Below are 49,128 nucleotides of genomic sequence, written 5' to 3' on the forward strand. Positions count from 1 at the left end.
ATTGCTGTCGCCGGTTAGAACATCGCCAAATATGCCGCCGGTAATCGCTTCTATGTTCCGCAACGTGTCTGTAGACCCAAGGCCGTCGGTTGCCCGACCGGTCGCAAGATTCACATTCACACTGGTCTGAGCAGTTTCATAGACAGCAGTGTCCTGGCCACCGCCACCATCGATGACATCGCTGCCAGCATTGCCATAAAACTTGTTGTTTTCACTATTGCCGACGAAGTGGTCATTGTAGTCACTGCCAACAACATCTTCGATCGAGATCAGCGTATCAAAGAAGCCATAGCCATCACTGACCGCGCCACTGATGAGACTCACGGTGACGCCTGTGGTGCCTCCGACAAATTCGTAGGAGGCCGTGTCCGTACCGCTGCCGCCGTTTATGGTGTCGTTCCCGGCAAAACCGATAAACAGATCATCACCTGAGCCACCTATCAGGGTATCACCGAAGTGGCTGCCTGCGAGGGCCTCAATGGAGTTGAGGGTGTCTGTTCCACCGTACCCGTCGGTGCCAGTGCCCGTGCCAAGGTTTATGTTCACGCCCGCAGGGTCATAGAGGTAGGAGCCAATGTCTCGGCCACCGCCGCCATTGAACGTATCGTTACCCGCAGCACCAAAGAACACATCATTGCCATCACCGGCAGTCAGGATGTTGTTATTGGCGTTCCCGAAAATTACAAAGTTGGACGGCCCGGCGCCTGTGACGTTGAAGACACCGCCCGTCAGACCAAACTGGACGGTCCCCACATCCGTCGTCGTTCGGATCGTCAGGCCCTCGTCCCAAACCGAGCCATGCGAGTAATCACCACCACCCGACCTCGGCGTGTTAATGACGATGGTGTCGCCTGGCTGCGCAGCATTCAAAGCAGCTGGCAGATCATAATATGGCCCGGTAATCCCTACAATCAGTGTCGCCATGATGCAGATATACTCCAACGCATCGCATGGCCGGTTACACCCCGCGACATTGCCCCCTACTTAGCGATAATTTAACGTAAAAGTAGAGGGAAAGTAGAGTCTCCTACTCGCAACAATTGCAGATTTCTTGGGTTTTATTCGCACTCACAGGCTGTGCGCCAGGCCGACCTCATCTTCTGATTGTATTTTGGTAGGTACCGGGCGCACAAAAAGGCCTGCCTCACATTTCCTTGCGAGGCAGGCCTGAGAGTAGTCCGCGTGCGGCATGCTGGATCGAATGACCAACAATAAGGCTTCCGACCTGCAGCAGAAAAGTCCAACCGGTCTGGGTGGCCAGTTAGCCTAAATGGCTAGAGCACTTCAAAGGCCAGACCTAGGTCCGTGAGACCAAGGTCCGCCGCATCACGGTCCGAGTATCCCACAAAGAGATTGGCGTCACCGACATTCTCAATCACATGATTGCCGGTTGCATCAATCTCCATGAGGATGTCGTCGTCCCCATCGCCGTCAAAGTCACCGATGGCACGCGCCGTCCGGTCGGTTCGGCCAACAAAGACGTTCGCCTCACCGATTTTCTCAATGACATATGCACCGCCGGCGTCCAGTTGCATCAGAATGTCGTCGTCGCCATCACCATCAAAGTCACCCACACCAACGACTGTCCGATCAGCCCGACCAACAAACGTATTCGCTTCACCGACTTTCTCAATGACGTAGGCCCCGGTCCCGTCGAGTTCCATGAGGATATCGTCGTCGCCATCGCCATCGAAATCACCGACGGCACGCGCGGTGCGATCTGCTGCGCCCAGGAACACATTCGCCTCACCGATTTTCTCCACAACATGAGCGCCGCCCGCGGTGAGTTTCATGAGGATGTCGTCGTCACCATCCCCATCAAAATCACCCGTTGCCTGTACGGAACGGTCGTTTCGACCAATGAACTGATTGGCCTCGCCAAACTTGCCGATCACATGATGGCCACCAGCATCAAGGGTAAACAGGATGTCGTCATCGTCGTCACCATCGAAGTCACCCACCGCCCGAGCAGTTCTGTCAGCCTGACCGATGAACGCGTTGGGCGCGCCGATATTCTCGACCACATAGGCCCCACCGGCATTCAGCTCCATGAGAATGTCGCTGTCGCCATCACCATCGAAGTTACCTGCGAGTCGGGCCGTACGATCACTCCCGCCTATAAAGAGATTTGCTTCACCGACATTGCCAATGACCTTGTTGCCACCTCCCAGCAGGAACAAAATGTCGTCGTCCCCATCGCCGGTGAAGTCGGACCGGGGGCCACCATCGTCAACAAAATCATCGATGGCACCTGTTTCCGTCCCATTGCTGAAAGCAAGTTGCTCAATCGAACTCAGCGTGTCGATACCCTCGTCACCTGACAGCGCAGACACAGTGTAAGTGCCGGCACCCTCATTGAAGACGACCGAGTAGTTTGATGAAGCCAGCGCGTAGACTGCAGTGTCCGTACCGCCACCGCCATTCAGCGTGTCATTGCCGCCCTCGCCGGTGAGGAGGTCGGCACCGAGGCCGCCTGTAATATTGTCGTCCTGCGCACCACCAGCAACTGAAAGAGGCGTCGCGCTGGTAAGTCCACTTGCATTGAAGGTATCAGCACCGTTTCCAAGCGAGACAAACACGCCACCGCGCGCAAGCGCCGGGTTGATCCCTGCCGCCGCCAGATCCCCGGTCAAAGTCAAGGAATCCTGACCATCAGTGAGGTCGAAAGAAACGCCTTCGACATTCGTCGCGGTGATTTCCGGGGTCGCGTCCCCCGATGTCTCGATGGACAGTCCAGCACCGCTGCCCGACAGCGTTATGGAATCAAATGTCGGACCAGGTGAAAGGAACTGGATTTGGTCCCCGGTGGTTTCAGACGTGCTGCCGCCGTCAATTGACTCGGTGCCGCTTCGGCCATGGACGTACTCAAAGGTGTCATCGCCTCCGCCGCCATTAAGCTGGTCAGTGCCGGAGGTCGTACCCGATCCGAAAATCCGATCATCCCCATCCCCACCGGAAATGGTGTCGTTACCCGAATCGCCTTCGATATCGTTGTTGCTTGCATTGCCGTTGACGGTGACACCAACACTCTCCATGAGAGACGTGAAACTCTCAACGCCGGTATCGAGTGCGAAAGAGGGAAGCGTGAAAGCTCCGCTCTGCAGGGGCAGCAGGCTGACGGACTCAACATTGACCAGAACACCGGGAACAGTGCCGCCAAAAGTGTGGTCACCTGGTACGAGCATGAGCACGTCACCGACCGTGGCAACGGTCAGTGCCGCCTGGATGGTGCTGAACGCCGTCAGTCCGGTCGTCAGATCAATCTGTCCGTCGGCCGCGGCATTCCGGCTTGGGTCCACAAGAATGGCAAAATCCACGCCCTCTTCCGTATCCGCTGCCAGCACCGCTGACAGGAGCGCCGCCTCATCCGCAGCCGCTACCTGCGACATGCCACCGCCATTCGCACCGGAAAAATCTGTATTGGTCAGCACAGCATTGAGCTGGGCCTGCGCAGTAGCATCGAATAGATCATGAAAGGTGTAGGACACTTCGTATCCCGGCGTGCCCGGGTCAGTGTCAATTGCCACGGTCAGTTCCCAGTCCGTCGCACTGTCCGCATACCCGCCAAGGTCACTGAGCGCACCAGTGAACGACCCTTGCCAGGCTTGCCCCGAATTGCCGGCATGCCCGACATAGAAATCCGCAAACACGGGCGCGGTGCTGAAGGTCGGGCCGCCAAAGACAATCTGGTCGCTTTCGACGCCCGTCCCCTGATCCTCCTCAGGAGTGAAGTTCACGATCGTGTCGTGCCCTCCGGCAAACCCGAATGCCACAACCGTATCCATGTCCGAAGCGTTTAGCGGTCCGCCTGAAGGGTTGGTGGCGTTTCGCTCGGCAAACGATCCAAGATCAACCGCGTTGTTGCCGCCAGAGATGAAGAACGTGTCCTCTTCCTGACCACCGGTGAGTATGTCTGAACCTTGGCCATCAACAATCCTGTTCGCACCCGCATTGCCACTGATGTCGTTGCCGGCATCATTCGCAATCACATTGACTTCGCCAGCACCTTCCAGGGTCACATCTAGAACCCCAGGCCCCAATGTCAGCGTGAATGTTTGGTTCGGCGCAATTTCGAATGTCAGCCCGTCAACGGTGACCGTCGTATCCACACCATTGGCAGATTCAAGGACCTGTATGGTGTCACCAGGCGCGGCGGCTGCAATGGCGGCAGAGAGCGTCGGCTGGTCTGTCGGGACGATGATTGTAGCCATAGTGCGTGCTCCTTCGGACTGACAATGGCGGGAAGATCCCCAACCGTGCCCTCAGAATATCGCCGGAATTTCACACGAAAAATGTGATAAATCATTTCAATAAATTTTTTATGGGTTTATAATGTCCCCCCATCCTTCACCTGCTGACGTGCACAACGAAACAAGCCCACACCAAGAATGGCGTGGGCTTCCAGCAGGCTTTACGGCGTCGACTGACACCTGAGGGCGCAGCATCTGACCTGCGTCAGCTAGGCGATTTCAACACTTAGGCCCGCCCCACTTTTATCGTGAGGCAGGCCTGTGAGTAATGTGTATGCGGATTGCTTTTCCGGCTATTTAGCCCACACGGCTAGACCACTTCAAATGCCAGGCCGAGATCGGTCATGCCAAGATCAAAAACAGTCTGGTTAATCTCGCCATAGAACTGGTTCGCCTCACCGATCTTCTCAATGACATGAGCGCCGTCGACGGTGAGCTTCATCATGATGTCGTCGTCGCCATCCCCATCGAAATCACCGATGGCCTGTGCGGTGCGGTCCGAGCGCCCGACAAACACATTCGCTTCACCGATCTTCTCGATGACATGATGCCCACCAGCATCCAGCGTAAACAGGATGTCGTCGTCGCCGTCGCCGTCAAAGTCACCGACACCAACAACGGTCCTGTCTGAACGCCCAACGAACACATTGGCCTCGCCCAGCTTCTCAATCACGTAGGCACCAGTAGCGTTGATCTCCATGAGGATGTCGTCGTCACCATCGCCGTCGAAGTCACCCACAGCACGTGCCGTGCGATCTGCACCACCGATGAAGACGTTTGCTTCATTGATCTTCTCAACAACATGGGCCCCGCCCGCAGTGAGCTTCATCAGGATGTCGTCATCGCCATCCCCATCAAAGTCACCGGTGGCCTGCACCGAGCGATCAGACCGCCCAAGAAACACATTGGCAGCGCCAACATTGCCGATGACGTGATGCCCGCCGGCGTCGAGGGTAAACAGGATGTCATCGTCGCCATCCCCATCAAAGTCACCAACCGCTTTTGCCGTCCGGTCGGCCTGACCAATGAACGTATTGCCAGAGGTTGGATCCACAACGACATGAGCGCCCGATCCGTTCAGTTCGGCTACAAAATCCGCGTCACCGTCGCCGTCGAAATCACCAAGAAGTCTGGCTGTTCGGTCATTATTCATGAACCCAAAGCCAAATCCTTCACCGCTCTTCACCACCAGAAATCCACCAACATCAAAAACGATCTCATCGGCCGCCCCAAGACCAAAATCAGAACGTCCGCTGGACACGAACTGGGTAACAGCGCCCGTCTCGGCACCACCGTTGAAGGACAGATGTGTGATACCCGTCAGAGTATCAGTCCCCTCCGTGCCGTTGACCGCACGCACCTGAACCTGGGTTCCGAAATTGACTGTCGTGATGACATAGTTTTCAGACGACAGGGCATAGTGGGCCGTGTTGGTTCCTCCGCCAGTCACGAACAGCACGTCATCGCCGCCGCCACCGGTGAATGAGTTGATGCCGCCACCTTGGTCAAACAGCAGGTCACCACCGATGCTGCCGATGTAAGTGTCGTTTCCAGCTGCGCCCACAAAGGCGATGCCGGTCGTCGACGTCAGGCCACTTGCATCAAATGAGTTGTTGCCGCCAGTAGTAAAAATAGTCGCCGTCAAAGAGAAGGTGGAGACGTTCGCCTGCAGGATGCCAACATCAGAGAGGTTTCCGGTGAGGGTGAAAACATCGTTGCCACCACCCGTGCTGACACTCAACTTTTCAACGTTGGTGGCAGTGACCCTATTTGGCAAAAGCCCGACATCGGCAACCAGACCGTCTTGCGTACTCCCGTTGAGGAAAACCGATTGATTGAGCCCCGTTTCATCAAAAAGGGCAATTGTGTCGCCCTCGGTCTCACCACCTTCGCCGCCATCGAAGGTCAGCGTGCCATTGCTGGTCAGTAAATACCCGGCCGTGTCGTCACCGGCCATGCCGTTGAAGGTGTCAATCCCGTCGAAGTTGGTGAAAGCGTCATCGCCAGCGCCGCCCACGAAGAAGTCGTTTGTTTCAAACGACGAGACTGCAGTCGACGTATCGCTTCCCGTTATCTCCAGACCGCCGGCTTCAAGCCGAGATTGAAAATCCTGCACACCAGACGCCAGCGTAATGGCCGGGATTGAACCCGGACCGGCACCAAGTGGCTCAAATGTGATGTTGGACACACTGACGGTGACGCTGTTGATCGTACTTGCGAAGGTATGGTCGCCAGGCGCCAGCACAAGAACATCGCCCTCGCCGGCTGCGGCCAGCGCCGACGTAATGGTTCGATAGGCGATCAGCCCGGTCGCCACATCCAGCTGGCCGTCATTCAGAGCATCGCGGGTCGGATCGACCAGGAGCGCAAAGGCAATATTGTCATTGCCAAGCGGGTTAAGCGTACCGTTGATGAAACCGGCCTCATCGGCAGCCGCTATCTCCACTTCGTTACCGATATCGGCAGGCGTGAAATCAGTGTTGGTTAGCAGTGTTTTCATCTGTGTCTGCTGATCGGCATCGAACAGATCATGCAGCATGAAGATCGCGTCGTTCTGGCCGTTACCGTCATAGTCAAACGCGATGCTCAGGTTCCAATCGGACGTATCCGTATAGCCACCCAGTGATGTCAGGGCACCGGGAAACGGACCACCGGTAATTGTCTGCCCCACAAAGAACTTGGCATTGGCCGCAAAGTCTGCCCGCGTCGTGCCTCCAAAGATCAACCGGTCATCGGTCTCACCCGCATTCTGATCTTCCTGAAGGCTGAAATTGAAGATGCTGATCTCGGATGTGCCGCGGGTTTCCGCAACAACGAAGTCAGTATCTGACAGGTTGAGGGAACCGCCATCACTATTGGTCTGCCCAACGTCCGTAAAAGCCCCCAGGTCAATTGCCTTGGTGCCTTCACCAACACGAATGACATCGGCGCCGCGGCCGGCAATCAAGGTGTCGGTGCCATCGCCCAGCGTAATGTCCTGGAAGAACGATCCAGTCGAACTGTCGGTGATGGTGTTCCCGTCATCATTGCCGATGATCTCAACCGACCCCGCGCCGGTGGTCGTGACCTGCGTCACACCGGGCGTCGCGAGCGTGACGGTAAAGTCTTCACCTCCAGCCGCGTTGAGGGTCAGGTTGTTGACCGTGACCGTGAAATCCGTCTGGTTGAGACCGGCTTCAAACTCAATCGTGTCGCCAGGATTGGCCGCAGCAAGCGCACTGGCAATGTCAGCCTGATCTGATGGAATACGGATAATCGCCATAGTCTCTTTCCCCCAGCGCATATCCGATCAAGGTCTCAACACGCGAATACGCTGGAGTTGACCGTCATGCGCAAAATTTCATCCGACCAGAGCGGTCGACACATGCACCTGAATGAGGTCACTAAAACGCAATGCGCCTCATTAAAGTTTCATGTCGTACAAGGCGCCCAAACCATCCAAAAAGCAATCATACTTTCGGGTGATTGACAGGCGGACGAAAGCGGCCGTAGGCAGATCAACCGCGATGAAAAACCTATGTTTTTCGGCCTTTTCGAGCCGAAAGCGCCACTCCAAACTTCGCAGTTACCCGACCTAACCTGGAAGCAGGTCCAAGTAGCAATTCTCATTTAACCTTAACCGCCGCATGCAACCCAACTATCGGTTCAAGGCTCATTCGCCTACAAAGAAACGCTCAGCTACGGTTGGACTAATATGGATGACTATTTGCATGGTGGGACGTAGTTGCATGCGAACACACAAAAGGACGGAAAATTGCCCCAGACCGGTACACCACAGGCCCATTTAGCTGACGCATTACGCAATGCGCGCAAGGGCTTTGTGCTGGCGGGCGTTTTCAGTGCGTTCCTGAACCTGCTTATGCTCACCACTCCCATCTATATGCTGCAGGTGTTTGACCGGGTCCTGACCACGGGCCACAGCGATACACTGATAGCCCTGAGCGTCATCGTCTTTGTCGCACTCATTGTTCTGGGACTTCTCGAAGGCGTGCGCTTGCTGCTGCTGTCACGCACAGCCGCCTGGATCAACGGGTCCCTCGGCCCAAAGGTCCTGTCTGCCAGTCTTGCAAAATCACTTGGCAACCGCGCTGGCGGCAATCAGCCCCTGCGCGACCTGGGGTCACTGCAGGGCTTCTTGGGATCGACAAATCTCAATCCGTTTTTCGATGCGCCGTGGACGCCAATCTTTGTCCTTTTCATTTTCCTGTTGCACCCATGGCTGGGGGTTCTGGCGCTTGTGGCCGCGATCACGCTTCTCATCGTTGCGATACTGAACGACCGGACGTCACGCCCGGCGATGTCCGCTGCCAGCTCTCAGCAAATGATCGCCACCACTCAGGCCGATGAGGCCGTACGCAATGCAGAGGTCGTGCAGGCCATGGGCATGCAGGAGCGCGTTGCCCAACGGTGGTTCAGCCAGACCCACGAAGCTTCATTGAAGCAGGATGGCGGCACCCGCTGGATGGCCCTGTTCCTTGGCCTGTCTCGCTTCCTCCGCTTTGGCGCACAGGTTGGCGTGCTTGGCGTGGGTGCAGCCCTTGTGATAAGCGGCGACATGACACCCGGCGGCATGATCGCAGGGTCCATTTTGCTCGGACGTGCCCTGGCACCTGTAGATCAGGCCATTGGCGCATGGAGGGCATTCGTCGGCGCCCGCGAGGCTCATACACGCCTCTCAAATCTGTTCGAAGAAACACCCCTGGCGCATGAAGGCATGGCGCTGCCAAGTCCTGCCGGACGACTGACAGTAGAAGACGTATCGTTCCTGCATCCCAACACCGAACACCCGACCATCAATCAGGTCAGCTTTCAGGCGATGCCGGGGACAATCACCGCGATCATCGGGCCATCGGCCTCCGGCAAGAGCACCCTGTGCCGCATGCTGGTTGGTGCATGGCGGCCAACCACCGGCCATGTGCGCCTCGACGGTGCCGAAATAGCCGACTGGCCGCGCTCTGATATCGGCAATCACGTGGGGTATCTGCCGCAGGATATCGAGCTGTTCTCAGGCTCAATCCGTAGCAACATTTCACGCATGACGGATGCTGATGCTGAAGACATCATTGCCGCCGCCCAGGCAGCTGGCGTCCATGAAATGGTCCTGCGCCTGCCTGACGCCTACGAAACACCCATCGGGCCGCAGGGCGCGCAATTGTCAGGCGGCCAACGCCAACGCATTGGCCTGGCGCGCGCATTGTTCGGAACGCCAAAATTCATCGTTCTCGATGAGCCGAATGCAAATCTTGATACAGCCGGCGAAGCCGCTCTGGCTAAAGCGCTGACCGAAGCACGGGACCAGGGCGCAACAATCCTGATCTCGACCCACAAGCGGCAGCTCCTGTCGCTTGCAGACAATGTGGTGATGCTGGATGCCGGACAACTCCGCGCCTCCGGCCCGCGCGATGAGGTCTTTGCAGCACTTGAACAACGCGGTGTGATCCGTGCCAGCGCCAAGAGCACGCAAAGCGCAACGAACGTGACCCCATTGCCGCGCGGAGAAGGCTCATGAAGGAAATGATTGAGCAGCTCATTGAGCGCCTGCGTGCACTCGTGGCTCCCGTGGAGGCTGAAACCGGCGAACTTGATGGCAATCTGCGCGGCCCATCGATCATCGGTGCTGCGTTCGTCTTTGCATTCTTTGGTGTTTTTGGCGGTTGGGCAGCATTCGTGCCTCTGGCCGGCGGTGCCATTGCGCCGGGCATTGTCAGTCCGGACGGCAGCCTCAAGACCGTTCAGCACCTCGAAGGTGGCATCATCCGTGAACTGCTGGTGAAGGACGGCGACCGTGTAGCCGAGGGAGACCCGGTTGTTGTTCTGGAGGAAACCCAGGCCAAGGCAAATTTTGAAGTGCTCAATGGTCAGCGCCGGTCATTCGCCGCCGCGCAGGCCCGCCTTGAGGCCGAACAGGTTGATGCCGAAGACATCTCCTTCCCCGCATGGCTAACCGCCGAAGCACAAAGCGAGCCGGCAGCTCAAAAAGTGATCGACTCCGAGACCGCAATTTTCATGTCACGACGCGAAACCCAATCAGGCACAAGCCAGATTCTTGGCCAGCGCGTCGCGCAATTGCGCGAAGAGATCAATGGTTTTGAACAACAGATCCTATCGGACGAAGTTCAGGTCGACCTGATTGGTCAGGAAATCTCCTCCGTGAAGACACTTGTCCGCAAGGGCCTGGAGAGAAAACCAAGGCTCCTTGGATTGCAAAGGCGGCAAGCAGAAATCAGCAGTGCCATGTCCGGTCGCAAGGCTTCCATCGCACGCGCTCAACAGCAGATTGGTGAAACGGAAATTCGCATCACCACTGCCCGTAGCCAGTTCCTCGATGAAGTCGCCGGTCAGCTGTCAGAAGTAAGAACACGGCTTGCATCCGTCGAAGAAGAAATTGAGGCACGCCGCGATGTCCTCGACCGCACGGTTATTTCAGCACCCGTTTCAGGCGTGGTCGTTGGCCGTCGTTTCTCAACCGCCGGCGGCGTTGTCCGTCCCGGTGACACGATCCTCGACATTGTTCCCGATGGCGGAAATTTGCAGATAGACGCCCGCATATCACCAACAGATATCGACATCGTTCACACAGGCCTGACTGCGAAGGTCCACCTGCTTAGCTTTTCGCAGCGCGCCCTGCCTGCCATTGATGGCACCGTGCAAACCGTGTCAGCCGACAGTCTGGAAGATGACCGCACAGGTGAGCGCTATTACAAGGCGCAGGTTTTGATTGATGCAAAGCACCTGGCTGAAGCAGGAGACGACATCCAGCTCACTCCGGGCATGCCCGCTGACGTATTGATCGTCACCGGCGAGCGGACGCTTCTGTCCTATCTGTCCCAGCCCCTGCGCGACAGTTTCCGGCGAAGCTTCCGCGAGGAGTAGCGATTGCGTCCAATGCCCGTTACACATGGCGTGAACGTCTTCATACTCCTTTCAACCTGATTGGCGGTTGGCATGGGCATACTTGTTGGCCTGATTATTATCCTGGCTTTTGCGCCGCTGCCCTTTGGCAGCGCGCCCGTTTTCTGGCAGAGCGTGCTGGCTACGCTGAGCCTGACCTTGGCTGCCGCAACGGTCCTCACCCAACGCCGCGCGCTCACATGGCCACCGGCAGGACAACGCGCGATCGGGTGGGCAGCTGGACTATTCGGACTCACACTCGCATGGGCCGTGTTTCAGGCGCTTGTGCCAGGCTTTGGCGCCCACCCTGCGTGGATGCAGGTGGAAGATATCCTGGGAGGCCCCGTTGCAGGCACCATCTCCCTTGATCCATTTGCATCACTTGCAGACGCCGTCAGCCTTGCCGGGATCGGCGCCGTATTTCTGGTGAGCTTGTTTGCAGCCGAAAACCCCCGCCATGCTCGCATTTTGATAAATGCCATTGCCATAGTGGTCGCCGCATATGCCGTGTACGGAATTGTGGTCTATGTGTCAGGCAACAGCAGCGTCGCATGGGCCGAAAAGCGGCACTACCTTGATGCTTTGACCAGCACCTTTGTCAATCGAAACAGCTTCGGTGTCTTTGCCGGGCTGGGCGCTTTGTGTGCAGTCGCGATTTTCGCAAACAGCATCTCCGCCATAACCGGTTCCGGACTTTCATCGAGAGACCGGTTTCGCATTCTCATTGAGGCCATGGCTTCGCGGATGTGGGTCTGGATTGTAGCCGCGCTGGCATGCGTCATGGCCCTGCTTCTGACCGGCTCACGTGCCGCAACGGCCGCAACGGCCCTGTCACTTCTGTTTTTCATCGTCATCTACCTTTCCGCGCGCAGAGCAAGTGCGCGCACGACCGCAATCATCATCCTTGGTGGATTTGTAGGCGCTCTCATCCTGCTTAATCTGAGCGGCGAGTTCCTGCTTTTCAGACTGGACGACAAATTCAGCGATGGGCTGGGAAGCCGCGCGGACATTTATGCCAATGCCCTGACCACCCTATGGGATCATCTGTGGCTCGGCGCAGGATATGGAGCGTTTGGCGACGCTTATGCGATCTACGGATCAGGGGACGGCACGTTCAGCAAACGTGTCGAATTTGCGCACAACGTTTACATCGAAATGGCAATTGAACTGGGATTGCCGATGGCCATCGCGTTTTTCGCGTCGGTTGGCCTCGCTGTATATGTATGCATCCGCGGGATCATGACCCGCCGGCGGGATCGCATCTATGCCATTCTCGCCATTGCTGCAACCGTCCTTGTAGGTGTGCAGGGTGTTGTGGACTTTGGCATCCAGACCCCGGCTATCACGACGCTGTATGCGGCGCTTCTGGGCATTGGCGTGGCCCAGTCAGTTTCCTCTCGTCGCACGTCAGGTCGGTAACCGCCTACGGGTTTGGAGCGCTTAGTTGGCAGCACGTTCAGCAGCCAAACTCTCCGCCCATTTGGCAAATGCATCGCCCTCAACCAGGGATCGCCGCATGGACACCTGTGCATCCTCAGGAAGCGTTACATACAGGCGTGCCATAGGGCGACGCATGTACCAGGTGTCATACAGAGGCTGAGCGAATGTCAGCACTTGCTCGTATCGCTCTGCGGGGACAAAGCCCGGATGCCGAAGCACAACGCCCATAAGGGTCAAAGCGGAAAAAGGTGCCGCACTGTCAAACAGATATGCGCCTTCAAACACCCGCGCCAGTTCCGGAGACGGCCCCTTTGATACGTAGGTCGCTGCAAACACACCACGCCAAGCACCACGCGCATTTGGCTTCCGTCGCAAACCATCAATGAAATAGTCGCTGGCTAGCTGGGCCTGGGCCTGCGCTGCGTCCCGAGGTTCCCGCGGCATCAAGAACAGGGTAAGGCGGGCCTGGGCAATCCGATGGCTGCCATTCATCGGGAAACGAGACGACGCTGTTTCAAGGTGGCGGAGCGCTTCTTCCGCCGCGTCGGGTTCAAGCACGGCACCATCACTGAGCGCATTCAGTGCGCCACGCGCTTGCTCACGCGGCAACTCAGACCAAGCCAGATAGCCTGCGAATGCAGCCGTCGCGAGAATAGGAACGGCGAGGGCCACTCGCTTTAACATCGAGGCATCGCTGTGCGTGGACATGAGCAGGGCCTGATCAGTTGGCGACTAGTTGATGTAGTACTTGCTGTAACGTCCGTAATAGTACCCGCTATCGCCGTAGCTGTAACGCTTCTGCCGCTTGAGATCGAGACGCTCGAACACCACACCGGCCATATCAGCTCCGGCCTCTCTCAACTCGCGGACGGCGTTTGCGGCTGCGTCGCGCGGCGTGTCCCGCCACTTCACAACAAACACGACCTTGTCCACGAAGCGTGACAGCACCTTGCTGTCGACGACGGGAAGCACCGGCGCAGAGTCGATAACGATGAAATCAAATTCCTGGCGCAGACTATCAAGCAGCGTATTCATGTGTTGAGAGCCCAGAAGGTCCGGCGGGTTGGCGGCGCCAGAATTGACTGGGAGGAACAAGAGCCCACCATCTTTATCTGAAATGAGTGTCTCATCCAGAGTAGCCTGCCCTGCCAGAAACTCGACGATACCCGCCTTGGGTGTTGCCTTCAAAGACTTGTGGACAGAAGGCCTGCGCAGATCACAGTCCAGCAGGACGGTGCGCAACCCCGCAGCAGCGGCAGCACGCGCCAGGGAGATGGCGGTTGTCGTCTTGCCATCAGCCGGCAGCGCAGAGGTAATCATCACAATCTTCGGAGGTGTATCCACGTCCGACAACATGATGCCTGAACGCAGGGCCCGGAAGGCCTCGCTGTAGGCTGACAGGGGACGCTTGAGGATAACGTCAAATGGCGCATTGAGCTTGCCACTGCCGATTTCACTCGCGACATCCGGAACGGATGCAAGATGCGGCAGACCGAGCTTCTCCTCCAGCTGACGAACCGTGGAAAAGGCATCATCAAGATGCTCAAGCAGGAACGCGACGCCAATGCCCGCCATGCCCGAGAGGAGCAACGCAAGCAGCAGGAACAGTGGTTTGTTTGGATAGCTTGGCTCAGTCGGCACCGTGGCACCTGAAAGGACCCGAGCATCAGATTCCTGAAGGTTCGTCTGTTCACTCGTCTGCTTGAACCGCTCAAGAAAGCTTTCATATAGGTTGCGAATGGCTTCCCCATCACTTTCCAGCTCGCGCAGACGCACTTCCTTCAATCCGCCTTCACCACTGCGGCCTTCGAGGTCCCGGAGCGACTGCTCGAGGGATGCAACGCGTGTGCGCGTCACTTCCACTTCGTTCTCCACATTGGCGACGGTCCGCGTCACTTCACGGTTGATGGCAACAGCAAGGTCGCGCCGCTCAGCGCGCACCTTGATCATTTCGGGGTGACGGTCGCCATAGCGAGACGACAGCTCCGCACGTCGACGATCGACTTCAGCTTCCTGCTGACGGAGTTGGGCTATGACCGGGGATTGCAGCACATTTGCCAGCGTATCTGTTCCAGACCCGGACCGGCGCAGTTCCTGGAAGCGACGGAAGGTAGCTTCTTTCTCGGCAAGGTCCGCGCGAGCCAGAATGAGTTGGCCACTCAGCTCCGCGAGTTGTTGCTCATTGACGGTCAAGCCACTCGTGCTGACCAGGTCATTGTCACGGCGATAAATTTCGACTGCCTCTTCAGCAGCACGCACATCGTTCCGCAATTCAGACAGGCGGCCATTGAGCCATTCGTTGGCGCGCTTCGTTGCCTCATACTTGGCCTCGAGCTGCTCGAGGATGTAGAGCTCGGCTGTCTTGTTGGCGATCTGCGTCGCCTTGGCGGCATCCTCCGACGTAAACCGAATTGCGATGACATATGTCAGGCCACGCCGCCCCACACCAAGCCGGCTATGGAACTCGTCGATGACCTTGTTGAGTTGCCGTTGCCGGCTGGTCTCGGGATCAAGCTGCTCGTCCTGAGAAAACAGCGCCATGGGATTGAGCGACGCGAGCAGGCCAGGCTCCTGAAGAGCGCCATTGAACTCGTCGTCGTCCATCAGGCTGAGTTGATCCACAACCCTTGCCGCAAGTCGGCGGGACCGCAGCACTTCGACTTCGCTGTCCACCACCGCACTGTCCGGCGGCAGTCCGGACATCACAGCTTCGATATCCACAACCTGTTGCTCACGCGGATCAAGAAGGACCAGTGTCGTAGCTGTGTAAAGCGGTGTGAGCTGAAAGACGACCAGCAGCGTTGCTACAGTAATGCAGGCGACAATCCCCAAAATGACCGCCGCACGGCGACGCAAGACTTGCCAAATGGCACGCACATCAACGATGGGCTCCATCGCCTCGCCCTGCCCGTAGGGCTGCGATGTTCCTGGGCTGAGATCGGGTTCGGCATCCTGATGGGGTGCGGCCATGGAAATGAAGAACTCGTGCTGGAAATCCGGTTAACAAAGTCAAAGCTGGTCGCAGCTTGGACCAGACTTGGAGAGACAACTTATGCGACAAACCTTATGCGACCGATAACACGTCTGTCGGGTGTTTTTGTGGCCCGACCACAAAAAAACATGCCTGCGCGAAGCATCGCGCAGGCATGTCCAATTCGACTAGGCATCCAGGCAGCTGCTAGAGAGCAGCCCGCAGGGACAGCAGGACTGAATTCGTGTCGTAGTCAGATGCTGCAGCATTCGACTCGCGGCTTTCAAAATCATACCCAAGCGAAACGCTGAAGTTCCGGTTGACCAGATAGGTGCCATCCACACCAAACCCGATAACGTCGTCATCGCGATTGATGCCTTCATAGTCGCTGTTCGAGTAGTTCACATCCGCGCCGACAAGGATGTTGCGGCGCAGTTCATGATCAACGCCAAGCGCTACGGATGATGAAAGGTAACCAGCGGAATTGTTGATGGTGGTTTCTTCAACGCTGCGGGCACCGCTGAGGTTGACGGTCGTCAGTTCCGTCACAAACCACTCAACGCCACCTTCATAGATGAAGCCTTCAACACTTGGGATCAGAGCAGAGTCGTAATCCTGCTCGGTATAACCAACACCGATTTCACCGCGCGCCAGGGCACCAAGATCAAACGATGTACCGGCAAGAGCATCGAAACCATCGGAGTCACGACGCGCTACGCCGCCACCGCCAAGATTGTCGTCGAAGTTATCGTACTTGATTTCACGATACCGGCCTTCACCGAACACGCTGAATGCGGGCGACACTTCAAAGGATGCACGCAGGCTGCCCACTTTTTCGTCACGGTCACGGTCGTCATTGTTGACGACGCCACCTGCCGGCGGACGCAGCGGCACATCATCATAGTCTGTGTCGATGTACTCAAAGCCCGGACGAAGCGTCAGACGGTTGAAGCGGTGTGTCAAGAAGACGTTTGCGAAGAACTCTTCGAACTCACCGGGTTCAGCAGCAGCACTGGGCAGATCAGGCGAACCACGGTCTTCATGGGCGACCGCATATCCAACAGCTGCTTCTGCAAAAGTATCGCGGGTCACATCAACACGACCATCAACACCAAAGTTGTAATCGGTGACGTCATCGCTGTCGTTGTTGGAGTGGAAGTTCGACGTCATCGCCGCCTCAAAGTTGAGGGCATGGCGGCTCCACTGGGATTCAATCAGAACTTCCGGCGTCACTGCGAAGACCGTGTCATCTTCTTCGTTGGTAGGCGCATTGAACAGGTTATCTGTGAATTCGACAGACCCCGTAACAGCTGGATAGATGATGAAGCCGCCGGCGCGAATGCCGATCGGGTCATAGTCCGGGCGTTCACGGTCCATTACACCAACGCCGCGCTGCGCTTCCTGCGCAGCCGCAGCCGTCGCCATGACGCAGCCCAGTCCCAGCACCAGACCCGTTTTAAGAAGACGCGACATGCCTAAACCCCCAATTTCATCACGCTGGCATCATCAACACACTGCGACGCTCAGACAAGTATCAGCTTTGTTCTGTCACCTAAGTGACAGTTTGAAGATCAAATTACGCAATTGAGGCGATTTCCTCTAGGCAAAAAGCCGTTTTGCCAGTCAAACGCGAGCCTGTGGCGAGTCTAGTTGCATTGCAGCAACACGACATGCTGACAGCATGACAAACAGCCGAACGCCTAAAAGAAGCGTTCCGGCACCCGAATGATATCGCCGGGAAGCACCTTGATGGCGGATTCCATACGATGTTCAACTTCGGTATTGGTGCCAGCCTTGGTCACAAAGACCCGGCGGTCATCAGCGCGGTAGGTGTACCCGCCAGCCAGAGCCACGGCATTAAGCACGGTCATTTCCGGCACGAAGTCATATTCTCCGCCGTTTTCAACTTCACCGATAATGTAGAACGGCCGAAAATTGAGGACTTCGACGTTAACCCGGGGATCCTTGAGGTAACCGTCCCGCAGGGCATCTGCAACGGAGGTTTCAAACTCCCGCAGGGTCAGGCCACGCGCCGAGATGTTACCGATCAGTGGCAGCGCCAGGCTACCGGTACTGTCGACCTCAAACTCACCGGACAGATCTTCTTCGTTGAAGACAATGACCCGAACCCGGTCGCCCGTGCCCAGTTTGTAAACCAATTCACGGGCATCCGCGTCAGATTGCGATGCCGCTGTGGAGGCCATGCTCGCAGCAAACATCCCCGCAAGCAAAAGCGTGCCGAGAAAGCCCTGCAGTGCCTTTAGAACTGTGCGAAAAACCATGTCAGTACTCCGGATCCAATAACGCATGATCAGCACGAACGGGCTGAAAACCTTGGTCAAACTGGGTGCCATTAAGGGGCATATCACCTGAATGGAACATGAAGCTGACAGGCCATGTCCCGACGCCGCTGCACTTCCTACCATTTGCGAGCCGCAAATGAGAAAGGCCCCGCGAATACGGAGCCTTTCAAAGATCTATGGTAGGCATTGAAGCCTAGGGAAGCTGAGGGCTGCCCTCACCCGTGTCCTGGAGCGCGTTCTCAACAGCATTGTTGTTCGCGACCACGACCGGGTCATTGTTGTTATCATTGTTGTTATTGTTGTTCGGGATAGAGCCCGTAACGACTTCTTCTTCTTCGCCGCCATTGTTGGCTTGTTCCTGCTCGCCACCTGTTGTCGGTGTGGTTGGCACCTCAGCAATCTTTGTCTCAATTGCATCTTTGGCGGTCGGAACAACTGCCACAACTTCACGCTGCACATCAGCACGCGCCGCTGGCACTTTTTCCACAACGGCCTTAGCGAAATCAGCCGCCTTGCCTGGATTTACCTTGGCAGCTTCCTTGGCGATGCTGGCTGCAAAAGTCGGGTTGTTCTCAGCAAGAGTAGCAATGGCAGCTTCGTCACCGGATTGGGCAGCAGCCTGAACCTGAGCAAGCAGGAGTGGGTCAAGATCTGAGACACCTGCAAGACCACCAGGCGCTTCAATATTATCCGGGATAGCAATTACCGGGATGCCCCCAATCAAATCATCAAGGCCCGGGACGACCAAGGCAGGACCGCCACCATCAGGACCGCCACCACGAGGATCAACCTGCGCAGACGCACCGGAAACCGCAACTATTGACGCCGCAATGGACGCGATAACTACAAAAAACAGGCGACGCATGGGTTCAGCCTCTCACAACAAAAATATTAGAAAAACAGTAGCCTTCTTGCAGCGCACAACTCAAGGGGCTGGGCGCAAGAGAGTTAATTTCCATGGCCATTGTGCCGGGGCAGCCACATGATCCCCAGATGGCGCCTTCAGGCACCAATCTGGATGAACCGGCATTCAGATTCCTCAAGCACGGCGCAGGTCAGGATACCGGTGATGTAGGCCCCGGTATCAATGCCGATTCTGTTGGCGCGCTGGACCGGTTGTTCTTCTGGCGTGTGCCCATGCACCACAACCTTCCCGAAATCCATATCGCTGGTGAGGAAGTCGTCGCGGATCCACATCAGGTCCTGTCCGGTCTGCTCTTCAAGCGGCAGACCGGGACGCACTCCGGCATGGGCAAAGTAGAAATCACCCTCTTCGTGCCAGAGGCGAAGGCCACCCAGGAAGTCCAGATGACTGGAAGGGAAACCTCTGGCCAGTTCATCGCGCGCGGCCACGAAGGCGTCCGGCTCGTCTTTGAGGGGCAATGCCTTGACCCCATAACTCATGAGGGTCTCCAGACCGCCATAGTACTTCCAGTCGCGGCCGAACTCAGGTTCCAGAAAGAACTTTAGAAAAGCGTCCTCGTGATTGCCCTTCAAGAAGACCTTCTCGAACCCCGGCAACGGGTCTGCAAGCAGGCAGTCAATCACCCCTTTGCTGTCGAGCCCCCGGTCCACATAATCGCCCAGATAGACGACCACGTGACGCTGAACACCGGCATGTCTGGCGTCTTCCAGAATCTTGTCGTGGAGCTGGTCGAGCAGGTCAGCCCGCCCGTGAATGTCTCCGATGGCATAGACACGCGTGCCCTCAGGCACGCGTGCTGCAGGTCGGGCCGCAGGAAGGACGGCTGAAGTTAGTCTGGAGAAGGCCTGTTTGAACATGGCCAAGAGATACGACCGGCATGCTTTTGCTGCAACACAAACCGCAACGCGAGACGGTGCTTGCCATCCGCAGTCTTTTACTGAAGAACCGTCGGCCAGTTGCTGTCAGCCTTTTCAATGAACCCAGGAATGTCGGTTTCCCAGGTGGACTGCACATCATCGTTGTAGTTCAGGTAGAGCTTGCCATCGACAATGGTCCAGTTACTCGGATCAGCGGATGCCGTGTAGCCCTGAGACACAGCCCAAGCGCAATATCCGCCATACTGAGGTGCAAAGGCCTCAGGATCAGCAATGAAATCATCAAGATTGGTCTGGTTCGCAAACCGGTATGTGTATCCGTCATGCTCCGCTTCGAAAGCAGCAGAACCTTCAACCGGCTTGCCTTCGCGGAAGTAGGCCACCGGGTCATACCCGCTGACAGCGACATTGCTGAAGAGGCCAGTATAAACCGGATCCTTGGCGGCATGGGCTGGCGCCGCCAACACAGCTGCAGCAACGAGCATGAGAATGGACATAGCCAGGTTCACTGAAAACCGCGAGGCCAGTGTCCGGGTTTGAAAATACGTCATGTGCTGAATTCCTTCTAAACAGTGCCCGCACCAGGTGGAGCACGTCCTGAATGGTGTGCGCAGAGAATGGCGGTTCTCCAACCAATTGCCCAATCACAACAGACCTGCAGAAAATCACACCGTACTAACGGCAATGTGTTCAGCCATGTGATCTGTCGTGATCACGATTACCCACCCCATTAACCCACAGACAGCACCTCCCGGCGCATGATAGCGCTTCCGCCATACACACCTCCTTTGTGAAAGCGCCGCCGTGCCCCGCCTTTCCCCCATGACAGCTATTATTCTGGCCGTCGCCGCCTCTGGTGGTGCCTTGGCTTTTGCCGTCATGCCCTATGGAGGTCCCCCGGACCATCTTCAGGTCTATGCCCATTCAGGTGCTTTCTTCGTCATCAGCTTCCTGCTGGCTTTCGGATTACCACGCAGACCCTGGGGAGGCCTGGTGACGGCATTCATTCTGGGGCTGGTTATCGAGGGCGCTCAGATCTTCGTCCCGGGAAGGTCCGCCTCACTTGGGGACCTTGCAGCAAACCTTGCCGGCATTTTGGCCGGTGGCTTGTTTTACGGTGCCATCAAGCTCGCAGCGGCACGCCTGCGCTCCTCATCAGCCTGACAACAGGGCAACAGAACAGACCTCCACGCTAACCCGATTGACCCGAAGGCCATTTCCCATTTTGCTACCCAGCACACGCAATAGGGGAATTTGGGGTATCTCTTGGGAAGTTTCTTGCCGTTTGGGGCACAAAAGCGGCTTTGCGCTGTCTATGTCTATACGGCATGCAGCCTGACGGCTGCTCTGGCCACAATTCCGGCTCAAGCCGGCGCTTGGCCCCAGCCTCAGGGCCGCACGAGCATCATTGCCCGACTGACAACCACGACAGCGCCCCATGCTTTTGATGCTGGCGGGCAGATTGTGGGTGACGCAGATTTCGAAAAAACCGAACTGGATGCCTATGTGGAACACGGCTGGCGGGAAAGCGTGACCCTGCTGGTAAAGCCGACCCTCCAACACACCATTGTGGGCTCACAGCGCCGAACCGGCCTTGCCACAATCGAAGCAGGGGCCCGTGCCCGTGTCTGGGTGTTTGAAGAAGACCGGTCGGTCCTCGCCCTTCAGGCCAGTGTCATTCTGCCGATGCGCGAGCATGACAGGCAAAACCCGCTCATCACATCGGGGCACACAGACATCGACGTCCGGCTGCTCCACGGCGTGCCGGGAACACTCTTTGGTCTGAATGACTTTGCAGACACGCAGCTTGCCTACCGCCACCGCGGCGGCAAGGCACCGGACGAAATTCGCCTCGACATGACATACGGCATCAACCTGGGCCCGGACTGGACAATCATGACCCAGTCCCTGACCGTCGCCGCCATCGGCAACGCCCGTGCACCATTCCAGCAGTTCGTGTCTCAGAAGGTGCAGGCGTCACTGCGCTGGCAGTTTGCCGAGGACAGGCATGTTGAACTGGGTGGCCTAAGGACGATGTCCGGCATTCAGACGGTAAGAGAGTCCGGTGCCTTCATCTCCTTTTGGGCCAGCTTCTAGGCCAACATCCTACACCGCCTTAGCGCTTGGGCGGGCTCTTGGCATCGCGGCCTTCGCCGAAACGAGCATCGCCCAGGCTCCGGATCTCAGCCAACGCCTGTTCCCGCTCGCCATTGTCCAGACGCGTAAAGCTCCAGATCAAGGTATAAATCTGGTCGAACATGTCACTGGGCACGTTCTTGCTGGCCCACAAAAGAACAAGCAGCAAGTCGTACTCCAACTCGTCCCGCTGCCGGGACCGACGAATGAGCGGTATCTTTTCAGAGCCGTCAACTGGCCCCACATTTCTAGATTGCGCGGCATTGGACCGCACATCCATTTCACTGCCGATGTGACCCGATTCCATCTTCAAGTTTGCGTCTCTTTGCTGCATGGCACCCACCTACCGTTACTCACCCGGACCCCCACACATCTGTGGCCGGTATGACAGCAAGCACGACTCAAATCGGGAACAAAAACCACCTATCGACCTGCATAGTTGTTTGCAGTCGAAATTCGTGGGCCTTAGATGAGGCAGGCGGCGTAAAACACCTTTTTCAGCAGAATGCGGCGTCAAATCCCGCCAAAAACTGGCGTTTTGCTTGGTCTGCTAGCGCAGCAAACCCATACGGGACGCCTCAAAAACCGCCGAAACCCTGGACGAAACTTTCAGCTTCTTCATCACATTGCCCATGTGAAACTGAACTGTCGGGTCAGAAATGCCGATAATCTGAGCGATATCGCGATTGCTTTTGCCCTGAGCCGCCCATGAGAGGCACTCATATTCACGCGCGCTGAGACGCGGTGGCGGCGGCACAATCTCTTTTGATCCCGCCAATGCATCAAACATCGCGTGGAACTGCGCAGACAAAGCAAAAACCTGCACAGGATCCCGCGGGATATCCGACTGCGCACCACTGGTGGAAATAGAAAGGGTGGCTACCCGTCCAACCGGTCCGTGGAAGGGAATTGTGACGCCAAACCGATGACCCGCATCAAAACCTGCGTCAAATATTTCCTGCTGCCGCTTCGTGAGGTCGATGGAGCTCTGCACCTGATCCCACTCAATGGGCCGCTGGTTTGTGAGAGCCAGATCAAACAATACGTCGTCTTCGAAGTAGCCTTCGCGCCCGTAAAACTCGATCCAGTCCTCACCATAATTGACGGTCCGGCGCGCATTGGCACTACCGTCAGGATCATCTTCCGATTTTGCTTCCAAAAGGTCAGCGGAGTGTTGGAAGTTCACATACGCAACCTGATCAAAACCGAAATCAGCAAGCCGGCTGGCCAGAACGTCAAACAGCCTAAGCGGGTCTTTTGAGGCCAGCGCCTCTTCCCACAACAAATTCCAGTCGCGCTCCTGCCCCTTTTGCGGCTGTGAGGACGCGGGCTCCGTCCGGGACCGGACGTTTGATCGCAACTGCACCACCGAATTCAAATGTCTCTCCAGGCAGAAGTGATTCGCAAAAAGTCTGACCCAAAATGTCCGGCCAACAATACAAGCCAATCGATACGAACGCTATATATGTCGCGCAAAGGTTGCGTGGGGTTAACGATGACCACAGATACGTACTTTGATCGCGCCATAGGTGCTTGCGGCAGTGTTCCCGCGCCTTTATTGCTGTGACCCATGAAAAATACCCGACCAAACCACTTGGGTTTGGCAGTCGCCGCATCGGCTCTGCTGGCCGCCACCGCAACATTTGCCACCACATCCGCAGCCCAGGAGGCCGCCACAGAATCCGCAGTTGAGCTGGATCCTGTGGTGATCACGGCCACCAGGTCTCCGCAGCCCCAAAGCGAGCTGGCAGGCAACACGGCAGTTGTTGATAGCGAAGAGATAGAGCTCGTCAGCCAGGACAACCCGGCTGAACTGCTCAACCGCGTGCCCGGCGTCTATGTGCATTCGAATGACGGACAGGAGCACCTGACTTCAATTCGGTCACCGGTCCTCACCGGCGGTGCAGGCCAGGGCTCATTCCTCTATCTCGAAGATGGCATCCCTCTTCGGGCGGCAGGCTGGGGCAACGTCAACGGCCTCTTCGATGCGCAGTTTGAAACAGCGGAGCGCATAGAAGTCGTGCGCGGCCCTGGCTCAGCGCTCTATGGCTCCAACGCTGTGCACGGCCTCATCAACGTCATCACACCGGACCCAAGTTTTGTGGCCAAGCGTACACTGTCGTTTGAGACAGGCGGCCACCGCGACAAGGGCACAGCGGATGTAACGGGCGCCATTACGGACAACACAGCCTATCGTGCCAGCGTTGCTTTGCTTGAAGACGAGAGCTTCCGCGAGCACGCCAGTGTCGGCCAGCAGAAGGCAACCATAAGCCTGCTGCATGAGTCTGACGCCGACACCTTCAAGTTTCTCGTGTCAGGTCAAAACCTGAACCAGGAAACGGCAGGGTTCATTCGTGGTTTTGAAGCCTATCGCCAAAGCGACATTGCGCGGTCAAACCCAAATCCCGAAGCGTTTCGCGACGCCTGGTCACTGCGCACCTCCCTGCGCTGGGACCGTGAGATCAGCCCGGCAATGACGCTGTCTGTCACGCCCTTTGCGCGCGTCAACGATATGGAGTTCCTGCGCCACTTTGTGCCCGACCAGTCCCTTGAAGAAACCGGGCACTGGAGCGCTGGCGCCCTGACGTCTCTTTATGTGGACCTCGACGGCGGCCACTCAATCGTTGCCGGCCTCGACCTTGAGTACACCAATGGCTATCTCAAAGAGACCCAGTCGCGTCCAACCTTCGGCACGTTCACCCAAGGCATCCACTACGACTTTGAGGCAACGCAGACCGTTGTCGCTCCCTACGTTCATGCAGAATGGCAGGTAGCGCCGAAAACCCGCGTCACCACCGGCGTGCGCTTCGACTGGACGCGCTACGACTATGACAACCGGACCGCGTCCAACACTGTGGGACGTTTTCAGCGTGCCGCAGACCGCACGGACGATTTCTTCAACGTCACACCGAAACTCGGCATCGTCCATGAAGTAAAGGACGGCACTGAGGTCTACGCCAACATCGCGCGCGCCGCGCGGGCACCGCAGGTAACCGACCTCTATCGCCTGCAGCGCAATCAGGTCGTTGGCGATATCGATTCAGAAACACTGGACAGCTATGAAATTGGCGCGCGGACACAGGTCGGTCCCGTATCCGCATCACTCGCCGGTTTCTATGCCGAGAAGGACAACTTCTTCTTCCGCGACGCGGACGGCTTCAATGTGACGGACGGCGAGACATCCCATCGCGGTATTGAGTTTGATGGCACAGCGGACCTGCCGCTGGGTTTTGACCTCGGCGTATCCGGCACCTATGCGGTGCACCAATATGAGTTTGACCGGCCGATCACCAGTGCCGCGCAGCAAACCGAAGCCATCCGGTCCGGCACAGATGTCGATACAGCACCACGCTGGACAGGCAACGCGCGTCTGGGCTGGGAGTTCATGGACCGTGCCCGCGCTGAACTCGAATACGTGTTCGTCGATGAGTATTTCGTCGATGCCGCCAACATCAACGAGTATGACGGCCACAACGTGCTCAATCTGCGCGCCCGTGTGGACGTAACGGACAATGTTCAAGTCACAGGCCGCATCATGAATATCGGCAATGTGGAATTTGCAGAGCGGGCGGACTTTGCTTTCCGCAGTTTCCGCTATTTCCCGGGCGAACCAAGAACGGCCTATATCGGCACGTCTGTTTCGTTCTAGGCGCGTTCCACACAACAATCGTTCAACGGACCCGGCTGACGCCCCCATTGCCGCTACGTCAGCCGGGTTTTTCGTTTTGCGTACAAGTGTGTAAGCAGCGCGCTTACCCAACGCTAAATGCTGCCAGAAGCTTGACTCACAAAGGGAAAAAGCCAAAGTGGCGCCCAAATTGGACGCACGCGTAGCTGCTGCACGCATTTGTGCGCGCGCCAATAAAAACGGGTCCCATTAACCCCCGTCCGAGACACGGCCGACATCGCGGCCTGCGCCCGGATATTGCAACAAAACCGATCGAGAGAAACTTCCCCATGAAGAAGCACAAAGTCCGCGTCTATCCATCCAAGAAACATCTGCCGCGCGAGAAGCAGCTCGCCTGGAAGATGGCCGAAGTCTGCGCTGACAAAGTGCCGGTCGATAAAGACGTCGAAGCGATGATCATCAACCGCGTGATCGACAACGCTTCCGTCGCCATCGCCTCCGTGAACCGCCACGCTCCAGCCACCGCGCGCGTTCAGGCGCTGGCGCATCCGCGCAAGGGCGGCGCAACGGTCTTCGGCATGCCAAACAACCAGCGCTTCCACGCGGAGTGGGCAGCATGGGCAAACGGCACGGCTGTTCGTGAACTCGATTTCCACGACACATATCTTGCCGCTGACTACTCCCACCCTGGCGACAACATTCCACCGATCCTTGCGGTGGCTCAGCAGACCGGCCAGACCGGCAAGAACCTCGTTCGCGGCCTCGCAGCCGGCTACGAGCTTCAGGTCGACCTCGTGACAGGCATCTGCCTCCACGAGCACAAGATCGACCACATTGCTCATCTTGGGCCATCAGCTGCAGGCGGCATCGGTGCGATGCTGAAACTGCCGACTGATACAATCTATCAGTCAATCCAGCAGGCCCTGCACACGACGGTCTCTACGCGTCAGTCACGCAAGGGTGAGATTTCATCCTGGAAGGCGTTTGCACCATCTCACGCAGGCAAGCTCGCGATTGAAGCCGTTGACCGTTGCATGCGCGGTGAAGGGGCTCCTTCGCCAATCTATGAAGGTGAAGACTCTGTCATCGCCTGGATCCTTGATGGCCCAACCGCTGACTACACTGTGCCGCTTCCCGGTGCGGGCGAACCCAAGCGTGCAATCCTTGAGACCTACACCAAGGAACACTCCGCCGAGTACCAGAGCCAGGCTCTGATCGACCTCGCATTCCGCATGGGTGAAAAGATCGACGACTTCGACAAGATCAAGGAAGTCGTTATCCATACGTCACACCACACGCACTACGTGATCGGTACGGGCGCAAACGACCCACAGAAGATGGATCCCAAAGCCAGCCGTGAAACACTGGACCACTCGATCATGTACATCTTCGCCGTCGCCCTGCAGGACGGCGCATGGCACCATGTGAAGTCATACGCACCCAAGCGCGCAGCGCGCCCAGACACCGTGCGCCTGTGGCACAAGATCCGCACAACGGAAGATCCAAAGTGGACCGAGCGCTACCACTCACGTGACCCGAAGGTGAAAGCATTCGGTGCCCGCATCGAGATCATCTTCAAGGACGGCACGCAGCTCGAAGACGAAATGGCTGTGGCCAACGCACACCCCTACGGCGCACGTCCGTTTGAGCGTGAGCACTACATCAACAAGTTCATGACGCTGACCGACGGCATCATCACCAAGAACGAAGCTGATCGTTTCATTGAAACAGCTGAGCGTCTTCCCAAGCTCAAGGCAGACGAACTGGGCAACCTGAACGTCCAGGTACCTGCTGCCAAAGTGAAGCGCATCGCCGACAAGAAGGGCATCTTTTAATGCTGAATGTCACGAAGACCGCTGCTGAAAAGCGCAAGGCCTTCAAGGACGGGATCAACTCGGGGACGCTTCAGCGCGTCCCCGGGGCCTTCTCTCCCCTGGTTGCCCGCCTGCTGGAAGAACAGGGGTTTGACGGCATCTACATTTCCGGTGCCGTGCTCTCCGCTGATCTCGGCCTGCCGGATATCGGCCTGACCACACTCACCGAAGTAGCCACCCGTGGCCACCAGATTGCCCGCTCCACCAACCTGCCTTGCCTCATTGATGTGGACACAGGTTTTGGTGAGCCCATGTCCTCCTATCGCACGATGGTGGAAATGGAGAACCAGGGCCTCGCCGGCTTTCATCTGGAAGACCAGTTGAACCCCAAGCGTTGCGGCCACCTCGACAACAAGGAAGTGGTGCCAACGGAAGTCATGGTTCGGCGCATCAAGGCAGCGGTTGAAGCCCGCAAGGACCCCAACTTCACCATCATGGCCCGCACAGACGCGCGCTCTATGGAAGGTCTCGAAGCGGCCATCGACCGGGCCAAGGCCTATGTGGATGCCGGTGCTGACGCCATCTTCCCGGAAGCCATGAAGGACGAAAGCGACTTTGAAGCGTTCCGCAAAGGCATTGATGTCCCCATCCTTGCCAATATGACCGAGTTCGGGAAATCCGATCTGCTCACCACAACTCAGATGCAGAATCTCGGCATCAACCTGGTGATCTATCCGGTTACAAGCCTGCGCCTTGCCATGGGTGCTGTAGAGAGTGCCTTCGAGCGCATTCGCGACGAAGGGACCCAGGAAGGCGTCGTGCCGGACATGCAGACACGCGCCCGGCTCTATGAGCTTTTGAATTACGAAGACTACAACAAGTTCGACACGTCGATCTTCAACTTCAAGGTCTGACGAAACGATAACCGGTTGAACGGCACACCGTTATGACCGGCAACAGGAGGTGAAAACCAAATGAGCGACGTACCCGCCGAAGATATCAAATACGGCCTCGCCGGTGTCGTGACCGACACCACCGCCGTTTCAAAGGTGATGCACGAGACAAACTCTCTCACCTATCGAGGCTATGCCGTGCAGGACCTGTGCAAGCACGCTGACTTCATGCAGACAGCGTATCTGCTGTGGCACGGTCAGCTGCCGAACAAGGCCCAGCTCGCACAGCTGGTGGAACAGGAAATCGGCTTCCGCGCCATCTCTGACGATCTGCTCGCAGTCATCAAGCGCTTCAACAAGAACGCGCATCCGATGGACACGATCCGCACGGCCGTCAGTTTCCTTGGCCAGGAAGACCCGACAACGGAGGACGCCAGCGCTGAGTCCAATCTTGAAAAATCCATCAAGATGCTCGCCCGCATCCCGACCTGCATCGCAGCGGACTATCGTTGCCGTAATGGCCTTGAGCCCATCGCACCGGACCCCGAACTGGGTTTCTCGGAAAACTTCTTCAACATGTGCTTTGGCGAAGTGCCTGCACAGGAGGTCATCGATTGCTTCGACATCTCGATGATCCTGTATGCAGAGCACTCCTTCAACGCGTCCACATTTGCAGCACGTGTGATCACGTCCACAACATCTGACATCTATTCGTCAGTCGTTGGCGGCATCGGCGCGCTCAAAGGTCCGCTTCATGGCGGTGCCAACGAAGCTGTGATGCACATGATGATCGAAATCGATGACCCTGCAAAAGCCGCTCAGTGGCTGCGCGATGCTCTGGCATCAAAGCGCAAGGTCATGGGCTTTGGCCACCGCGTCTACAAGTCCGGCGACAGCCGAGTCCCGACCATGACGGAAGCCTTCTACAAGATGGCGGAGATCAAGGGCGGCGAGAAGTGGGTGGAGATGTCCAAGAATCTGGCTCAGACCATGATCGATGACAAGAACATCTATCCAAACCTCGATTTCCCGGCGGGGCCTGCCTACTACCTGATGGGCTTCGACATTCCCATGTTCACGCCATTGTTCGTCATGAGCCGCATCACTGGCTGGACCGCTCACATCATGGAGCAGGTGCCCGACAACAAGCTTATCCGCCCGCTTTCAGCCTATGTGGGCGAAGATCAGCGAGAAGTGGTGCCCCTGGACAAGCGCTCTGCCGCGTAACCGCGCGCACCACACAGATACTGAAAAGGCCCCGGCATTTGCCGGGGCCTTTTTTCGTTCATGTTGGCGTCATCTTGCCCCCCATATTGTGGGAGGCATACTCAATCGCATCACCTATCCGGGGGTCACAGGATGCGCCGTTTTCTCGTTAGCAGCCTCGCCATCATTGGCACTCTTGCCGCGACAGTTCTGATCTCAGCACCAGCCAGCGCGCAATATGGCGACGCACGCTCGGCCATGAGCGATCTGCAGCGCAACGCCCTCAAGGACGGGTGCTGGAAACGCTACTCAGGCAATCAGCACAAGCGCTACCAGTGTCTCAATGGTCAGGCCCACTGGAAGAATGCCCTTATTGATGGATGCCATGCCCGTTATTCCGGCAACGGATCCAAACTCAACCGTTGTTTGAACATGAGCAACCTCGGCGGCGGCGGTGGCTACTACGGCGGCGGTAACCAGCACGGCGGCTACTATGAGAACGATCCGTATGATGACGGATACTACAATGATGGCCCCTACGGGAACGGTCAGTATGGCAACAACCGCTATGGCAACCGGCAGAACCGCGATGGGTACTACGGCAATGATCCATATTATGGCGGCAACAACGGCCACGATCACAGCGACTACTACGGAAACAACAATTCCGGTGGCGGTGGTTTCTTCGGTGGCGGCGGATCATCCGGCCTGTCGGACCTGCAGCAAAACGCCCTCAAGGACGGCTGCTGGCAGCGCTATAGCGGCAATGACCGCAAGCGGCACTCATGCCTCAATGGCCAGGCCCATTGGCGCGATGCACTGCGCGACGGGTGCTGGAAACGCTACAACGGCAATCAGAAAAAGCTGAACCGCTGCCTTAGCTACTAGTCGTCTTGCTGAAGCGACGAAGGCTCCGTGCCATCAGCCAACCTGACATTTTGCGCAGACCCAGATCTGACCTGATTTCGAATTCTTCATAGTGGAACGCGCTTCGGCGCATCCCTTTGGCGACCAGTCCGTCTTTCAACGCCTTACGCATGGGCTTGGGACCACAGAAATGGGCATTCACGCCCTTGCCGACACCACCAACGGCATCAGAAATCATGTCCGCCGTGAGGCGTCCGGAGACCTTTGAATCCACCACATGCAATGTCAGCTGCGGATCTCTAGCTGCCGCAACCTCAAGCTCGTGAAGGCCCACCGCATTGTTTCTGGATTGAACGCTGTAGAAAAGATGCGTTGGTCGCGGTACCAGGTCACCTCGTCCAGACCAGGCCAGAAACGGAGTGATCCCGATACCGGCCCCAATCCACACATCGCAACTGCTCCGCTTTGACGGCAGGAAGTGGCCATAGGCCCGAGAGACCCGCGCCCGTGTGCCGACCGCAAGCTCACCCAAAGATCGCGTGTAATCGCCAAGAGCCTTGGCGGTGAACCGAATAGTCTTATCCGCATTGGGGGCAGAACTGATGGTGAAGGGATGCACTTCGCTTTTGCCCGGCACCACAAAAGAGACGAATGCAAATTGCCCCGCGAGGTGGGAGATGCCGCCCTTCAAAGGTTTGAGACTGATGGCAACCGTATCGTCGGTTTTATCAACCGCGGCCACCTCATAGGCGGCTCTGCCCTGAAGAATGCCGAATGGCACCAGTGTGTAGAGGTAGGAAAGTGTTCCGACCGCACAAAATGCTAGGACATAGACAGCAAGGGGGTCGCCCAGATCAAATGGCTTGCCGATAAAAATGAAGTGCAATGCTGATAGTACAAAGAACGCGCCCATGAATTTGTGCGTCAAACGCCAGAACTGATACGGCACCCACGTTGCGATGGTCAAAACGCCCAGAATGAGAATGCCGTAGAGGCTTATCTCACCCAGGGTCTCTGCAAACTCCATCAAGCCCGTCTGACGGCCAAGGGCCTCCATCTCGGCGTCAATGGTGTCGTGGAGCAAAATGGCGACAATGGCGCCGACACCAAGCCATTTGTGCAGCACATAGATGCGGTCAAGCCCACCGAAGATTGGCTCCAGAAATGCCATGCGCGTCGCCAGCAACTGGGACAGTCCCATGGCAACCAGCGCTGTGACACCGAGATACTGACTGAACAGGGCTTCCGCATCGCGGTTCGGCGTAAGCTGAGCAAACCAGTAGGCCGGAATGGCCAACGCGATGAGGACGATCACAACACCGAAAGAACGCATGGTTTTTCCTTTGAAGTCCGCTGTGGCTTTGTTGCGCCATCAAGTCAGCAACGAGCTGGGCAGGCGTGGGTTTGCAGTAACACAGATAAATCTCACGCTATAGTTGCCCGATTCGGCAAACTGAATTTGTAATGAGAACGAGTAGCGGCATGACGGCCAAAGCCAAAGACTTCGCTGAGATTTACGCCCGCTTTGGCGCGTCCATCGCGTCGCGTCATGATTGCGGGCGCTACTGCGCTCCGCTCAATGGCGGAGAGCCGGTGTGCTGCACGACGGGACACGCGATCCCGATTGTTCAAAAATCAGAATGGAAGCTTCTCAAGGGCCGCACGGACCTGTGGAGCAAATTTGAGCCCTTCGACAAGACCAGTCGCGAAATCGTTGATGACCTCCACTCAAGCTGCAAAGCAATTGAGTGCAAAGGTGCCGCCTTCTGCGAACGTGACAATCGCACGCTGGCCTGTCGGGCTTTCCCGTTCTTTCCGTACTTCAACAAGAAGCGCGAACTTGTGGGACTTGGATATTACTGGTCCTTCGAAGACCGCTGCTGGGTACTGTCGAACCTCGCCAGCGTAGAGAAGGAATTCGTCGATGAATTCCTGGCCTCCTACGAGCTGCTGTTTGAAAAAGATGACGAGGAACTCGAAGCTTTCGTGGATGAGTCCGCTTCCATGCGCCGCGTCTTCTCACGCCGCAAGGCGCCGCTGCCGATCATCGGCCGTGATGGGAAGCTCTACAAGATTTTGCCCAAGACCAAAGGCAAACTGGTGCCCGCCAAGCCGTCGGACTTCAAAGCCTATGGTGCCTACAAGTCGCCCAAGGCGTATCGCAAGGCCGTGCGCGAAGAAAACGGCGACCCAGAAGCGCCTTTCCCTCCTGTCGTTCGGTAGAGACTGCTTCTAGGCGTCTTCAGGCATTGGCAGCAAAGCCACGCTTTGCCCGGACCGCCCGATCCACCCGCGCGCGTCAAATATTTCTGCCTCGGTAAAACCGGTGCCGGTCGGGTGCCAACTGCTACGTGGCCGAACGCCGATCCATTCGCCCTCAGGGAGGCGGGAGAGGTGCAGCGAGATATCAGCATTGGGCCACCCGCCAGCCTTGGGCCGGTTGCCATCCAGATAGGTCACAAACAAGGTGGCATAATCGGCGATGGCAATTGTTTGAGCAAACGGCGTGGAGGCGGCCGTCAGCGGCTGTTTTGGACGTACCCAGACCATGCGAGCAGCCTTGTCGTCGCGCACCTCAACAGCAGACAGATAGGTCTTGGTGTTGAAGACAGGGCTGAAATCCCACCCGGTCAAAGCATCAGGATCACTCGGGGCGTCAGGATACGGCTCCATGCCCGGCACCGGAACATCGTTCAAGAATGCCATGCTGACCTTGGAGCGCAGCTTGCCGCCCGCAATGAGACTGTTCTCAACGACCGTAAGCCGTGCCCCTTCGCGCACGATTTCTGTTTGGGTCTCGAATTCCTCCAGCGGAGCAGGTCGCACCAGATAGGCAGTTGCTGACACAGGCTTGCCCCATCCCTTGTCGAGGCCCATGGCCTCGAGCTCACCGGTCAACAGACCGGACACAACGCCCCCATGCAGACCACCGAAAGGACCCATGGCGTGGGCGGTCGGCTGCCACTTGTCGCCTGCACGCTCAACAACCGGGCCATTGGTTTTCTCAGTAGAATTGGTCATGTACGCCCGCGCCTCATCCAAAAAAGGCCGGAAACCGGCCAAAACGATGGCTGGAAGGTGGGTTCAAAAACAAAACGCGTCAAGGTAGAATTATGCAAATCAGGGTGTGAAATGCTGCAAGTCATTGCTCCCACCCGGATCCTTTTGCCCACTTGCTGGAGCCAACAAAAATGCGCTGGAACGACCTACCAAAAGTCTCCTGTTCCGTTGCCCGGACCATGTCCGTCATTGGCGACAGATGGACCATGCTGGTGCTGCGCGATCTTTTCCTTGGCATCCGCCGCTTTGAGGATTTTGAAAAGCGCCTGGGCATTGCACGCCCGGTTCTGTCTCAACGACTAAAGAAGCTGGTGGAAGAAGGGGTGCTCGACAGGGTCCGCTACGAAGAGCGTCCAGCACGGTTTGAGTATCGCCTCACACCAAAAGGCCGGGATCTCTATCCCATCATCATCACGCTCACCAACTGGGGCGACAAGCACATGGCAGGAGACGCAGGACCACCCGTCGTAACGCGCCACAAGCCATGTGGTGGCTTCGTCACGCCACAACTGACATGTCCCGATTGCGGTGAGCCCATCCAGGCCAAAGACATGCAGGCTGTCCCCGGCCCCGGCGCCGAGGCAACCGAGCATCAGCCTGCCTCCAAAAAGCAGGCCTAACGGCAGCGTCCTGAGCCGGGCATCAACACTGCGGCAAACTGGGATGTCTTGTAGTCGTCCGGCCGGAAGGCATGGCCATGCGGGAGCCGATAGGCTTCAACGCTTGCGTCATCCGGCAAACCCGTCAGTTCCGCATAGCTAAGCGCTGACGCAGGAACCACGACGGTCGCGTCTCTTTCCCCACCCCGCCACACGATGAGGCACTGCCCGGGATCAGATGAGCCAGCGTCGCGTATTGGCGGATCGTAATAACCGTAATTGAGAGCAACCACGCGAGCCATTGGGAAATGCGTCCGCAAATTGCCTGCGATATGCTCATCCCCAGCCAAAAGGGTACCGCCGGAAAAACCCAAGTCCCGCACTTTATCAGCAAGATCTGTATACGGAACTTCAAGGCGACACTTCCCGCAGGTGACTTGAGAGGGATACACAAAACCCGCAAGACGCCATCCAAGGGCAAGCAGCGTGAGCCCGAGTATCACCCACATCAAAGCCCTGATCTGCCGACGACTGGGTCGGGCAGCCCGCATGGCCGCAACCAGGTAGATCGGTGCCAGCAGCATCAGGGGATGCATCCAGCGTTCTCCATAGTGCGCGACGCCCGCCACAAGTACGGGGACGATCAGGACAGCGATCCCAAACAGCAGTGTATCGCGCACCAACCGAACAGGGTCAGCACCGGTTGTGCCGTGTGTACCTGGATGGGCGATGGTGGCAGGTGCAAAGCTGCGTGGAACGATAATCAGCATCAAGGGGATCAGCGGCGATAAAAACAACAAAGGCGCCCGTATGCTGGACCACAAGCCAGATAGAACCTGTGCAGCAACACCCTCACTGCCCGGCCGCGCGAGCGTTGCACTTGCTGCGCCCCCAAAATCAAACCCGCTCGATAACGCCCACACATAGTGCGGGCCCGCCAGAAGCGCGACCACAGCAATGGCAATCAGGGAGTACCAACTGAACAACACCCGCCGGTACCCCGGCTGCATCAGCATCGCGAACATCAAGGCAGCCAGACCAGCAAAATAGGCCTGCTTGGACAGGGCACCGATGGCGACCACCACGCCAATTCCCGCATACGCCCATACACGCCCAACAGAAGAAGAAGAAGCCGTCGCCCGCAGAACCGTGAGCAGCGTCAATGGTGCAGCCAACGTCAAGAAGATGGTGTGCGTGACACCCTCATGGGCGTTCCATGCGACCTGAAACAACAACAGGACGGACAAGGTAGCCAAAACGGCCCAGCCATCGTGGGCGAGCACACGGCGCGCAGCAAAGAAGTATGCAACCAGAGCACCCCACAATGCCGCGTATTTAACAATCAGTGTGCTGAGTGCGCCCGGCCCCGTGATTTGGTGCACCACCCACAAGGCCCAGGCAGGAAGTGGTGGATATTTCGGCGTCTGCCCCCAATCAAGCGTCTGCGCGTAGAGAGTTTCCCCCACCCAATCGACCGCAATCACGTCGGAGAACGGCAGGCGGACGAGCATATGTGCCAACACATAGACGCCGGCCATGACCATCACAGCGGTCGTGACACGCCAGCCATCCGGCCAGATTTTCAGGGTCCGGTCGATCGGAGGCGCTGAGGCTGACCTTGCAGAAGAATAGTTACGGGGCATACGGATCCAGAAACTCAGCTCTATTTATGAACAACGGTTCAAACTAGGGTGTGGCATTACGGGACTCAACCGCCCTAATTCTCACTGAAAACAAGGGCTTTAGCCTTATGCGTTCATTAGGACTTACTTACTACCATTAAACTGATTGAGGGTTTTCTGGTCCATTTCATGCTGCGAAACACAGACAAAAGTTCAGGCTCAAGGTCGCTGCTGTCGAACTATTCCTCGACGCTGGGGGCACAGATTGACCGCCGTCGCTCGGAGTTAGCGCTCGTCGCCTCCTCCAAGGAAGCCGAGACCGCAAGCCGCGCGAAAAGCGAGTTTCTGGCCAATATGAGCCATGAACTGCGCACGCCGCTCAATGCCATTCTCGGCTTTTCAGAAATTATCCATCAAGGCCGCTTTGGCTCCGACGCGCAAAGCTGGGAGCGGTACCAGAGTTACGCCGGCGACATCCACGAGGCGAGCACACATCTGCTCCACGTCGTGAACGATATTCTTGATATGTCGCGCATCGAAAGCGGGCGTCTGGAACTAGATTTCCAGGAAGTTTCCGCGACAGATCTGTTTGCAGGCGTTCAAAACATGCTCGCGGAGCGGGCCGAACAGGCAAAGCTGACACTGAGCATCGACATCGAAGACGGCCTGCAAAACCTCGAAGCTGACGAACGCCGTCTAAAACAGACCCTCATCAATCTTGCCGGCAATGCTATCAAGTTTACCGAACCAGGTGGCAAGGTAACCCTCGGCGCGCGCAAAGCCGGGCTGGGTATAGCCCTATTTGTGGCTGACACAGGTGTTGGCATGACACCAGGTCAGTTGGCCACAGCAATGGAGCCATTCCGTCAGGTGGACGGCACATTGGCGCGCCAACAAGAAGGCACAGGCCTTGGCCTGCCGCTCGCAAAAGCTTTTGCTGAGCTTCACGACGCAAATTTCAGCATATCCAGCACACCGGGGACAGGCACCACAGCGCTCATCCGGTTTCCAATACATCGCATCCGCAAAACCGAACCGGCATCACTTTCAGCCGCCGTTGACTAAGGGAGCAACGGGTCCATGGTAGAGATAAACACACTCAGCAGCTTTGATACGAACAAGCCACGCTTGGCGGCGACCGCCGGCTTTGCCATTGGGCGCATCGTCTCGGTTTCAGGCTCACAGGCTGTGGTCGTGCTCGATAGCGATGACAATGGAAGGCCGACCGGTGGCACGCCGTCCATGGGGTCACTCGTCAAGATCATCAGCCGCGAAGGATTGGTCATCGGCATTGTGTCAGGCCTCAGCATTCCAGTGCCTGCCAGCAGCGCTGATGAGCACGAGCTCAAGATTCTCGAAATCGAGATGGTTGGTGAGATCGTTACCGCCCGCGACGGCACTCCGAACCGTGCATTCCGGCGCGGTGTGTCCGCATTTCCAACACTTGGGTCTGAAGTCCATCTGGCCGCCAGCGAAGATCTAAGCATCATCTTCAGCAGCGACGCCTCAGGTATCGTACGCATTGGATCGATCCAGCAGGACGAAAACATTCCTGCGCACATCATTCCAGATGACCTGCTCGCAAAACACTTCGCGGTTGTTGGCACAACTGGAACCGGTAAATCATGCGCCGTCTCGCTCATTCTGCGAGGCATGATGCAGGAGCATAAGAACGCTCACATAGTGGTTCTTGATCCACACAATGAATACGCACCAGCCTTCGGCGACCAGGCAGAAGTCATCGGACCAGAGTCGCTTCAGCTCCCCTACTGGTTGTTGAACTTCGATGAGCTTGTCGAAGTACTCCTGGGTGGTGAAACCGGACGACGGGTCGAAATGGAAGTGTTGCGCGAAATCATTCCGATCGCAAAACAGAACTACCGTGCCGGTGCAGGGGAAGCATCCTCACTCGTCCGCAAGACGCCAAGTGGCAGCGGCAACACAATCACCGTGGACACCCCCGTGCCATATCGCATCTCGGATTTGATCCAGATGCTGGACACCATGATGGGCAAACTCGACAAGCCAGAGAGCCTCGTCCCGTATAAGCGACTTAAGGCACGTATCGAAGCGCTGACCGTTGACGGGCGTTACGCCTTCATGTTCGGCGGCCTGACCGTGCGGGACATCATGCGTGATGTGATCGGGCGTATCTTCCGTGTGCCCGTTGACGGCCGCCCCATCACCGTGATGGACCTTTCAGGCGTACCAGCTGAAATTCTCAACGTGGTTGTCTCTGTGGTCTGCCGTATGGCCTTTGACCTGGCGATGTGGAGCGACCGACAGGTGCCCATCACCATCGTCTGCGAGGAAGCACATAGGTATGTGCCACGCAACGCAGCCCTTGGCTTTGAACCCACGAAGCGCGCCATCTCCAAGATTGCCAAGGAAGGCCGCAAATACGGTGTAAGCCTGTGCGTGGTTACCCAGCGTCCATCAGAGATTGATCCAACGATCCTGTCCCAGACCAGCACCATTTTCGCCATGCGCCTGACAAACCAGAACGACCAGGAAATTGTGCAGGCCGCTGTGTCGGACGCCGCCGTCAGTCTGCTCGAGTTCCTGCCATCCATGGGCAATGGGGAAGCAATAGCCATTGGCGAAGGTGTGCCTCTGCCAATGCGCATTCGGTTCGACCGGCTGCCCGATGGATTTGCACCTCGCTCGAATGGGGCCTCCTTCTCAGAAGGCTGGAAGGAAGATCGCGGCAGCGCCGAATTCGTGGATGCCGTCATCGACCGCTGGCGCGGCCAGCGCGACTAAACACTTACCGGTAGAGCAACACCGGGATCATGCAAGACCGGATCATCTCGGTTGTTGTGGATCCGATGATGAGGTTGCGAATGCGTGAGTGCCCATAGGCACCCATCACCAGCAGACCATATCCACCGGTCTCAACTTCCGCCGCAATCACCTTCTCAGATTGCCCGGGCTTGATATCACAGCTCGTCTCATATCCAGCTTCACGCAGCTGCGTTGCCGCCTCTTCAATCTGAGTGCGCGATGCTGCTGTTTCCTGACCAACCATCAACAGATGGCAGGCGATGCCGGAGAAGATCTGGCTGCGGATCATGTGGTCAATCGCCTTGCCCACACTCTCCCCGCCATCAAAGGCAATCAGCAACTTTGAAGCAGGCTCAAATTTCCGCGAAGCCACGAGCACGGGGCGCTGGGTTGACCGAACCACACGCTCAAGATTTGAGCCAAGATGCAGCTTGGCAAAATCAGCAGCCTCGCCACGCTTGCCGACCACGATCATATGCGCATCGAGTTCAAGTTCCTGAACGGTCTCTGCGATGTCGCCATAGCGCAGCGATGTCGTGACGTCAGACACCCCCGCTTGCACGACATGATCCTTTGCGTCTTCAAGCAGGGCCCGCCCACGCTTTTGTGTGAGCTTGGCCTTTTGCGCATCAAGCTCGGCCAACTCTTCCAGCAGGGCCGTGCGTGCACCAAGTCCGATATTGCCGCTGAAGTCAGCCTTGTCGGCCGCTCCTTCGCGGCGGCCAAGCACATGCAGCAGCTCAACGCTGGCACCAGCCCGCTTGGAAACCCACGCGGCGGCATCACACACACTGTGCGCGTAGACGGAGCCGTCAATAAGAGCGATCGTCTTCAACATGGCTAGTGGCCCATTACTTTTTCTAGAGCACCTGGTTCGTCCTTGATGCTCAGTTCATCCACAATCGTCTCGCTGGCTTTGTTCATGCCAATCAACTCAACCTCAGCCCCTTCTCGGCGGAACTTGAGCACCACCGAGTCGAGCGCTGTGACGCTGGAGATATCCCAGATATGCGCCCGCGACACATCAATGGTGACATGTTCCAGCGCTTCTTTGAAATCAAAGGCTGCCAGAAAGTCCTCGACAGAGGCAAAGAACACCTGCCCCTCCACCACATAGGTGCGCGCGGTGCCTGCATCATTGACGTGAGAGGAGACGCGGAAGATCTGCGCGATCTTGCCCGCAAAGAAGATGCCGGACAGCAGCACACCGACCAGAACACCAATGGCAAGGTTATGGGTGGCAACCACTGTCACCACGGTTGCCAGCATCACAATGGATGAGCTGCGCGGGTGGTGGCGCAAATTCTTGATGGATGACCAGCTGAACGTCCCGATGGACACCATGATCATGATCGCAACAAGCGCTGCCATGGGGATCTGCTTCACCCAGTCACCCAGCACAACGATGAGGAACAACAAAAAGATGCCAGCACAGAACGTGGACAATCGCCCGCGACCACCGGATTTCACATTGATCATCGACTGACCAATCATCGCGCACCCGGCCATGCCACCAATAAATCCTGTCGCAGTGTTGGCAACACCCTGCCCAATGCATTCCTGATTGCGGTCACTCTTGGTGTCCGTCAGGTCATCAACAATCGAGGCGGTCATGAGGGATTCAAGCAGCCCGACCGCAGCCACAGCAGCGGAGTACGGCAGAATGATTTCCAGCGTTTCCCATGTCAGCGGAATATCCGGCAGCAGGAAGATGGGTAGCGTCGATGGCAACTCGCCCATGTCGCCCACATTGCGCAAATCAAAACCGAAATAGAGCGTCAGGGCCGTCAGCACGATGATGCACACCAGGGGCGACGGTACGGCCGTCGTGATGCGCGGAAACAGGTAGATGATGGCAAGGCCACCGGCGACCATCACATAGGTGAGCCAGGGCACACCGATCAGCTCCGGCAGCTGCGCCATGAAAATCAGGATCGCCAGCGCGTTTACAAAGCCGGTCATGACCGACTGCGACACAAACCGCATAACCTGCCCAAGCCGCAGGAAGCCCGCCGCAATCTGCATCAGCCCCGCAAGCACCGTCGCAGCCAGCAGATACTCAAGCCCGTGATCTCGCACCAGAGTAACCATCAGCACAGCGGTCGCTGCCGTTGCGGCGGAGATCATGCCCGGTCGACCACCAACAATCGCCGTAATCACCGCAATCGAAAATGACGCATAGAGCCCGACCTTGGGATCAACACCGGCAATGATGGAAAACGCAATGGCTTCAGGGATCAGCGCCAGTGCCACAACAAGGCCCGACAGCACATCACCACGAATATTGCCGAGCCACTCATGCTTGAGCCGCGGCAGAGAAAACTGAGACAAGCGAGAACTCCGCTTCAGGACACGAAAAAGAAAAGGGTGCGCCAGTCAGATGACCGGAACGCACCTCTATTGCACTGCACAATAACCGATTTGACCATCGGTACACGGCCCATAAGGGGGAGGCAGGCATGCGATTGGGTTACAGAGCGCAGACCGGCTCGCTTGCAGCCCTTATTCCGCCAGTCTCGGCGGTTTCAGGTGCCCCACGCATCCCTGCAACGTCACCAGGCCGACGCAGGTCAACCGATCAGGTCAAAGGCACCTGGCCTCCTGATCTGCACAGCCGCATATTCGCGATGTATGCGGTCTCCTTCGCGGTTGTGCTGGCGTCTGGATTTCGCACCTTCGGCATGAGGTCTGCGATCACATCAGCGATGACATATCGCTTGGCCGCATCAGCGAAATCACTCTCCGACCCGTACTTCACCGTCAGCTCCACGATCGGATTACCGTAATGCATCGTGCACCGCATTTGCGCGCGGGCACGGTCAACAATGAAGTGGCTGAAGTTGCGGGACTCTCCCAGCTTTGCAGCGTGCACCAACGCCAGGTCCTGCGCCTGCTGCACGGTGGTCACTTCACTCACCACCGAGTTTACGACGAAAGTCGTTTCATCAATCTGCTTGTCGTCATACCCGGTGGAAGGACCATCAGCGGCCAGATAAAGCCAGGTACGCTCCTGATAAGTGGTTGGCGTGAACGCCCAAGACCGCAGTCCTGCTTTGGCCTCTGGTGAGCACCCGCTCAACACAAGCGCCGCACCAGCCAGAAATACAGCCGCACTTATCTTGGCCAACATCATCCGCCCCCAAATCAACACCACCACAACCTGTCTAAACCTTGCCGCACAGAAGCCAGACAGGTCAATGCAAGGCAAACCACTCCGCCACAAAACACCTTAAAAAAAGCCCGCCGGCGGGTGCCAGGCGGGCTTTCTGATCTTTGGGTTTGTCGGGCATACCCGAAGTGGCATGCTAATCGTCGAAACCCAAAAACACAGCGGCCTCATCAACACTCTTGCGTTCCGAGACAACTGCATTGGCTGGAAAAGTTTCATCCGGCCAGCCGAGCGCCACGGCCTTCATGATGACCTGATCATCCGCAATGCCGGCATGCTCGCGCACCACAGGCGACTGCATGATGCCCTGACTGTTGATGACGGCACCAAGTCCACGAGACCAAGCAGCATTGACCAGTGCCGTCGTCACGGCGCCACAGTCGAATGGCGTGTCATCGCTCTCGGCAAGGTTGCGGTCATAGGTGACGATCACACAGACAGGCGCATCGAACTGACGAAAGCCGCGCAGCACCCAATCCTGGCGCCCTTCTTTGTCTTCGCGGGCGATCCCCATGGCAGCAAACAATTGCTTGGCCACGCCGACCTGACGATCCCGGTGCTTACCTTCAAACGGCTGCCCGATACGGAATTCACGCGAGTGCGGCACGCCCGCCAGATTGCGCTCCGTGTTGCCTGCACGAATGCGGTCGAGCGGCTCACCTGACAGAACGTAGAAGCTCCAGGGCTGCGTGTTCATGGAAGATGGCGCCCGCATGGCCAGAGCCAGAACTTCTTCAATCAACGCTTTTGGAACAGGATCGGGCTTGTAGCCGCGGATACTCCGGCGGCCCATGATTACGTCATCAAACTGCATCACTCGTCCTTTGGAAATTTTCGATGCCACGACCTATCGGCTATTGCCGCGCAGGACAAGCCGCCTAGGTGTCTCGTCCTGATTTCAGAGCAGTAGCTGAGTTGGGCCTCTGGCGCTTGGACCCATTCAAATCCAAATAGGCGGCCCACACCAATGCAACGGAGAACAGCTCAAATCCAATATGCACAAAGGGCACCGGCGCCGTAGAAATCATTGGCCACATCACAAAATACTGCGGCACCAACATTACTGCGATGGCCAAGCGCATGTAAAAGCGCACTCGATGATCACGCACCAGAAGCTCTATCACCAGCAGTTTGAGGGCAAAATTGATGCCTTGCTGCCCCTGAAAGCCGACAAGAATGGCGTCCAGGCCAACATACCCCATGTTCGAATGGGTCCAGTACGCTACCTGCGGAAAGCAGAGCATGACGCCCGCCATCACGAGGTAGTAGCAAGCCAGTCGTTCGGAGAACGATCCACCTTGATACGAACGCACAAAGGTTCGTGGCATAGAGAAGATGGCATCCCGCGTCGGGCCAAAGCGCTGCCACAGAAATCCCGCATGTAAAATTCGTGCACTGATCAACAACAACTGTATTGCTGTAAGTGGCAAGGAGTCTCCATTGAGCCCCTGCGCCCACAATGCAGCGATCAGAATGAAAAATGTAATGCCGCCTGTGAGCCGAAAAAGGTTGTACCAGATGAGTTGGCGGCGAACCAAAATCATCACCACGAGATCAGAGAAGATCGGGATCGTCGCGTAGTGACCCACAAGCATCTGTGCTGGATCGCTATAGTCGCGCCACAGCAGCGCGACCGCCAAAAGCACGTCCAGAAGCAAAATCGAGCAGATGTGAGTCTTGCTCAGCTCAGGCTTGTCTAACACGGTCATTGCTCGCTTCACGCCTTAGAGTCTGAAATCACTTGGAGGATCGAAGGGACATTCCTTGGCCGCTAATGCTCCTCCCCTATCCGCACGACAATAACACCATCCGCAACACCATCGGCCAGGGGCGCAGAATGCCCGATCATAGTCTTCATCTTGCGAAAGTTTGTTCGATCAATCCAAAATTTGGCGCTATCCATCCTGCGCGCCTTTCCCGTCGCAGGCGTTGGTAGGAAGTCCAAATAAAATTCTGCGCGAGGCAAGCAAGGCGCAACAGAGAGCTACTTGGCACCCTTACAAAGTGACCGGCCCCTGAAAGCTTCGGAGCTCCCCGCCGCCGAAGCCCCAGAAGAAAGCACGGGTCGGGGTTGGCAATTCAACGATCAAGGGATCAGTGAGTGTAACATGTTTCAGCTCTGCGCCCTCGGGCAGAACGCGGCTCGCATCATTGTCTGGTTCCCCGATGACTTCCACATAGTCACCATCCGGGAGCGTGAGAATCCGCAGCGTTCGCCCCTCCTCGAAGCCCAGCGTGTGAGCCTTATCCACCACCACGTCCATGGGTCCATTCGGTTTGGTGGGCGGCGTGACACTGTCCGCCCTGGCGACATTGATAAAGTGGTGTTCACCTATGACACGCTCGCGCACAGGAGACGTGGGTGCGCCAGGCGAATGCCGAAAGGCAGCCGCATCCATCGAAGCTTCCCCGGCGCCGCTTTTGACGAGGGGCGCCTCAACAACCAACGCGTCATAATCTCCTTGTGACACCGCACTGCTGCACATCCAAACCTGGCCTGTGCTCGTATCTGTCACTTCCATGTAGAGGCCCTTCGCGCCACGAACGAGGAAAGAGTCCTCTGTGAGCGTGTCTTGCATCAAGTTTTGGAGCGAGAGCTTGTCGGTCGTTGTCATAATGTTTTTCCGTCCTGTGAGGTAAGAAATCGAATGACCTCGTGTGAATAGGCTTCCGGAATGTCTTCCAGCAGAAAGTGGCTGCCGCCTTTTAAAATGATGGGCTCGATCGCTTGCGCCCCGGGAATAGCAGGTCGCACGGTTTTGTGTCCTTTGGGCGCAATCTGGTCTTTGTCCGAAAAGAGATTAAGGAACGGCTTTTCAAACGCCTTCAGCTTTTCAAGCGCGTGCCAATTTTCAATCAGGATTGGGTTGTCGTTCCGCGTGGGCAGCATTTGTGTGAACTGCCGATTGCCGGTCAGATAGGTCTTGTCCGGATAGGGAGCTGCAAAGCCTGCAACATCCTGCGCAGGCATATTGGATTTCACAATTTTTGAAAGCATCTTCCAATGCTGCCAATTCTTTTTGTAGCGGACGTAGAGTTGAAATGCCCGGAGCATGCCCGCCCCCGGCCGTGCCATCTTTTCAATTGGCGCACTTGGGTCGAGCACAGGTATCCCCGTGTTGGACATGATGATGCTGCTCACCCGGTCCTGATGATCCGCTATCGCTCGCAGGCCGATCATCCCCCCCCAATCGTGCAGAATGAAATGGGCATGGGTGAGGTGGAGTTTCTCAAAAAGCGCTTCCGCAACCCACTTTTCATGGCGGTCTATGGTGTAGTCGCTCATCTTTGTCGGCTTGTCAGAGCGCCCCATCCCGATCATGTCTATCGCGATGGCGCGATAGCCGGCCTCTGCGAGCACCGGGATCAGTTTGCGCCACATGTAGGACCATGTGGGATTGCCGTGAATCATGACAACCGGCTGCGCCTCTTGCGGACCTTCGTCCACATAATTCATGCGCAAGGTGCCACCCTCGAAGTCAGACACTTCGACATAGTTTGGCAAGAAAGGGTAACCCGCTAGGTTTTCAAAACACTCATCAGGTGTTCGTCGAAACTCCAAATCTTATTCTCCCCACACTTCCAAAAAGTTCAAACTGATGCGTAGCCACACGCAAGACTGAGTTCTCTGGCGCAATCAAATGCCTGCCGAGGTTTCATTCTTCCAAACAATCAGGAACGTCTGTCCCATCCTGAAGAGATGAATCATCTGCGATGATGATCACAGGCACGATCATGCGCCCAATTTTCGGCACAACCTCACCCGCAAAACAAATGACATTACTAGTGTCACTTTAAATTGACATGGAGAATGTCAATTGTCTAGATGTCTGGAGGTTTTTTGCCACCCCTTCTGACTGGAGTATGTCACCATGAAGAAACTCGGTTTAGTCGTAGGTTGCCTGGCTGTTTTAGTCGGTCTCTTCCTGGCAGCACTGCCAACGCTACTCCATACCGCAGGCCTTCACCCCACCTATCCCGGGGAGACGATTGATCTTTCAGGCAAGCGGGCTCTGGTCATCGCCACGAACCATGGGGTGCTGAATGCACCTGGTGAAACCACAGGCAACCCGACCGGCGTGATGGCATCCGAGTTGACCATCGCCTACTACAAGTTTCTGGATGCAGGGATGGAGGTCGATGTTGCCAGCGTCAAAGGCGGTGAGATCCCCATAGACCCTCAAACCCTTTTGTTCATGATCAAAACACCGGAGGACAACCGCTTTCTGGACGACCCTGACCTCCAGGCGAAGGTCACCAATTCAAAACGCATCGATGATCTCGATTTTGCCGGATACGACATCATCTTCATGTCTGGCGGGTGGGGCGCAGCCTATGACCTGGGTTACTCTCAGGTGCTGGGCAACAAAATCAGCGATGCTTATGCTGCCCGAACACCGATCATTGGGTCGGTCTGTCATGGCGCTTTGGGATTGATCAACGCGCGCGACACAGAGGGTGCGCCGCTAATTGCAGGGCGACGTATTGCAGGCGTGACCAATAAGCAGCTTGAAGAACTGGGAATCAAGATCACCCCCATGCACCCTGAAACAGAACTCAGAAATGCTGGTGCCATGTATGAAAGCCGGTCCGCATTTCTCGACTTCTTTGCGACCCATGTAGCCATTGATGACGAACGCCGGTTTGTCACTGGCCAAAATCAGAACTCCGCCCACGAGACTGCCTACAAAATGATGGTGTTGGCAGCCGAAGTACAAGGGTGACAAAGAACCACGCGAATTCGCACCAAACTGGATGTATGCCCTCGGAATCGGCGCAACCAAATGGTGGCCGCCTGAACTCAACAGATCAGCATCAATTCGGTTCGGACGGTGCAGGGCTTGGCGGAAAAATACGTAGCGAATGTGGAGCTGGTTACAGCTGGGACACTCGGAACACATCCTGCAGATATCTGCATGCTCTCAACCAGATAGACAACCAGTGATCACCTACCAAACCACAACCCTCAGGTTTTTCACCAAAAGCTGGCGGGGAGCCAAACAGCAAAAAGCCCCTGATGCGATAAGCATCAAGGGCTTTTTGATTTTGGTTGCGGGGGCAGGATTTGAACCTGCGACCTTCAGGTTATGAGCCTGACGAGCTACCGGGCTGCTCCACCCCGCGCCAATACGCGTGCGCCACAAAAGCGGCTTGCGTCTCCATCAACGAAGGCTGACGGGGCCAAAGTCGGCTTGGAGCCGCGTCATGTTGAAGAGAGCGTGTGTTCTACGGCCAAAACGGCCAGTTGTTTCATGAATGAGGGATCTTGATCATACGCGCTGTGTTTTGCAGGCCCGGCAACGACCTACTCTCCCACGCCTTAAGACGCAGTACCATCGGCGCTGAGGAGTTTAACGGCCGAGTTCGGGATGGGATCGGGTTTAGGCTCCTCGCAATAATCACCGAGCCGGCAAAAAACAGCGAGTATGAGTATGAATACACCGGAATTTGTATCAATAGCCGTCACGCGCTGACTAAGTCAGCCGTAACGGGCATGGGTAATGAGAACGATCAAACCGATCGAGCGATTAGTACTCGTTAGCTTCACGCGTTACCGCGCTTCCACACCGAGCCTATCAACGTGGTGGTCTTCCACGGCTCTCAAGGGAGAACTCGTTTCGAGGTGGGTTTCACGCTTAGATGCTTTCAGCGTTTATCCCGACCATACATAGCTACCCGGCTATGCTGCTGGCGCAACAACCGGTCCACCAGAGGTATGTCCATCCCGGTCCTCTCGTACTAGGGACAGATCCTCTCAATTCTCCTACACCCACGGCAGATAGGGACCGAACTGTCTCACGACGTTCTAAACCCAGCTCACGTACCTCTTTAATTGGCGAACAGCCAAACCCTTGGGACCTGCTCCAGCCCCAGGATGAGATGAGCCGACATCGAGGTGCCAAACAACCCCGTCGATATGGACTCTTGGGGGTCATCAGCCTGTTATCCCCGGCGTACCTTTTATCCGTTGAGCGATGGCCCTTCCACGCGGGACCACCGGATCACTATGACCGACTTTCGTCTCTGCTCGGTTTGTCAACCTCGCAGTCAGGCAGGCTTATGCCATTGCACTCAACAACCGATTTCCGACCGGTCTGAGCCCACCATCGCGCGCCTCCGTTACTCTTTGGGAGGCGACCGCCCCAGTCAAACTACCCACCATACATTGTCCCAGGCGTTGTAGCGCCGTGGTTAGACATCAATAAGGACAAGGGTGGTATTTCAAGGGTGACTCCACTCGAGCTGGCGCCCGGGCTTCAAAGTCTACCACCTATCCTACACATGTCGTCACTAATGCCAATGTAAAGCTGTAGTAAAGGTGCACGGGGTCTTTCCGTCTAACCGCGGGTAGCCCGCATCTTCACGGGCAATTCAATTTCGCTGAGTCGATGCTGGAGACAGTGGGGAAGTCGTTACGCCATTCGTGCAGGTCGGAACTTACCCGACAAGGAATTTCGCTACCTTAGGACCGTTATAGTTACGGCCGCCGTTTACCGGGGCTTCGATTCAAAGCTCTCACCTCTCCTCTTAACCTTCCGGCACCGGGCAGGCGTCAGACCCTATACGTCGTCTTGCGACTTCGCAGAGCCCTGTGTTTTTAGTAAACAGTCGCTACCCCCTGGTCTGTGCCCCCTATACCTGGTTGCCCAAGTATAGGGCCCTCTTCTCCCGAAGTTACGAGGGCAATTTGCCGAGTTCCTTCAGCATCGTTCTCTCAAGCGCCTTAGTATACTCTACCTGTCCACCTGTGTCGGTTTAGGGTACGGTCGTTATGGAGGGGCTATTTCCTGGAACTCCTTCTCAGCTAGTCCAATCCAATAAGGACTAACCATATACGGAATTCGTCACCACCTCCCGGCCCAGGAATATTGACCTGGTTCCCATCGACTACGCATTTCTGCCTCGCCTTAGGGGCCGGCTAACCCTGCGCAGATTAGCTTTACGCAGGAACCCTTGGACTTTCGGCGAGAGGGTCTCTCACCCTCTTTATCGCTACTCATGTCAGCATTCTCACTTCCGATATCTCCAGGTGCCCTCGCGGGTCACCCTTCACAGACTTACGGAACGCTCCGCTACCGCGTACAAATCCCGAAAGAAATGTACACCCGCAGTTTCGGTGAATGGCTTAAGCCCCGGTACATCTTCGGCGCAGGAGCGCTTGATCAGTGAGCTGTTACGCTTTCTTTAAAGGGTGGCTGCTTCTAAGCCAACCTCCTGATTGTCACTGCACTCCCACATCCTTTCCCACTTAGCCATTACTTAGGGACCTTAACTGGCGGTCAGGGCTGTTTCCCTTTTCACTACGGACCTTAGCACCCGCAGTGTGTCTGCCGCGCAGTACTCCTCGGTATTCGGAGTTTGGTTAGGTTTGGTAAGACGGTGAGTCCCCCTAGCCCATCCAGTGCTCTACCCCCGAGGGTATAATCGCGACGCTCTACCTAAATAGATTTCGCGGAGAACCAGCTATTTCCAGGTTTGATTGGCCTTTCACCCCTAGACACAAGTCATCCCCGCATTTTTCAACATACGTGGGTTCGGTCCTCCAGTGCATGTTACTGCACCTTCAACCTGCTCATATCTAGATCACCTGGTTTCGGGTCTAATCCGACAAACTCATTCGCCCTATTAAGACTTGCTTTCGCTGCGCCTACACCTATCGGCTTAAGCTTGCTTGCCAGATTAAGTCGCTGACCC

At 56.7% G+C, this 49,128-nt stretch carries 37 protein-coding genes, 1 tRNA gene and 2 rRNA genes (2 of these 40 only partly in view); 15 read left to right on the forward strand and 25 right to left on the reverse strand.

What is annotated here, in order from left to right:
- The 3 genes from ABXH05_RS03995 to ABXH05_RS04005 all read right to left on the reverse strand — a co-directional run.
- Positions 1 to 924, reverse strand: partial view of a calcium-binding protein gene (locus ABXH05_RS03995; RefSeq protein WP_353559882.1) — the 5' end (the start) only. Its footprint begins 5,304 nt before the window's first position; the window shows 924 of its 6,228 coding nt (coding positions 1–924); its start codon is at positions 922 to 924; its stop codon lies off the left edge, out of view.
- Positions 925 to 1,274: 350 nt separating this feature from the next.
- The gene (locus tag ABXH05_RS04000) at positions 1,275 to 4,211 is read right to left on the reverse strand and encodes a beta strand repeat-containing protein (protein WP_353559883.1); all 2,937 of its coding nucleotides are present in this window, start codon (positions 4,209 to 4,211) and stop codon (positions 1,275 to 1,277) included.
- 349 nt (positions 4,212 to 4,560) lie between these two features.
- Positions 4,561 to 7,512: a beta strand repeat-containing protein gene (locus tag ABXH05_RS04005; protein WP_353559884.1), complete on the reverse strand. Its 2,952-nt coding sequence runs from the start codon at positions 7,510 to 7,512 to the stop codon at positions 4,561 to 4,563.
- Between the two features lie 492 nt (positions 7,513 to 8,004).
- Here ABXH05_RS04005 and ABXH05_RS04010 point away from each other — a divergent pair, with 492 nt between their 5' ends.
- The 3 genes from ABXH05_RS04010 to ABXH05_RS04020 all read left to right on the forward strand — a co-directional run bounded on the left by ABXH05_RS04010 (position 8,005) and on the right by ABXH05_RS04020 (position 12,560).
- Positions 8,005 to 9,759, forward strand: coding sequence for a type I secretion system permease/ATPase (locus ABXH05_RS04010; protein ID WP_353559885.1), 1,755 nt, complete (start codon positions 8,005 to 8,007; stop codon positions 9,757 to 9,759).
- A complete protein-coding gene (locus ABXH05_RS04015) occupies positions 9,756 to 11,123 on the forward strand; it encodes an HlyD family type I secretion periplasmic adaptor subunit (protein ID WP_353559886.1) in 1,368 nt (455 codons plus the stop codon). The genes ABXH05_RS04010 and ABXH05_RS04015 overlap by 4 nt, the downstream gene beginning before the upstream one ends.
- 72 nt (positions 11,124 to 11,195) lie before the next feature.
- Positions 11,196 to 12,560, forward strand: coding sequence for an O-antigen ligase family protein (locus tag ABXH05_RS04020; protein WP_353559887.1), 1,365 nt, complete (start codon positions 11,196 to 11,198; stop codon positions 12,558 to 12,560).
- A gap of 21 nt (positions 12,561 to 12,581) precedes the next feature.
- Here the strand turns inward: ABXH05_RS04020 and ABXH05_RS04025 are convergent, their stop codons facing one another.
- The 7 genes from ABXH05_RS04025 to ABXH05_RS04055 all read right to left on the reverse strand — a co-directional run bounded on the left by ABXH05_RS04025 (position 12,582) and on the right by ABXH05_RS04055 (position 20,206).
- Positions 12,582 to 13,289 (reverse strand): hypothetical protein, encoded by a 708-nt coding sequence (locus tag ABXH05_RS04025; protein WP_353559888.1) that lies wholly within the window; start codon positions 13,287 to 13,289, stop codon positions 12,582 to 12,584.
- Between the two features lie 24 nt (positions 13,290 to 13,313).
- A complete protein-coding gene (locus ABXH05_RS04030) occupies positions 13,314 to 15,551 on the reverse strand; it encodes a GumC family protein (protein WP_353559889.1) in 2,238 nt (745 codons plus the stop codon).
- Positions 15,552 to 15,759: 208 nt separating this feature from the next.
- Complete coding sequence (locus ABXH05_RS04035; protein WP_353559890.1) at positions 15,760 to 17,025, reverse strand: outer membrane beta-barrel protein; 1,266 nt, start codon at positions 17,023 to 17,025, stop codon at positions 15,760 to 15,762.
- 227 nt (positions 17,026 to 17,252) lie between these two features.
- The gene (locus ABXH05_RS04040) at positions 17,253 to 17,834 is read right to left on the reverse strand and encodes a polysaccharide biosynthesis/export family protein (RefSeq protein ID WP_353559891.1); all 582 of its coding nucleotides are present in this window, start codon (positions 17,832 to 17,834) and stop codon (positions 17,253 to 17,255) included.
- Positions 17,835 to 18,048: 214 nt separating this feature from the next.
- The gene (locus tag ABXH05_RS04045) at positions 18,049 to 18,720 is read right to left on the reverse strand and encodes a hypothetical protein (protein WP_353559892.1); all 672 of its coding nucleotides are present in this window, start codon (positions 18,718 to 18,720) and stop codon (positions 18,049 to 18,051) included.
- A 137-nt stretch (positions 18,721 to 18,857) separates the two neighbouring features.
- Positions 18,858 to 19,637, reverse strand: a complete 780-nt coding sequence (locus ABXH05_RS04050) for a metallophosphoesterase family protein (protein WP_353560975.1) — start codon at positions 19,635 to 19,637, stop codon at positions 18,858 to 18,860.
- Positions 19,638 to 19,714: 77 nt separating this feature from the next.
- Positions 19,715 to 20,206: a YHS domain-containing (seleno)protein gene (locus tag ABXH05_RS04055; protein WP_353559893.1), complete on the reverse strand. Its 492-nt coding sequence runs from the start codon at positions 20,204 to 20,206 to the stop codon at positions 19,715 to 19,717.
- Positions 20,207 to 20,459: 253 nt separating this feature from the next.
- On the opposite strand from ABXH05_RS04055, the gene ABXH05_RS04060 reads away from it, so the two are divergent.
- Entirely contained in the window at positions 20,460 to 20,819 is a 360-nt protein-coding gene (locus ABXH05_RS04060; protein ID WP_353559894.1) for a VanZ family protein, read from the forward strand.
- A 114-nt stretch (positions 20,820 to 20,933) separates the two neighbouring features.
- Positions 20,934 to 21,752, forward strand: coding sequence for a hypothetical protein (locus tag ABXH05_RS04065; RefSeq protein ID WP_353559895.1), 819 nt, complete (start codon positions 20,934 to 20,936; stop codon positions 21,750 to 21,752).
- 19 nt (positions 21,753 to 21,771) lie between these two features.
- Here the strand turns inward: ABXH05_RS04065 and ABXH05_RS04070 are convergent, their stop codons facing one another.
- On the reverse strand, positions 21,772 to 22,104 hold the full coding sequence (locus ABXH05_RS04070; RefSeq protein WP_353559896.1) for a hypothetical protein: 333 nt from the start codon (positions 22,102 to 22,104) through the stop codon (positions 21,772 to 21,774).
- A 237-nt stretch (positions 22,105 to 22,341) separates the two neighbouring features.
- The gene (locus tag ABXH05_RS04075; protein WP_353560976.1) at positions 22,342 to 23,160 is read right to left on the reverse strand and encodes a helix-turn-helix transcriptional regulator; all 819 of its coding nucleotides are present in this window, start codon (positions 23,158 to 23,160) and stop codon (positions 22,342 to 22,344) included.
- Between the two features lie 201 nt (positions 23,161 to 23,361).
- Between ABXH05_RS04075 and ABXH05_RS04080 the strand changes: the two genes are divergently transcribed.
- The 5 genes from ABXH05_RS04080 (at position 23,362) to ABXH05_RS04100 (ending at position 30,220) form a co-directional block, all read left to right on the forward strand.
- Positions 23,362 to 25,440, forward strand: a complete 2,079-nt coding sequence (locus tag ABXH05_RS04080; protein WP_353559897.1) for a TonB-dependent receptor — start codon at positions 23,362 to 23,364, stop codon at positions 25,438 to 25,440.
- A gap of 308 nt (positions 25,441 to 25,748) precedes the next feature.
- Entirely contained in the window at positions 25,749 to 27,254 is a 1,506-nt protein-coding gene (locus ABXH05_RS04085; protein ID WP_353559898.1) for an MmgE/PrpD family protein, read from the forward strand.
- Entirely contained in the window at positions 27,254 to 28,147 is an 894-nt protein-coding gene (prpB, locus tag ABXH05_RS04090; RefSeq protein ID WP_353559899.1) for a methylisocitrate lyase, read from the forward strand. Before ABXH05_RS04085 ends, prpB begins: the two co-directional genes overlap by 1 nt.
- A 60-nt stretch (positions 28,148 to 28,207) precedes the next feature.
- Positions 28,208 to 29,353, forward strand: a complete 1,146-nt coding sequence (locus ABXH05_RS04095; RefSeq protein WP_353559900.1) for a bifunctional 2-methylcitrate synthase/citrate synthase — start codon at positions 28,208 to 28,210, stop codon at positions 29,351 to 29,353.
- 132 nt (positions 29,354 to 29,485) lie between these two features.
- A complete protein-coding gene (locus ABXH05_RS04100) occupies positions 29,486 to 30,220 on the forward strand; it encodes a hypothetical protein (RefSeq protein WP_353559901.1) in 735 nt (244 codons plus the stop codon).
- Here ABXH05_RS04100 and ABXH05_RS04105 read toward each other — a convergent pair.
- Positions 30,210 to 31,532: a ferredoxin reductase family protein gene (locus ABXH05_RS04105; protein ID WP_353559902.1), complete on the reverse strand. Its 1,323-nt coding sequence runs from the start codon at positions 31,530 to 31,532 to the stop codon at positions 30,210 to 30,212. The genes ABXH05_RS04100 and ABXH05_RS04105 overlap by 11 nt on opposite strands.
- Positions 31,533 to 31,663: 131 nt before the next feature.
- Between ABXH05_RS04105 and ABXH05_RS04110 the strand changes: the two genes are divergently transcribed.
- Positions 31,664 to 32,422 (forward strand): hypothetical protein, encoded by a 759-nt coding sequence (locus tag ABXH05_RS04110; protein ID WP_348137666.1) that lies wholly within the window; start codon positions 31,664 to 31,666, stop codon positions 32,420 to 32,422.
- A gap of 9 nt (positions 32,423 to 32,431) precedes the next feature.
- Here ABXH05_RS04110 and ABXH05_RS04115 read toward each other — a convergent pair whose 3' ends face one another.
- Positions 32,432 to 33,220, reverse strand: a complete 789-nt coding sequence (locus ABXH05_RS04115; protein WP_353559903.1) for a thioesterase family protein — start codon at positions 33,218 to 33,220, stop codon at positions 32,432 to 32,434.
- A 170-nt stretch (positions 33,221 to 33,390) separates the two neighbouring features.
- Here ABXH05_RS04115 and ABXH05_RS04120 point away from each other — a divergent pair, with 170 nt between their 5' ends.
- A complete protein-coding gene (locus tag ABXH05_RS04120; protein ID WP_353559904.1) occupies positions 33,391 to 33,879 on the forward strand; it encodes a winged helix-turn-helix transcriptional regulator in 489 nt (162 codons plus the stop codon).
- On the opposite strand, the gene ABXH05_RS04125 is transcribed toward ABXH05_RS04120, so the two are convergent.
- Positions 33,876 to 35,501 (reverse strand): ArnT family glycosyltransferase, encoded by a 1,626-nt coding sequence (locus ABXH05_RS04125; protein WP_353559905.1) that lies wholly within the window; start codon positions 35,499 to 35,501, stop codon positions 33,876 to 33,878. The genes ABXH05_RS04120 and ABXH05_RS04125 overlap by 4 nt on opposite strands.
- Before the next feature lie 168 nt (positions 35,502 to 35,669).
- Here ABXH05_RS04125 and ABXH05_RS04130 point away from each other — a divergent pair, with 168 nt between their 5' ends.
- Positions 35,670 to 36,545 (forward strand): sensor histidine kinase, encoded by an 876-nt coding sequence (locus tag ABXH05_RS04130; protein WP_353559906.1) that lies wholly within the window; start codon positions 35,670 to 35,672, stop codon positions 36,543 to 36,545.
- 15 nt (positions 36,546 to 36,560) lie between these two features.
- The gene (locus tag ABXH05_RS04135; RefSeq protein WP_353559907.1) at positions 36,561 to 38,243 is read left to right on the forward strand and encodes an ATP-binding protein; all 1,683 of its coding nucleotides are present in this window, start codon (positions 36,561 to 36,563) and stop codon (positions 38,241 to 38,243) included.
- A gap of 4 nt (positions 38,244 to 38,247) precedes the next feature.
- Here ABXH05_RS04135 and ABXH05_RS04140 read toward each other — a convergent pair whose 3' ends face one another.
- From ABXH05_RS04140 to ABXH05_RS04170, 7 genes are all read right to left on the reverse strand, one after another.
- Positions 38,248 to 39,102 (reverse strand): universal stress protein, encoded by an 855-nt coding sequence (locus ABXH05_RS04140; RefSeq protein ID WP_353559908.1) that lies wholly within the window; start codon positions 39,100 to 39,102, stop codon positions 38,248 to 38,250.
- 2 nt (positions 39,103 to 39,104) lie between these two features.
- Positions 39,105 to 40,580, reverse strand: a complete 1,476-nt coding sequence (locus ABXH05_RS04145; protein ID WP_461496277.1) for a SulP family inorganic anion transporter — start codon at positions 40,578 to 40,580, stop codon at positions 39,105 to 39,107.
- 262 nt (positions 40,581 to 40,842) lie between these two features.
- Entirely contained in the window at positions 40,843 to 41,394 is a 552-nt protein-coding gene (locus tag ABXH05_RS04150) for a hypothetical protein (RefSeq protein WP_353559910.1), read from the reverse strand.
- A gap of 175 nt (positions 41,395 to 41,569) precedes the next feature.
- Entirely contained in the window at positions 41,570 to 42,247 is a 678-nt protein-coding gene (locus ABXH05_RS04155; RefSeq protein WP_353560977.1) for a nitroreductase, read from the reverse strand.
- 64 nt (positions 42,248 to 42,311) lie between these two features.
- A complete protein-coding gene (locus tag ABXH05_RS04160) occupies positions 42,312 to 43,142 on the reverse strand; it encodes a hypothetical protein (protein WP_353559911.1) in 831 nt (276 codons plus the stop codon).
- A 288-nt stretch (positions 43,143 to 43,430) separates the two neighbouring features.
- Positions 43,431 to 44,048 (reverse strand): hypothetical protein, encoded by a 618-nt coding sequence (locus ABXH05_RS04165; RefSeq protein ID WP_353559912.1) that lies wholly within the window; start codon positions 44,046 to 44,048, stop codon positions 43,431 to 43,433.
- On the reverse strand, positions 44,045 to 44,995 hold the full coding sequence (locus ABXH05_RS04170; protein ID WP_353559913.1) for a haloalkane dehalogenase: 951 nt from the start codon (positions 44,993 to 44,995) through the stop codon (positions 44,045 to 44,047). Before ABXH05_RS04170 ends, ABXH05_RS04165 begins: the two co-directional genes overlap by 4 nt.
- A gap of 310 nt (positions 44,996 to 45,305) precedes the next feature.
- Between ABXH05_RS04170 and ABXH05_RS04175 the strand changes: the two genes are divergently transcribed.
- Positions 45,306 to 46,157 carry a type 1 glutamine amidotransferase domain-containing protein gene (locus ABXH05_RS04175; protein WP_353559914.1) on the forward strand — a complete coding sequence of 284 codons (852 nt, stop codon included), beginning with the start codon at positions 45,306 to 45,308 and terminating at the stop codon, positions 46,155 to 46,157.
- Between the two features lie 323 nt (positions 46,158 to 46,480).
- On the opposite strand, the gene ABXH05_RS04180 is transcribed toward ABXH05_RS04175, so the two are convergent.
- The 3 genes from ABXH05_RS04180 to ABXH05_RS04190 form a co-directional block, all read right to left on the reverse strand.
- Positions 46,481 to 46,557, reverse strand: a tRNA-Met gene (locus tag ABXH05_RS04180).
- Between the two features lie 168 nt (positions 46,558 to 46,725).
- A 5S ribosomal RNA gene (gene rrf / locus ABXH05_RS04185) occupies positions 46,726 to 46,840 on the reverse strand.
- A 100-nt stretch (positions 46,841 to 46,940) separates the two neighbouring features.
- Positions 46,941 to 49,128: ribosomal RNA gene (locus tag ABXH05_RS04190) — 23S ribosomal RNA — on the reverse strand; it runs 550 nt beyond the window's last position.

Source organism: Pyruvatibacter sp. HU-CL02332 (assembly GCF_040362765.1).
Taxonomy (GTDB): Bacteria; Pseudomonadota; Alphaproteobacteria; order CGMCC-115125; family CGMCC-115125; genus Pyruvatibacter.

Coding starts and splice junctions, on each gene's coding strand:
- ABXH05_RS04020 (WP_353559887.1), top strand. CDS start 11,196: ATGGGCATACTTGTTGGCCTGATTATTATCCTGGCTTTTGCGCCGCTG.
- ABXH05_RS04050 (WP_353560975.1), bottom strand. CDS start 19,637: ATGTTCAAACAGGCCTTCTCCAGACTAACTTCAGCCGTCCTTCCTGCG.
- ABXH05_RS04165 (WP_353559912.1), bottom strand. CDS start 44,048: ATGACAACGACCGACAAGCTCTCGCTCCAAAACTTGATGCAAGACACG.
- ABXH05_RS04100 (WP_353559901.1), top strand. CDS start 29,486: ATGCGCCGTTTTCTCGTTAGCAGCCTCGCCATCATTGGCACTCTTGCC.
- ABXH05_RS04115 (WP_353559903.1), bottom strand. CDS start 33,220: ATGACCAATTCTACTGAGAAAACCAATGGCCCGGTTGTTGAGCGTGCA.
- ABXH05_RS04130 (WP_353559906.1), top strand. CDS start 35,670: ATGCTGCGAAACACAGACAAAAGTTCAGGCTCAAGGTCGCTGCTGTCG.
- ABXH05_RS04110 (WP_348137666.1), top strand. CDS start 31,664: ATGAGAACGAGTAGCGGCATGACGGCCAAAGCCAAAGACTTCGCTGAG.
- ABXH05_RS04015 (WP_353559886.1), top strand. CDS start 9,756: ATGAAGGAAATGATTGAGCAGCTCATTGAGCGCCTGCGTGCACTCGTG.
- ABXH05_RS04140 (WP_353559908.1), bottom strand. CDS start 39,102: ATGTTGAAGACGATCGCTCTTATTGACGGCTCCGTCTACGCGCACAGT.
- ABXH05_RS04035 (WP_353559890.1), bottom strand. CDS start 17,025: ATGTCGCGTCTTCTTAAAACGGGTCTGGTGCTGGGACTGGGCTGCGTC.
- ABXH05_RS04095 (WP_353559900.1), top strand. CDS start 28,208: ATGAGCGACGTACCCGCCGAAGATATCAAATACGGCCTCGCCGGTGTC.
- ABXH05_RS04080 (WP_353559897.1), top strand. CDS start 23,362: ATGAAAAATACCCGACCAAACCACTTGGGTTTGGCAGTCGCCGCATCG.
- ABXH05_RS04105 (WP_353559902.1), bottom strand. CDS start 31,532: ATGCGTTCTTTCGGTGTTGTGATCGTCCTCATCGCGTTGGCCATTCCG.
- ABXH05_RS04005 (WP_353559884.1), bottom strand. CDS start 7,512: ATGGCGATTATCCGTATTCCATCAGATCAGGCTGACATTGCCAGTGCG.
- prpB (WP_353559899.1), top strand. CDS start 27,254: ATGCTGAATGTCACGAAGACCGCTGCTGAAAAGCGCAAGGCCTTCAAG.
- ABXH05_RS04085 (WP_353559898.1), top strand. CDS start 25,749: ATGAAGAAGCACAAAGTCCGCGTCTATCCATCCAAGAAACATCTGCCG.
- ABXH05_RS04135 (WP_353559907.1), top strand. CDS start 36,561: ATGGTAGAGATAAACACACTCAGCAGCTTTGATACGAACAAGCCACGC.
- ABXH05_RS04155 (WP_353560977.1), bottom strand. CDS start 42,247: ATGCAGTTTGATGACGTAATCATGGGCCGCCGGAGTATCCGCGGCTAC.
- ABXH05_RS04055 (WP_353559893.1), bottom strand. CDS start 20,206: ATGACGTATTTTCAAACCCGGACACTGGCCTCGCGGTTTTCAGTGAAC.
- ABXH05_RS04160 (WP_353559911.1), bottom strand. CDS start 43,142: ATGACCGTGTTAGACAAGCCTGAGCTGAGCAAGACTCACATCTGCTCG.
- ABXH05_RS04030 (WP_353559889.1), bottom strand. CDS start 15,551: ATGGCCGCACCCCATCAGGATGCCGAACCCGATCTCAGCCCAGGAACA.
- ABXH05_RS04120 (WP_353559904.1), top strand. CDS start 33,391: ATGCGCTGGAACGACCTACCAAAAGTCTCCTGTTCCGTTGCCCGGACC.
- ABXH05_RS04045 (WP_353559892.1), bottom strand. CDS start 18,720: ATGCGTCGCCTGTTTTTTGTAGTTATCGCGTCCATTGCGGCGTCAATA.
- ABXH05_RS04175 (WP_353559914.1), top strand. CDS start 45,306: ATGAAGAAACTCGGTTTAGTCGTAGGTTGCCTGGCTGTTTTAGTCGGT.
- ABXH05_RS04040 (WP_353559891.1), bottom strand. CDS start 17,834: ATGGTTTTTCGCACAGTTCTAAAGGCACTGCAGGGCTTTCTCGGCACG.
- ABXH05_RS04000 (WP_353559883.1), bottom strand. CDS start 4,211: ATGGCTACAATCATCGTCCCGACAGACCAGCCGACGCTCTCTGCCGCC.
- ABXH05_RS04025 (WP_353559888.1), bottom strand. CDS start 13,289: ATGTCCACGCACAGCGATGCCTCGATGTTAAAGCGAGTGGCCCTCGCC.
- ABXH05_RS04125 (WP_353559905.1), bottom strand. CDS start 35,501: ATGCCCCGTAACTATTCTTCTGCAAGGTCAGCCTCAGCGCCTCCGATC.
- ABXH05_RS04150 (WP_353559910.1), bottom strand. CDS start 41,394: ATGTTGGCCAAGATAAGTGCGGCTGTATTTCTGGCTGGTGCGGCGCTT.